The sequence below is a fragment of the Vibrio sp. 10N.286.49.B3 genome (genome assembly GCF_002873395.1).
In the GTDB taxonomy this organism is placed as follows: domain Bacteria; phylum Pseudomonadota; class Gammaproteobacteria; order Enterobacterales; family Vibrionaceae; genus Vibrio.
Genome location: NZ_MCUV01000027.1, coordinates 1 through 57314 on the forward strand (window position 1 = coordinate 1; position 57314 = coordinate 57314).

Consider the following 57314-nt stretch of genomic DNA (forward strand, 5'->3'; position numbering starts at 1 on the left):
TGTTAAAGAGCTTTGCTTTCACTAAGTAACGTTAATGTTCCTTGTGAAGAGGCGGCTATTCTAACGAGATATTCTTCAGTGTCAAACACTTTTCTTACTTTTTTATTTCGTTGTTGCCAACGTTAAGTAAGCTATCCACTAAGCTAGAAGCCAGACCAACATTCTTCGCTAAACCCTTGTGGGGTTTGCCGTGTCAGTGGATGCGCATTATAGAGATAGACTGAATATTGGCAAGTGTTATTTTCATTAAATATATAAAACAAGCCGTTCGAACAATAATCAAACGAAAGCCTTATTTACACCCAACTTAATACCACAATACGCACATTTTCCTGTGGATAACTATTCATATAACCAATTAACTGGACTCAGTCCTAAATAAAACAAAGCTCTTTCGGCTAACAAACTAAAGAGGAAACGAATTCCACTACGTAAACGAACAAAAGTCGCGTAGAACAAATATGGGTATTGAGTATTTTAACAAACTGAGATGATCTGCAGCTTATGCATAAATCATAGGTGTACTGAAATACGATGAACTACCTATATACCGCTATATATAGTGATAATGAACAATAGTGTACTTTAAACGAATGCCAGAACGGTGCACTACAGATATAAAGACAACGGGTGCTGAGATAGAGATAGAGATAGAGATAGAGATAGAGATAGAGATAGAGATAGGATAAGCCAAATACAACAAAGCCCCGACATTAGTCGAGGCTTTATCATTTAAATATGGTACCGGTAGGCGGACTTGAACCGCCACGCCCGAAGGCAACGGATTTTGAATCCGTCGTGTATACCAATTTCACCATACCGGCATCTTAGGGATTACCCTTTGATGCTTTGCATTATACGTAAGTGTTTTAATGGTGCAAGAACAAAAGATTGAAAAACTTATTGTTTGCTGATTATTTCACCATAAAAGCAAAGGTTGTGTGCCGCTTCTCTTTTCAGTCTCGATTTAAAACTATATTCTGGTTGTATAAATCACTTTTAGAATTTAATACTATGACTCATTCATCTACCTTACCTGCTGCAGGGCTTTTCCGCCGCAGTGCTGCTCTCTTATATGATGCGCTGATTATTATCGCCATTGAAATGATAGCCGCTGGTATTGTCATTGCTATTTTAGAAGCGCTTGTTGCTATCGGCATTCTAAACTATGGCATTTACCGTGATGTCAGTGACTTGCTCACTCAGCATCCATTATGGAGCCCTCTATTTACTTTCTATTTAGCTGCTGTTTGGATTTACTTCTTTGTCTACTTTTGGACTAAAGCAGGTCAAACGTTGGGGATGCGAGCTTGGAAGCTACAAATACAAACAAAGGAAGGGTTATCAATTACACCTACTCAGGCGCTCATTCGCTTAGGCACCTCAGGGTTTGGTTTAGCGAATCTAACTGTGCCTTTTGATCCAGAGAAAAGAGGATTTCATGATATTTGGGCCAAAACACAGGTTGTCGTATTATCTAAAGCCAAATAATCGCCCCATATAAAGACAAAAAAGGAAGACACTACACATGTCTTCCTTTTTAGTTATTGCTTTATCAAGTTACAATTTACGCCTCAAAAGCATAATTGCAACGATAAGAAAAACAAAGCTTGGTGCAATTGCGCCGAGTGCTGGCGGCATATTATAAACCAAACTCAGTGGACCAAAGAATTCACTCGATATATAGAAACTAAAGCCAGCAATCACACCAGATAAAATACGAGCTCCCATCGTAACACTTCGTAATGGTCCAAACACAAATGAGAGCGCCATTAGCATCATGACACCAATAGAAAATGGCTGGGTTAGCTTACGCCAAAATGCCAACTCATAACGTGATGCGTCTTGTTCTGATGCCTTCAAGTAAGTGACATAGTCGTATAACCCACTGAGAGCCAACTCTTCTGGTTTGACCGTTACAATCGCTAACTTGTCAGGAGCCAGTGATGTATGCCACTCGTAACTCTCTAATGACTCCTTGGAAAGTGCCACATCATCATCCATATGAGTGATCTGCACACCTTTCATCAACCAAGTGTTATTGTCGTCATAATCCACTTCTTCAGAAAAAATAACGGCTTCTAATTTCTTCTCATTATTAAAGCGCCATAGGTTTAAGCCATAGATCTTATCTTCTTCAACTTTACCGATAAAAATAAAGTCATTGGCATCTTTCGCCCATACCCCATTACGAATCGATAAAATACTGCCCCCAGATACAGCAACAGAGCGTAATTCACGAGCCATTTTTTGCGCTTGTGGTGCGCCCCATTGACCTAGTAGCATAACGGCGATCATAAGTGGTACCGCAGTTTTTAATACTGATACGCCTATATCTAGTTTTGAAAAGCCAGCAGCTTGCATCACCACCAGCTCTGAACTAGATGCCAACATACCTAAGCCAATCAGTGCACCTAATAATGCTGCCATTGGGAAAAACATCTCGATATCACGAGGAACACTCAAGATAACAAAGTAAAATGCTTCCAATAGCTCATAGCTACCTTTGCCTACTTTCCTTAACTGTTCTACATATTTAATGATGCCAGATAAACCAACAAACGTAGCCAGAACCAAAGAGGTTGTCGCTATGATCGTTTTCCCTATATATAAATCGAGTATTTTAAACACTGGCTAACTCAGCCTCTTCTTACGAAATGACTCTTTGATGCGTCTCACTGTTAAGCTATCCATAAAGTTCACACTAATTGCAGCAATCAATAAAGTAGCATTCATCGGCCATAAACCGACAGCGGAAGGAACTGACCCATCCTCCAATGCTGACTTCATTGCACTAATTGATAAGAAATAAGCCAAATAGATCAGGATAGCTGGTCCCATTTTAGCAAATCGTCCCTGTCTTGGGTTAACCGCTGATAGAGGTACCACCAGCATAGTTAATAATGGAATACATACCACTAATGATATTCTCCATTGCAACTCTGCTTTGGCTCTTGGATCTGGGTGACCAATAAGATCGAGAGTAGGAAGTGCATCCCAATCTCGCCCCTTTATTTTCACTTCTCTTTGCCCTATCACACCTTCATATTCATTAAAGCGAGTCACCATATAATCGAGCTGAGTTGGTACTCCTTCGTAGCGAGTCCCCTCCTCCATAACGATCATTTGACGACCATCGGATAACTCTTTAACAACCCCTGATTTAGAATACATAACACTTGGTAGTACTGAGTCTTTCGGCAGTAATTGAGCAACAAAAACATTCGATAACTTGCTGTTACTAATATCATCAATAAATATGACGGAAGAACCATCAGGAGTACTTTGAAACTGTCCTTTTTGTAATAGATCAACGGTATTTTCTGAAGCGAGTTGCTCTAGAAGTTGTGTAACCCGCTCTTGACTCCATGGAGAGAGCCATAATGAATTAAAACCGGCTACACCTGCTGTTATTAGTGCCAAGTATAATGCAGCTTGAATCAAAAACTTATTACCAATACCTGTCGCATTCATCACAACTATTTCACTTTCGGCATATAATCGACCGAAAGTTAATAAAATACCTATGTACAAACTTAGAGGTAGCATCAGCAACCCCATCGCCGGCATGTTTAAACCAACGAGAGACATAATGAGGCTAGCTGGTATATCGCCATCAGAAGCGTCAGCTAATACGCTGATGAATTTTTGGCTGAGAAACACTAGAAATAATACGAAAAAAATCGCAAATTGGCTCTTGAGTGTCTCGCGGATCAAATATCTAACAATAATCACGCTGAAATTACCTATACAAAACTTGTTTTTTTGATGGAATCACTATAATTTCCCGTTGAACCTTTTATTTTTTTCTATTTTTACTAACTGTTAGTCGCTTGCTTAAGATTAATACTAATCTACAATTCAACAAGTAATAAGGCATTATCTAACATTTAGTTCTATTTGTCTTCAGGATGTAGGAGTACGCATGGAGTTCAGTGTAAAAAGTGGCAGTCCAGAGAAACAACGTAGCGCATGTATTGTTGTTGGGGTCTTCGAACCTCGCCGTCTTTCTCCGGTAGCAGAACAGCTGGATAAAATCAGCGATGGCTATATTAGCTCGCTACTGCGCCGTGGTGACTTAGAAGGAAAACCGGGTCAAATGCTGTTATTGCATCAAGTACCGGGAGTCCTATCTGAGCGTGTTTTACTTGTCGGTTGTGGCAAGGAACGCGAACTCGGCGAGCGTCAGTACAAGGAAATTATCCAAAAGACGATTAGCACCTTAAATGAAACAGGTTCAATGGAGGCTGTTTGCTTCCTTACTGAGTTGCATGTCAAAGGTCGAGATACTTACTGGAAAGTTCGTCAAGCCGTTGAAGCGACTAAAGATGGTCTTTATACCTTTAATCAATTTAAGAGCAATAAACCAGAAACACGTCGTCCATTACGCAAGCTAGTATTTAACGTACCGACACGTCGCGAGCTAAGCCTAGGTGAAAAAGCAATTTCTCATGGGTTAGCGATTTCTTCTGGCGTTAAAGCATCAAAAGACCTTGGTAATATGCCACCAAACATTGCCAACCCAGCTTACTTAGCTTCACAAGCTCGTCGTTTAGCTGACGATTTTGAAACGGTTAAAACGAAGATCATTGGCGAAGAAGAGATGGAAAAACTGGGTATGACTTCATACCTTGCTGTTGGCCGTGGTTCTCGCAACGAATCAATGATGTCAGTTATCGAGTATAAAGGTAACCCAGAATCAACCAACAAGCCTATTGTTCTTATTGGTAAAGGTCTTACCTTTGATTCAGGCGGTATCTCTCTCAAGCCTGGTGATGGCATGGATGAGATGAAGTATGACATGTGTGGTGCTGCTTCTGTGTTCGGCACAATGAAAGCACTAGCAAAGCTAAACTTACCTATCAATGTCGTTGCTATCTTAGCGGGTTGTGAAAACATGCCAGGTAGTAATGCTTATCGCCCTGGTGATATCTTAACAACCATGTCAGGTCAAACGGTTGAAGTTTTAAATACCGATGCTGAAGGTCGCTTGGTTTTATGTGATGCTTTAACTTATGTCGAACGCTTTGAACCAGAATGCGTTGTTGATGTAGCAACCTTAACGGGTGCTTGTGTTATCGCTCTTGGTCATCATATTAGTGGTGTTGTTTCTAACCACAATCCATTATCTCATGAGCTAATTAACGCATCGGATCAAGCTAGCGATCGTGCATGGCGCTTACCTATGGCTGATGAGTATCATGAGCAACTAAACAGTCCATTTGCTGATATGGCAAATATTGGTGGTCGACCAGCAGGAACCATTACTGCTGGGTGCTTCTTATCTAAGTTTGCTAAAAAATATAACTGGGCTCACATCGATATAGCCGGTACCGCTTGGAAGTCAGGCGCAGCAAAAGGCTCAACGGGTCGCCCTGTTTCAATGTTGGTACAGTTCTTATTGAATCGCAGCAGCCAAGAAACAGAAGACCAATCGTCAAAATAATGAAAAGGGCCTTCGGGTCCTTTTTTGTTATAGCTATCAAAATAAGTGTTCAGAAATAGCGTAGAGAACAGTACAAAGGAACAGAAAACCCACCATGAATACGGCTACCTTTTACATTATTCATCCAGATAGCCCACAAGCTAAGCCCACTGGGTTTGAGCAGTATGTGCTGTTCCTGACTCGCCACTTTGCTACACAAGGTGCTAAAGTCTATTTACACTGTAATGATAAAAGTCATGCTGAACACATGGCTGAGATTTTTTGGCAAGCAGAACCAAGTCAATTTGTTGCCCACAACTTAGTGGGAGAAGGTCCAAAGTATTCAACCAATATTGAGATTGGCTATGAGGGCGTAAAGCCGAACTGGAACCGCCAACTGGTAATAAATGTAGCGGATAGCCAGACAACCTTTGCCCGAACCTTTGCTCAAGTGGTAGACTTTGTTCCTTGTGATGAAAAAACAAAGCAACCCGCCAGAGAAAGGTATAAAATTTACCGACATGCTGGTTATCAGTTGCAAACTATCGACATCGAATATCCATAGTCAAACCTTATACCTAAATCGCTCTCTCATACCAATGTGAGAAGCGTTAGCTATAAAGTTTGACTCGTTTACCTAATCAAGTATCCATTAAGAGCGCTATGGAAAAGACATATAACCCACAATCTATCGAACAAGCTTTATATCAAGCTTGGGAAGAAAAAGGCTACTTTAAGCCTCACGGTGACACATCAAAAGAAGCTTACAGCATCATGATCCCGCCACCGAACGTCACTGGCAGCCTGCACATGGGCCATGCCTTCCAAGACACCATTATGGATACTCTGATCCGTGCACAACGCATGAAGGGCAAGAATACCCTATGGCAAGTCGGCACCGACCACGCAGGTATCGCAACTCAAATGGTTGTAGAGCGTAAGATCGCGGCTGAAGAAGGCAAAACAAAACACGACTACGGTCGTGAAGCTTTCATTGACAAGATCTGGGAGTGGAAAGCGGAATCGGGTGGCACGATCACTCAACAACTTCGTCGTCTTGGCGCATCTGTAGATTGGGATCGTGAGCGATTCACTATGGATGACGGTCTATCTGCTGCGACTCAAGAAGTGTTTGTTCGCTTATACGAAGAAGACCTAATCTACCGTGGTAAGCGTCTAGTAAACTGGGATCCTAAACTGCACACTGCAATTTCTGATCTTGAAGTTGAAAACAAAGACAAAAAAGGTTTCATGTGGCACTTCCGCTACCCACTAGCGAACGGCGTTAAAACAGCAGATGGCAAAGATTACATCGTTGTGGCAACGACTCGTCCAGAAACCATGCTTGGCGATACTGGCGTAGCCGTTAACCCAGAAGATCCACGTTACAAAGATCTTATCGGTAAAGACATCCTACTTCCAATCGTAAACCGTCTTATCCCTATTGTTGGTGATGAGCATGCTGATATGGAAAAAGGCACGGGTTGTGTGAAAATCACACCAGCTCATGACTTTAACGATTACGAAGTTGGTAAGCGCAACAACCTACCAATGATCAACATCCTAACGTTCAACGCTGATATCCGTGATGCTGCAGAAGTTTTCACAACCAATGGCGAAGAAAGCGATGTTTACTCAACAGAACTTCCAGCAAAATACCATGGCATGGAGCGCTTTGCTGCTCGTAAGGCTATCGTTGCTGAGTTTGAAGAGCTTGGTCTGCTTGAAGAGATCAAAGATCACGATCTAACTGTGCCTTACGGTGACCGTGGTGGCGTAGTTATCGAACCAATGCTAACTGACCAATGGTACGTGCGTACTGCACCTCTTGCTGAGCCTGCTGTTAAAGCGGTTGAAGATGGTCAAATCCAATTTGTTCCTAAGCAATACGAAAACATGTACTTTGCGTGGATGCGTGACGTACAAGATTGGTGTATCTCTCGTCAACTTTGGTGGGGTCACCGTATCCCAGCATGGTACGACAACGATGGTAAAGTTTACGTAGGTCGCACTGAAGAAGAAGTTCGTGAAAAGAACAACCTAGCACCTGTTGTTGTACTAAAACAAGACAACGACGTTCTAGATACTTGGTTCTCTTCTGCACTTTGGACGTTCGGCACACAAGGTTGGCCTGAAGACACTGAAGCACTAAAAACTTTCCACCCATCTGAAGTACTAGTATCTGGTTTTGATATTATCTTCTTCTGGGTTGCTCGTATGATCATGATGACCATGCACTTCGTAAAAGACGAAGATGGAAAAGCTCAAGTTCCTTTCAAAACGGTTTACATGACGGGTCTTATCCGTGATGAAAACGGTGATAAGATGTCTAAGTCGAAAGGTAACGTGCTTGATCCAATCGACATGATTGACGGCATCGGCCTTGAAGAACTAGTAGAGAAGCGTTGTGGCAACATGATGCAACCTAAGCTAGCGGCTAAGATCGAAAAAGCAACACGTAAGACTTTCGAAAGTGGTATCGAACCATACGGTACTGATGCACTACGTTTCACTCTTGCTGCTATGGCTTCAACTGGCCGTGACATCAACTGGGACATGAAGCGTCTTGAAGGTTACCGTAACTTCTGTAACAAGCTATGGAACGCAAGCCGTTACGTACTAATGAATACAGAAGAGCACGATTGTGGCATGTCATTGTCTGCTGAAGAGCGCGCAAACATGGAATTCTCTCTAGCGGATAAGTGGATTGAATCTCAGTTTGAAGTTGCAGCGAAAGAGTTTAACGCTCACCTAGACAACTACCGTCTAGACATGGCGGCAAACACGCTGTACGAATTCATCTGGAACCAATTCTGTGACTGGTACTTAGAGCTAACTAAACCTGTTCTTTGGAAAGGTACTGAAGCTCAACAACAAGCGACTCGTTACACGCTAATTACGGTTCTAGAGAAGACACTACGTCTTGCTCACCCTGTTCTTCCTTACATCACTGAATCTATCTGGCAGAGTGTTAAACCGCTAGTAGACGGTGTCGAAGGCGAGACAATTATGACTCAAGCGCTTCCTCAGTTTAATGAAGATAACTTCAATGCTGAAATTGTTGAAGATATCGAATGGGTTAAAACATTCATTACTGCTATCCGTAACCTACGTGCGGAATACGATATTGCTCCAAGCAAAGGCTTAGAAGTAATGATCAAAGTTGCAGATGAAAGTGATGCAGCGCGTATCGAAGCGAACAAGATCGTTCTTAACTCTCTTGCTAAGCTAGATGATATTAAAGTACTGGCAGAAGGTGAAGTAACTCCAGCTTGTGCAACCAAACTGGTTGGTAAGTCTGAACTAATGATCCCAATGGCTGGTCTTATTGATAAAGATGCTGAGCTAGCGCGTCTTGATAAAGAAGTCGCTAAAACTCAGGGCGAAATCAAGCGCATCGAAGGCAAGCTAGGTAACGAAGGTTTTGTTGCTAAAGCACCAGAAGTTGTTATCGCGAAAGAGCGTGAAAAGCTACAAGGTTACCAAGAAACATTGGTTAAACTGGAAGAGCAAAAAGCAACAATCGCTGCACTATAAAATTCATTACTCACTGAAGTAAGAAAAACAAAGGCTGATGATAATTCATCAGCCTTTTTTATTGGCTAAAACAAACCCACACATTTCACCTATCGTCATAATTAGCCAAGATTAATTACCACGACAAAGCTAAAGCCGACTTACCACAGTAAACTCAAATGAGAATAATTATCAAAAAACACCTTTACTTAATGCGAATGATTATCAATACTGTATTTAGGGTTGAGAATAAATACAGTTAAGGATAAATGATGAAAAAGACATTAAGTTTTGCAGGACTACATTTTACGATTGCGTTTACGGTCGCTTACTTATTGACTGGCGATATTATCCTTGGCAGCTTGATTGCTCTGATTGAACCTTCGGTGAATACCGTCGCCTTCTACTTTCACGAGAAGGGTTGGCAGACCTTGCCTGCATTAAAACACCATCAACATATGACAACAATTAAGACGACTAGCTTTGCTATCATTCATTTTAATGTCGCCTTCTTCGTTACTTTTCTATTAACTGGTGATGCCTTCATTGGTGGGGTGATGGCGATGCTAGAGCCGACAATTAATACTGGCGCTTACTATCTACACGAAAAAGTATGGCAAAAGATTCATCTTTCACCTTATCAATATCAACGTGGGTAATAAAACATTTAAGTTGGAAAGTGGGTTACGCAAAGTGACTCACTTAATGCGATATTAATACTTTCACTTTGCCCATCAACATCGACTTCCAATAAATAAAGATCATTAAAGTCGAGGCTGTTGAGATCAGCATACTTAGGAGCTTCTATTTGAAATAGCGCACTGACATGGTCCGAACGGATGTCGATTGGTAAGGTATAAGTCATACCGTTAAATTTAATTGCAGCAGAGACTAGACCTGCAACCAATGCTTGATAATAAAGCACCACTTTAAGCTCACAACCTCCAGCATGGTGCCAAATTTGTTCCGTGGTTATATGCGCTATTCTGACGTGGCGAATAAACTGCAAATAAGGTTTAGCCCAAATACCAAGCCTTTGATCATGCTGTTTTACTATAGGTTGATTTAACGCACACGTAACCAACCTATCCTCTTCTAATAATAGGGGTTCATCTTCTTCAATAAAGAGGATCTCAAACCGATTACGCCCTAACTGCAAATAAGGACGAATATCTTTACGATAAACCAACTCTTGCCCATCACAATCAAAGACGGCAACACCATTGACTCTAACTTCAGCATAATGTTCGATCCCTGCAATAATCAACTCAATAAGAGGATAGGCGAGCATAAGATCATCCACCTCAATATCATGCATCAAATGCCACTCTTGTTCTGCAATCTCTTGTTCTGATAGATCATTAGGTAAAGCCTGACTTAATGGCGCAGGAAATAAGAGATCATTTTGAGGGATAGAAAGGTTGGTTAAAGGTGATATTTGCCATAAACCAGCAAGAGATAATCGCATACAATAATTGAGCTAGATCAAGTTTGCGCCCATTATAATCGACAACGTAGAGAAAGATAGTGAAATGTTAATAAAAAAATACCAGCACTGTGGCTGGCATTTTTTCAACAATGAATCAGTAGCAATTACTCTTCATCGTCATCTTCGTCGGCGTGCAGAGCATCTTCACCTTCATAGTAAGTACCCCAACCGTCGTAGATAATGTCGTATTTTTCAGCAAGGTTAACTAGCTTCTCAACCTGCTCGTCAATCGCTTCAGCATTCAAGCCAGACTGCATCGTAGCATCACAACAAAGTAGCTTCTTGCCATCTTCGTCTTCTGTCTCTTCTGCTTCTAATACTTCAAAGCCCATTTTGAATGCTTCAACAACTGCTTTTTCAAGTACTTCAAAGTTTTCAGCAAATAGATGATGTTCGATATCATACAGTGCATCTGGATCGCTACCATCAGCAATCAATGCTTCAATGATGTCGCGAGTATCTTCTTTTTGAATCTCAATTAAATCTTCTACTGATAGATATTCATCTTCGTGAGACATGTTTCTGCTCCAGAGTTTTGACGAGAAAGATCGTAGTTAGTGGGCACGGAATATGGCATGGATCGCACGGAAAATCCACCAGCAACCACCATCCAATTCACTTTATTTTTACTCAGTACTTTATAGAGTAAGATAAATATTCATATTATTCATCAATATCGTTAATTACGATAAATTTAGCATAAAATATCGTCATCAAACCTCTCTATTACTTCAGTTTATGCTTAATTATGGCTTGTAATAAAGATGGGCTAGTGTAGTTTTTCTCTTTATCTGCATAATCACGCAAACAAGCATAAATATAGTCAAACGACTTTGTGTAGAGTATTGATAAACAATACCTTAATTATCGATATAATATACTATCGAACACCTATTTTTGCTCCTCTATTGCCTCGAACAAAGCTTGCATCTTACTCTGAAGGTTGTCATAAATACTGCCGGAATTGATTGTAAGGATACAAAATGAAGAAGTTGTACGTAGGATCCGAAGTCGGTCAACTACGCAGAGTTTTACTTAACCGCCCGGAACGCGCCCTCACTCACCTCACCCCATCAAACTGTCACGAGCTACTTTTTGATGATGTGTTAGCGGTTGAAGCTGCTGGAAAAGAGCACGATATTTTTGCTAGTACATTACAAAATCAGGGTGTCGAAGTCTTACTGTTACACGATTTACTTGTCGAAACATTAGCGATTCCTGACGCAAAGCATTGGTTACTATCCACTCAAATTTCTGACTTTCGCTATGGACCAACCTTTGCCAAAGATCTTCGCCACTATTTAGCCGAGATGGATAATGAACACCTCGCGACGATTCTGCTTGGTGGATTGGCTTACTCTGAGCTATCACTCTCATCTTCATCGATGCTACCTAAAATGCGTCGCCCTCTCGACTTTGTTATAGAGCCTTTACCTAACCACTTGTTTACGCGAGATACCTCATGCTGGGTTTATGGTGGCGTCTCCCTTAACCCTATGACAAAACCAGCTAGGCAAAGAGAAACGAATCACCTTAGAGCTATTTATCGCTGGCACCCTACTTTTGCAGGGGAAGATTTTATTAAATACTTTGGCGATGAAGATTTGCACTATGACAATGCCAATATTGAAGGTGGTGATGTACTTGTGGTTGGTAATGGTGCGGTACTAATTGGGATCTCTGAGCGTACAACACCACAAGGCGTGGAGAACCTAGCGGCAGGTCTATTCAACTCAGGGCAAGCAAACCAGGTTATCGCTATTGATCTACCTAAACACCGCTCATGTATGCACTTAGATACCGTTATGACTCACATGGATATTGATACTTTTTCTGTCTACCCTGAAATTGTTCGCCCTGATCTTGATACTTGGCGACTCACTCCAAAAGCTAACGGTGACATGAATGTAGAACAAGTAAGTGGTTACATACCAGCACTTGAAGCTGCATTAGAGATTGATTCATTAAAAATCATTACCACCGGAGGCGATAACTATGAGGCTGAGCGTGAGCAATGGAATGATGCCAATAATGTTCTAACCGTCAAACCTGGTGTCGTCATTGGCTATGAACGCAATATTTATACGAATGAAAAGTATGATAAAGCGGGTATTGAAGTCCTCACGATTCCTGGCAATGAGCTTGGTAGAGGAAGAGGTGGAGCAAGGTGTATGAGCTGTCCGCTAGAAAGAGATGGTATATAACGATTCAGATTTAAAATAAAAATCACGAAAAAACCAGAAAAAATATAAATAACAATTCACATTTGTAGCATCTTTATGCTTTACTGGTTTTCTATGTTTTAAGTGACTCTCTCAAGGAATGACCCTATGGCTTTTAACTTACGTAATCGTAACTTTCTTAAACTATTAGATTTCACATCTAAAGAAATCGATTTTTTACTCACTTTAGCCGCTGACCTTAAAAAAGCGAAATATACCGGTACTGAACAGAAACGATTAGTAGGTAAAAATATCGCACTTATCTTTGAGAAAGCATCGACTCGTACCCGATGTGCCTTTGAAGTCGCGGCATTCGATCAAGGCGCTCAAGTCTCTTACCTTGGCCCATCAGGCTCTCAAATTGGTAACAAAGAGTCGATGAAAGATACCGCTCGCGTTCTAGGTCGCATGTATGATGGCATTGAATATCGTGGCTTCGGTCAAGCGATTGTAGAGGAGCTTGGGGCTTACGCGGGTGTACCAGTTTGGAATGGCTTAACTGACGAATTTCACCCAACACAAATTCTTGCTGATTTTCTAACGATGCAAGAGCACGCTCGCGGCAAACAACTTCATGAGATTAGTTTTGCTTATTTAGGTGATGCGCGTAACAACATGGGTAACTCTTTACTGGTTGGTGCTGCTAAAATGGGCATGGATATTCGCCTTGTTGCGCCAAAAGCCTTCTGGCCTGAAGCAGAACTTGTCGCTCAATGTGAAGCGATCGCAATCACAACAGGGGCAACAATCACTCTGACTGAAAATGTCTCTGACGGCGTAAAAGGCTGTGACTTCATTTATACCGATGTGTGGGTATCGATGGGTGAATCTGCACAAGCTTGGGATGAGCGCGTTGCCTTAATGACCCCATACCAAGTGAATATGGACGTCATGAAAGCGACGGAAAACCCACAGGTAAAATTCATGCACTGCTTACCTGCTTTTCATGATGATGAGACCGTTATAGGTAAGGAAATCGCAGAGAAATATGGCATGAAAGGGCTTGAAGTCACTGACGAGGTGTTTGAATCAGAGTACTCTATTGTTTTTGATGAAGCAGAAAACCGTATGCACACAATCAAAGCGATAATGGTGGCAACTTTAGGTTCTTAATAGCGGCATTATAATAAATATAATTTAAGCTAAAACCTTGATGTAATCGCTTGCGCTCACAATTGTTCAGCGTATAATTCTCAGCAATTTGTCTTAAGGTGATGATCTAAGGTTGGTATTAGCTATGCATAAAAATCCCTTTTTTACGCAATTCAATGCTTGCCAGTTTGGTTTTATGGCTTTCAGCCTCTCATCTTTATCTTATTTTTAAAGGCCTCCCTAACGGGGGGCTTTTTTATAGATACTATCTGCTAACTGATTACCTATAGAGGAAAGAAGATCATGGAAAACACGCTTTATAAAAAGCACATCATCTCAATTCCAGAGCTTTCACGCGAAGAACTTGAGTTAATCGTATCCACTGCTGGCCAGTTAAAAGCTCAGCCACAGCCTGAGTTAATTAAAAATAAAGTCATTGCTAGTTGCTTCTTTGAACCATCAACACGTACTCGCCTCTCTTTTGAGACGGCTATTCAGCGCATTGGGGGCAGTGTTATCGGCTTTGATACTGCGGGCAACACTTCTCTTGCCAATAAAGGAGAAACACTCGCAGATTCAGTACAAGTTATTTCATCTTATGTTGATGCCTTCGTTATGCGCCACCCTCAAGAAGGCGCTGCTCGCTTAGCTTCTGAGTTTTCTCATAATATCCCGGTGATCAATGCTGGTGATGGAGCAAACCAACATCCAACTCAAACTCTACTTGATCTGTTTTCGATTGCTGAAACACAAGGCCGCTTAGATAACTTAAACGTCGCGTTTGTTGGCGACCTAAAATACGGTCGTACTGTTCACTCTTTAACACAAGCTTTAGCTAAGTTTACCAACGTGCGCTTTTATTTTGTGGCACCTGAAGCACTAGCGATGCCTGATTATATCTGTGAAGAGTTGGATGAAGCAGGGATCCAATATAGCCTGCATACTGATATGGAAAGCGTTATTCCTGAGTTAGATGTTCTCTACATGACGCGCGTACAAAAAGAGCGTTTCGATGAGTCAGAGTATGCGCATATTAAATCGGCTTATATCCTAACGGCTGCCATGCTTAATGGAGCTCGCGAAAACTTAAAAGTACTTCACCCTCTACCACGCGTCGATGAAATTACCGTTGATGTTGATAAAACACCCCATGCTTATTACTTCCAACAGGCAGAGAATGGCGTTTATGCTCGCCAAGCATTACTTGCTCTAGTCCTAAATGAAACACTGTAATCGAGGAGATAATGATGAATAAAGAAACTCAATTGCAAGTTGAAGCGATTAAAAACGGTACTGTTATCGATCATATTCCAGCACTGATTGGTATTAAAGTTTTAAAACTTTTTGATATGGATAAATCAAACCAAAGAGTCACAGTTGGCTTAAACCTGCCTTCATCAGCGCTCGGCAGTAAAGATTTAATTAAGATTGAAAATGTTTTTGTTAATCAAGATCAAGCCAGTAAATTGGCGCTCTATGCACCGCATGCAACGGTAAATCAAATTGAAGATTACCAAGTTGTCAAAAAGCTTGCTCTGGAATTGCCATCGCAAATTACGGCCATTTTTGAATGCCCAAATAGCAACTGTATCACCCATAATGAGCCAGTAGAAACCAGCTTTAAAGTGATCGAGAAAAAAGAAGACATTCGCCTGAAGTGCAAATATTGCGAAAAGGTCTTTTCTCGTGAGATCATGACAGAAAGGTAATCGGCTCCACTCGTAAATACAACTAGTTATACCCTGCCATGGCGGGGTATTTTACTCTTTACGCCACTCTATTTTGGAGGCACACTAAGCCTTGTATAAGTTTATAATAATGGAGTATAGATAATGACAAAAGTTCTTCATACCGATGCCGCTCCTGCAGCGATTGGACCATATATACAAGGTGTTGACCTGGGTAATATGGTATTAACGTCAGGTCAAATCCCAGTAAACCCTCTTACTGGTGAAGTTTCAGATAACATTGCAGAGCAAGCGCGCCAATCTCTAGAGAACGTAAAAGCGGTCGTTGAATCTTCAGGCTTAACCGTTACCGATATTGTTAAAATGACGGTCTTTGTAAAAGATCTTAATGACTTTGGTACTGTTAATGACGTCTACGGTAAGTTTTTTGATGAGCACAATGTCGCTAACTACCCTGCACGTTCATGTGTTGAGGTTGCGCGTTTACCTAAAGATGTCGGTATTGAAATTGAAGCCATTGCGGTTCGTAAATAGTTATTAATCTGTGTAGATTTCTAGCAAAAAAAAGACCGCAAGGCGGTCTTTTTAAACTTGATTATTACTATTTTGATGTCACTTGTTGGGAATTAATCAATTCCACTTCTTGATCAAGCTCAACCAACTTTTCTTTCATTTGCTCACGGCAGATATTGGCGAGTTCACGCACATTTTTCTTATCATAGCCTTCGACACTCACTGGTGGTAACATTTCAACAATGACACGACCATTGTTCCAACGGTTCAGTTTTAGCCCTTCAGTTGAGCTACATACAATAGGAACGATTGGCACTTCAGCACCGATTGCAGCATGAAAAGCGCCGGTCTTAAAAGGTAACAGCCCGCGACCACGAGAACGCGTCCCCTCTGGAAACATCCATACTGACAAGTTGCTGTCTTTAATACTGTTAACCACTTGATCAATAGTACCTACGGCTTTGCTACGGTTTGCTCTATCTATTAAAATGTTACCTGTTAGCCAGTACAGTTGACCAAAAAGAGGCATCCAAGCTAAGCTTTTTTTACCAACCGTCACAACATTGGGTGTTACCGCTGACGCGACAGTAAATAAATCCCAAGTATTTTGGTGATTGGCAATATAAACATGTTGACCGCGCTCATAAGCATCTTTTGGTAAGCGTAGCTCTAAATCAATACCAAACACTTTCGACATATAGCCAAAGTAGCGTCCAAATCTAAATACATGCTTTGGGTTGCGTGGGCTAAATAAGCAATATCCACAACCAAAGACAAACATCACAATCGCAAAAATCGCGAGTGCAAATAAACGTAGCAATGCAATCATCCTAAATCTCCATAGAAACAGCACAGGGAAAGAGTGTTCTTAACTATCCTCTACATACCCTAAAATAAAACCAATAAAAAAGCCGAAACCCTAAGATTCCGGCTTTTTAAGCTTATCTAATCATTAATTAGAGTCACTAAATCGTTCAATATTAGCACCAAGGGCCGACAACTTATCTTCAATTTTGTCATAACCACGATCGATGTGATAGATACGATCAACGATGGTTTCACCTTTTGCTATACAGCCAGCAATAACTAGGCTTGCAGAAGCGCGTAGATCCGTCGCCATCACTTGAGTTCCACTTAAGCGATCGCTATCACCACAAATTACGGTATTACCTTCAATTTCCGCTTTAGCGCCCATACGCTGCAATTCAGGTACATGCATAAAACGGTTTTCAAAAATCGTTTCTGTTAAAACACCACCACCTTTTGCCATCATGTTCAATAGCGTAAATTGCGCTTGCATGTCGGTAGGGAAACCTGGGTGTGGCGCTGTTACGACTTTAACCGCTTTTAATTCGCGATCAGTCATATCTACACTTATCCAGTCATCACCTGTTTCAACCTTAGCGCCAGCTTCTTCTAGCTTGGCTAAGACTGCTTCAAGTAAATAAGATTGGGTATTTTTACATACGACTTTGCCACCAGAAACAGCAGCGGCAACTAAGAATGTTCCGGTTTCGATACGGTCAGCAACAACAGCATGCTTACCACCACCTAAACGCTCAACACCTTCAATCGTAATAGTATCAGTACCCGCACCAGAAACTTTAGCACCTAGAGCATTAAGGAAATTTGCCGTATCAACAATTTCAGGCTCACGAGCGGCGTTATCTAGTACTGTTTTGCCATCAGCCAGTGTTGCTGCGCACATAACGGTAATCGTTGCGCCTACACTCACTTTGTCCATCACGATATGTGCGCCTTTCAAACGACCATCAACTTGTGCTTTCACATAGCCGTCTTCAAGAGTAATCGTCGCACCTAACTGCTCTAAACCGTGAATGTGTAAATCAACCGGTCGAGCACCAATAGCACAACCACCAGGTAACGATACTTGACCTTGACCAAAGCGCGCCACTAAAGGACCAAGTGCCCAAATAGAAGCTCGCATTGTTTTTACTAAATCATAAGGAGCGCAAAACTCATTGATTTTACGACCATCAACGTGAACACTACCATTACGGCTAACCTCTGCGCCTAGACGCTTTAGCAACTCCATAGTCGTATCAATATCACGTAGATGTGGGACATTGGTTACTTCTACTGGCTCTTCAGCAAGAATAGAGGCAAACAAAATTGGTAGGGCTGCATTTTTAGCACCTGAAATGGTCACTTCACCACATAGCGGAGAATCAGACCCAATAACTCGAAACTTTTCCATCAGTAAACCTTACAACGACATCAGTTTTTTATCACGAGCCCACTCTGCAGGAGTGTAAGCTTTAATAGAAACGGCATGAATGTCGTTTCGTTGAATGTACTCCATAAGCGGAGCATAAATAAGTTGCTGTTTCTTTACACGACTCATACCATCAAAGCAAAGATCGACAGCAATTACTTCATAGTGACTGCCTTCACCTTTAACCATAATTTCTTCTAAGTTAAGAGCCGTATCTAATAATTCTTTTACTTGTGCACAATCCACAAACTACCCCTGTTTAATTTTTTATATGTTCAACCATTAATGGCTGTATATTACTTAGTTGGAACAAAGTGCGTAATTGATTAGGCACGAAACTGAGCATTATATGACAGTTTTGTCTTTTTGCATGCTGTATTAAGTGAATTAGCAGTACCATGCCTGCAGAATCAATTCTTTTTACCTCATTGAGCACAATTTCTACCTGAGAATGTTGCGGTTTCCACTCTTGTAAAAACCGCCACAACTCAGGAACTGAATCTCTATCTAAGTGATGAGAGAGAGCATACTGACTCGTGCTGACTTCACGCCATTGAGCATGCGCCATCATTGAATGCTCTTATAAACAATCGGCTGTTCTGAAAGTTGCTGTAGCTCTTTCGCTACACTGAGCACTCCCTCCTGACGGATTTTAGTATTCCACTCCGATTGTTTACTTGAGAGCAAACTGATCCCTTCAGCACTCATATCAAAAGCTTTCCATTCACCGCTTTTTTTATCTTTACGCAGTTTAAATTCAAGGTTTATGTTAGCCCGTGGAGCATCAATAATAGCAACCTTAACCCCTGTAATCGTCTGTTCATCACTCACATTACGTGTTGCTGGGAATTCAATTTTTTGATTGGTGTACTGCGTCAATACCTGGGCGTAAGAAGTGACAAGATAATTACGAAAAGCCGTAAAAAATACGCCAACATCTTCTCGCTTAGCACCTTTCACATTAGAGCCTAATAATTTAAGTGCTGCGTAACGGTAGTTAACATAAGGCATTAACTCTTCTTCAACGATAAGTTTTAATCGCTCAGGATCACTTTTAATACTCTCTTGCTCTGATTTTAGTCGGTCAAAAGCCAGCTCGGCGACTTGCTTCATCATCTTATTAGGATCAGTCGCATCCACTGCTGACTGAGCAAGCACTGACGTTGACAGTAAAAAACTGACAAGTAGTGAGTAAAAACGTATCGCGGTTTGTCTAACCATTAAACTATTCATTGCTAAACTATGCAGCTTATTCATCACTAGAACCTCCTACGCTATACAAGACTTGACCAATCAGGTCCTCTAAAACTAGCGCTGATTTAGTATCTTCTATCACGCCTCCATCAGTGAGCATTTCTTCATCATCAAAGATAAAGCCCGGAGTTAAACCAATGTACTGCTCGCCGATCAAACCTGATGTAAGTATTTTAACACTGGATGTATCTGGAAATTGTGAGTACTTACTATCGATAGCTAATTTGACTACTGGCAAATAGCTCTCTTCATCTAAAGTAATAGAGCTGACTCGACCAATAACAACGCCGCCAACCTTAACTGGAGAGCGAACTTTTAAACTACCAATATTATCGAACGTTGCTTTTAGGGTGTAAGTATTACCCGAACCAAGTTTCGTTACGTCAGCAACTTGAAAAATCATCACTAAAATAGCGCAAATTCCAACTAAGACAAAACTGCCTACCCATAATTCTAGTTTACGTGTCTGTTGCATGCTAATTCCCAAACATCAAAGCGGTGAGTATAAAATCTAGCCCTAATACGGCTAAAGATGAATGCACGACAGTACGAGTCGTTGCGCGGCTTATCCCTTCCGATGTTGGTACAGCGTCGTACCCATTAAAAAGAGCAACCCAAGTAACTGTGATGGCAAAAACAATACACTTAATAACGCTATTACCAATATCTTGACCAAGTTCGACAGAAGATTGCATCGCAGACCAAAAACTACCGTGATCAACCCCTTTCCAATCAACGCCAACAATTTGTGCCCCCCAAATACCAACGGCCATGAAGATCATCGCGAGCAAAGGCATTGAGATAACCCCTGCCCATAAGCGAGGAGCGATAATTCGTTTTAAAGGATCAATCGCCATCATTTCTAAACTTGATAGCTGTTCGGTTGCTTTCATTAAGCCGATTTCTGCCGTTAACGCCGAACCAGCTCGACCAGCAAATAGCAAAGCCGTCACAACCGGTCCGAGTTCACGCAATAAAGAGAGCGCCACCATCTGACCTAAACTGCCTTCAGCGCCATAATCGACAAGAACCACATAGCCCTGCAAGCTTAAAACCATACCAATGAATAAACCCGAAACCATAATAATAGCCATAGATTGAACACCTACGCTGTATATTTGTTGGATGAGTAACGGTACGTTTTTTAATTGTGGTCGATGAAAGATCGCCCCAACAAGCATTAAACTTGCGCGACCAATTGACTCGCTAATAGCCAAGGTTCTTTGCCCCAAGCGAGCAATAAAACTAAAGCCCATGATTAAAAAGATCCTTTTCTAATGTATCGGCAGGGAAACGAAAGGGAACGGGTCCGTCAGCGTCACCATTTAAAAACTGTTGTACCATAGGGTCAGGGTTTTGGCTCAGTTCCTCTGGCGTACCTTTTGCAATAATACGACCGTCCGCTAAGAGATAAACTAAATCTGCGATACTCATCACTTCTGGGACATCATGCGAAACAACAATAGAAGTCACGCCAAGCGCTTGATTTAAACTCCGGATCAACTCAACCAATACACCCATAGTGATAGGATCTTGTCCAACAAAAGGCTCATCATACATAATCAACTCAGGATCGAGGGCAATAGAACGGGCTAATGCTGCACGCCTTGCCATTCCTCCAGACAACTCACTAGGCATGAGTTCAGCTGCACCACGCAAACCGACCGCTTCAAGCTTAAGCAAGACAATCGTTCGTATAAAGCTCTCATCTAAAGCCGTATGCTCTCGCAGCGGAAAAGCGACATTATCGAAGATATTTAAATCGGTAAAAAGCGCACCTGATTGAAATAGCATGCTCATTTTTTTACGAGCTTGGTATAAACGCTTGCGACTTAAGGTAGGAATATTATCGCCATCAAACCAGATCTCTCCAGACTGAGGGGCAAGTTGACCACCAATTAAACGCAATAATGTCGTCTTACCAATACCGGAAGGTCCCATGATTGCCGTCGTCTTCCCTCGCGGCACTTGCAGGCTAATATCATCAAATATTCGCCGACTTCCACGCGAGAACGTAAGTCCATTAATAGTAACGAGGTCAGATGTTGGTAATGTCTGTTTATTCATACCTGCGACTTATAAATCCATCTATCATGCAACAATCATAAGCATAAATAGTGACAAGTTAAAGCTAAGTTATACACTCACCCTCTTAGATTTAGTGTTTTTTTACTTTCAAAATAAACACTTAAGTTAACAGCTCATAATATAAACGCGCTAATTTGCCTTTTCAATCACAATAAATAGCAACTTCGCCTTTCCTTTTTGCAAGCAACCGTTCAAAATTAGCAGTTAATTATCTATTTTTTATCATTTGGAACCGCCTAATGCTTGAAGCCATTATATTACTGATTATTGGTCTAGTTTTTTTAGTCTGGAGTGCTGATAAATTAGTCTTTGGTTCTGCAGCCATTGCTCGCAATTTTGGTATATCCCCTCTAGTTATCGGTATGACTATCCTTGCGATGGGCTCCTCAGCACCTGAGATGATGGTTTCAGCAACGGCAGCCTTGGACGGCAAAACCGATACTGCGGTCGGTAATATTCTGGGCTCAAATATTGCTAACATCGCACTGATTCTTGGTTTAACCGCTTTAATTAAGCCGTTAATTATTAGCTCAACGATAATCCGCAGAGAATTACCTCTGATGATCGTTGTAACCCTCATTGCTGGCGCTATATTATGGGATAGCTATTTAGGTCGTGGTGAAGGTATATTACTGATCGTTCTGTTTGTCAGTTTCTTATTAGCCATGCTAAATATCAGCCGCAAAGAGCAAAAAAATAACGATGCTCTTCTCAGTGAGCAAGAATCCGAAATCCCTGAAGGTGTTAGCAACCCAAAAGCGGCAATGTGGGTTGTTGTTGGATTAATCATCCTGCCTTTATCTGCCACTTTACTCGTTGATAACGCGGTTATTATCGCAAAGTACTTTGGTATGAGCGATTTAGTTATCGGCTTAACAATTATTGCGCTTGGTACTAGCCTACCTGAGCTTGCCGCATCGATTGCTGGCGTGATGAAGGGGGAAGATGATATGGCTGTTGGTAACATTATCGGCTCAAATGTTTTTAATATTTTGGCCGTTATGGGGATCCCTGGTCTGCTTAATCCTTCGATTTTGAGTCACTTAGTGATGGGGCGTGATTATTGGATCATGCTTGCCGTATCGCTATTGCTTGTCGTTATGGCATTAGGAAAATCACGTAAAATCAGCCGTATTGAAGGTGGATTGCTTTGCTGTGGCTTCTTCGCTTACCAAGGTTATCTACTCATGCACCTTTCTGCCTAACACATTCTCATCATAATAAAATTAGGAATTCTCATATATGTCTACCACCTTCGATTATTGCAATGCTGCAAAGCAAGTGTTAGCTACTGAAGTTAAAGGTTTACTACAACTTGAACGCTATTTTGATGAGCAGTTTACTCAAGCATGTGAAACCATCATGAACAACCAAGGTAAAGTGGTTGTCATGGGGATGGGCAAATCAGGTCATATTGGAAATAAAATCGCAGCGACACTCGCAAGTACCGGAACTTCTGCATTTTTTGTTCACCCAGGAGAAGCAGCGCACGGCGACCTTGGCATGATTGAGCCTGGTGATATCGTTATCGCTATTTCCAATTCTGGTGAGTCGTCTGAAATTCTTGGCTTATTCCCCGTTCTAAAGCGCCTCAACATTCGCATTATTAGCATGACAGGTAACCCTCTCTCTAATATGGCTAAGCTTGCAGACATACACCTGCAAATTACGGTACCGGAAGAAGCCTGCCCACTTGGTCTTGCTCCAACAACGAGCACGACTGCAACTTTGGTTATGGGAGATGCTTTAGCGGTGGCTCTATTACAAGCAAGAGGCTTTACCGCTGAAGACTTTGCACTATCTCACCCTGGTGGTGCTTTAGGTCGTAAGTTACTATTGAAACTCGATGATATTATGCATACTGGCGACGCTTTACCGACCGTCAAACCTGACGCACTGGTTCGTGATGCTTTATTAGAGATCACGGAAAAAGGGCTCGGTATGACAGCGGTGATTAGTGATGATAACCAGATGCTCGGTATCTTTACTGATGGTGATCTACGTCGATTACTCGATAAACGAATTGATATCCACACGGCAACCATTGGTGATGTCATGACACCGAGTCCAACCGTTGCAAATCCAAACATGTTAGCGGTTGAAGGTCTAAACTTAATGCAAGAAAAGAGCATCAATGGTCTTATGCTGTGCCAGGATGGTCAATTAGTTGGTGCTTTAAACATGCACGATTTATTAAAAGCAGGGGTAATGTAATGCCGACAACTGAAACGTTATATGGCCCAGTGGCAAGCGAAATCGTCGCAATTGCTAAACAGATAAAGCTACTCATTTGTGATGTTGATGGTGTGTTTTCTGATGGTTTAGTCTACATGGGTAATGATGGGGAAGAACTAAAAACATTCCACACCCGTGATGGCTATGGCGTAAAGTCGCTGATGAATGCTGGCATTGAAGTTGCCATCATTACTGGTCGACAATCAAAGATCGTTGAAAACCGCATGACAGCGCTTGGCATTACGCTTATTTATCAAGGTCAAGATGATAAAATAAAAGCGTATGAGGACATTTGCTCTAAGCTCAATATCGACTCACAACACACAGGTTACATTGGCGATGATCTTATTGACTGGCCAGTGATGGATAAAGTGGCTCTTAAAGTCTGTGTTGCTGATGGGCACCCACTACTGGTAAAACGCGCGAATTATGTCACTCAGATTAAAGGTGGTTATGGCGCTGTGCGAGAGGTGTGCGACTTAATCCTACAAGCACGTAATGAGTTAGATACACATAAAGGTTTAAGTATATGAGTCTATCTCGTATTCTCTATGTCTTGCTGTTTTTTATTGCATCTTGGGCTGCTTACTATTTATATGACAATGAAAACTCAGACGTCGTACAGATATCAGCCAATCAAGAATTGCCAATGTTCAGTGGTAAAGGCTTAAACAACACATCATTTAATAGTAACGGTATGCGCAGTTATGTCATCACCTCAGACAGTCTTGATCACTATGCGAGCAGTGGTGAAACCATTTTTCAGTACCCTATTCTTTCCATTTATCAAGATGGTCAAAATATCGAATGGCAAATATCATCTCATCGTGCAGTTTTAGATGATAATCAAGTATTAACTCTTTATGATAATGTCTTAGCAAACAATTTATTACCTGATTCTAGTTTCAATACGATGACAACTGACAAACTCGAAATTGAACTCACAAGCCGAAACTTTAGCACCACAACCCCTGTGACATTAGTTGGCCCCCAATTTACAACAACAGGGCAAGCAATGATGGGAAACTTTAAAGACAATGTTTCGACTCTATTTAATAAGGTCCAAGGTAAATATGAAACTCTTACCCCTTAGTTTACTTACTTTCATGCTAGCGGCACCACAAGCTCTCGCTTTATCGTCAGATACTGAGCAGCCGATCTATATTGATTCTGACAGTCAAAATCTTGATATGAAATCGAATCAAGTCACATTTAGCGGTGATGTAAAGTTAAAACAGGGCAGCATCAATATCAGTGCTGATAAAATTGTTGTGACTCGCAACTCTACTGATGGCTCCATTAAGCAAGTTCAGAGTATGGGTAAGCCTGCTACTTTTTCTCAGTTAACCGATGATGGTAAAACATTAGAGGGTGAAGGGAACGAGTTAGACTATCGTATGGCTGAGGACAGTTTACATATGAAAGGCAGTGCTATGCTTTCCCAAGATGGTAACGTTATTCGTGGTTCATCGATCACTTATCAAATAACATCGCAAAAACTAATTGCTAATAGCACTGAAAATCAGAGAGTTACCACAGTGCTACAACCTACTCAAGCGACAAATAAATAATTATGGCAGTATTAAAAGCAGAACACCTAGCCAAGAGTTATAACAAGAAAAAAGTCGTGACCGATGTTAGCTTGCAAGTTAAGTCGGGACAAATCGTTGGTCTACTTGGTCCTAATGGTGCTGGTAAAACAACGTCATTTTATATGATCGTCGGCCTTGTTCCTCGAGATGAAGGAGCGATCAGTATCGATGATGAAGATATTAGTATTCTACCTATGCATAACCGTTCTCGAATGGGCATTGGCTACCTTCCTCAGGAGGCTTCTATTTTCCGTAAGCTTTCTGTCGAAGATAACATTATGGCAGTATTGCAGACTCGAGAAGAACTGACGCGAGAAGAACGCCAAGATAGATTAGAAGATCTACTTGATGAGTTCCACATTCAGCATATTCGTACAAGTGCCGGTATGGCTCTGTCAGGCGGTGAGCGCCGCAGGGTTGAAATAGCCCGAGCTTTAGCCGCTAATCCTAAATTTATCTTGCTAGATGAACCATTTGCTGGTGTTGACCCGATTTCGGTTATTGATATAAAAAGAATTATTGAGCATTTACGTGACCGCGGTTTAGGTGTATTAATTACAGACCACAATGTTCGAGAAACTTTGGATGTATGTGAAAAAGCTTATATCGTAAGTCAAGGTCACTTAATTGCAGAGGGAACACCAGAAGATGTGCTTAATAATGAGCAAGTGAAGCAGGTTTATCTCGGTGAACAATTCCGTCTATGATTAAAGTAAACGAATCACAGGACAATAATAAAGGTAAAAAGGACTGAATGAAGCCTTCATTACAACTCAAGCTAGGTCAACAATTAGCCATGACACCACAGTTACAGCAAGCCATACGCTTGTTGCAACTGTCTACGTTGGATTTACAACAAGAAATCCAAGAAGCGCTTGAATCTAACCCTCTTCTTGATATTGAAGAAGGCTCTGAAGATGGAGGGACTCATGATGATAAAACCTCTGATGAACCAAAAGAAAAAAATGTTGAGAGTACAGACAACACGCTCGATGACGTTTCTCATGAGCCCGATCCTGCAGACAGCTCTGAAGTGATCGAAAAGTCAGAAATAGCAAATGAACTGGAAATGGACACCACCTGGGATGACGTCTATAGCGCTAACACAGGTAACACTGGTATCTCTCTTGATGATGAAATGCCAGTATATCAAGGTGAAACCACTGAATCGTTACAAGACTATTTACTTTGGCAACTTGAACTGACTCCTTTCAGCGAAACTGATCGCGCCATAGCCCTAGCCATTATCGATTCGATTGATAATGCGGGTTATCTTAACTCTTCACTTGAAGATATTTTAAGTAGTTGTGATAACGAAGAAATAGAGCTTGATGAAGTTGAAGCGGTACGTAAACGTATTCAGCAATTTGATCCTCTTGGTGTTGCATCCATAAACTTACAAGATTGTTTGCTCTTACAACTGGCAACCTACCCAGAAGATACACTATGGTTAAATGAAGCTAGAATGGTTTTATCTAATCATATTGATCAACTTGGTAATCGCGATTACAAGCTGGTCATTAAAGAAACAAAGTTAAAAGAAGCAGAATTACGTGACGTTTTACAATTAATTCAGCAACTGAACCCAAGACCTGGTAGCAAGATAACGCCAGATGAAACTGAGTATGTTGTACCTGACGTATCGGTGTTTAAAGATCATGGTAAGTGGATGGTAACCATTAATCCAGACAGCGCACCGAAGCTCAAAGTGAATCAACAATATGCTCAGCTAAGTAAAGGTAACAGTCCTGATAGCCAATACATTCGCACTAATTTGCAAGAAGCAAAGTGGCTAATCAGCAGCCTTGAAAATAGAAATGAAACACTATTAAAGGTGGCGCGATGCATTGTTGAACATCAGCATGATTTCTTTGAGTATGGTCCAGAAGCAATGAAGCCAATGGTACTCAATGATGTGGCTTTAGCTGTCGAGATGCATGAATCAACAATCTCAAGGGTAACGACACAAAAATACATGCATACACCTCGTGGTATATTTGAATTGAAGTATTTCTTCTCCAGTCATGTCAGTACTGATAATGGTGGAGAATGCTCATCAACTGCAATACGAGCTTTAATTAAGAAGTTGGTTGCTGCTGAGAACACAGCAAAGCCATTAAGTGATAGCAAGATTGCAGCTCATTTAGCTGACCAAGGGATTCAGGTAGCAAGACGGACAATTGCCAAGTACCGTGAATCATTAGGCATCGCCCCTTCTAGTCAGCGTAAACGCCTGTTATAAGGCTAATAACTGAAAGGAAAGTCTATGCAAATTAATATTACTGGCCACCACCTTGACCTTACCGACTCGATGCAAGACTATGTTGAAAATAAATTTAAGAAGCTTGAGCGTTTTTTTGATCACATCAATAATATCCATGTGGTATTAAAGGTTGAAAAAGTACAACAAATCGCTGAAGCCACATTACACATTAACCAAGGTGAAATACACGCTACGGCTAATGATGAAAATATGTATGCTGCTATAGATGCCCTTGTCGATAAGTTAGTTCGACAGCTCAATAAGCACAAAGAAAAATTAAGTAGTCACTAATCATGCAATTAAACGAAGTACTTTCACTGGACTGCACCAAAAGTGCTGTCCAGTGCACGAGCAAAAAAAGAGCGCTTGAACTCATTAGCAATATGGTTGCTCAACATACGGGTCAAGATCCAACGGCACTTTTTGAATGTATGCTCAGCCGAGAAAAAATGGGGAGTACAGGTATCGGCAATGGTATCGCTATACCTCATGCACGAATGACAAAAAGCGATCATGCCATTGCTGTACTGCTGCAATGCCAAGAACCGATTGAATTTGATGCGATTGATAACCGCCCTGTTGATCTATTATTCGCACTACTGGTTCCTGAAGACCAATGCAAAGAGCACCTAAAGACACTCTCTTGCATGGCTGAAAGATTGCACGATAAACAAACACTAAAACAGTTACGCAAAGCTCAAAGCGATGAAGAGCTATACAATATAATGACTAACCAGTAATCGACAGGATCTCCAATGCGCTTAATCGTAATTAGCGGCCAATCAGGAGCTGGCAAAAGTGTTGCTCTGAAAGTTCTAGAAGATTTAGAGTATTACTGCGTTGACAACCTGCCAGTTAATTTACTTGACCCATTCATTGCATCAGTCAAAGGCAGCAAACAAAATGTTGCTGTTAGCATTGATATACGCAACTTACCAAGTGAGCCAGGGTTAGTCGAAACAACACTTGCTAGCCTGAAAAAAAATAATGATGTTAGCGTCTTCTTTCTTGATGCTCACCCTGACACATTGTTAAAAAGATACAGTGAAACCCGTCGTATCCACCCACTTTCAATGAGCGGCAAGAAAGTCTCTTTAGCTCAAGCAATTGAACTTGAAAAAAAAATTCTTGCCCCCTTAAAAGGAAATGCTGATCTTATTTTAGATAGCAGCAATCAATCACTGCACGAGCTATCTGAAGCCGTCCGCACCCGGGTTCAAGGTCGAGAAAGAAAAAGCCTCGTCATGGTATTTCAATCTTTTGGCTTTAAATACGGCCTTCCTACTGATGCCGATTACGTCTTCGATGTTCGCTTTTTACCTAATCCTCATTGGGTACCAGAATTACGTCCTCATACCGGATTAGATGCTCCTATTCACACCTTCTTAGAGTCACACTCTGAAGTGCTAGAGCTCAAAGAACAAGTTCAGCAATTTATTGTCAATTGGCTACCAATGCTAGAAAAAAACAATCGCAGTTACCTTACCGTTGCGATTGGCTGTACTGGTGGCAAACATCGCTCTGTCTATTTAACTCAAAAGATTGGTGAATACTTTTCAGAGCTTGGTCATCAGGTTCAAATCCGTCACTCCTCTTTAGAAAAAAACAAATAGGGTTTTATGGAACTAATTCGCGCCGTTTTAATACAAAACCGATTAGGCTTACATGCTCGCGCAGCTGTAAAGCTTGTCGAACTCGCACAGAGTTTTGATGCCGTTGTTAGCATTCACAATGAAGAGAATAAAGTAGCGACTGCTGATAGCGTTATGGGGTTACTCATGCTGGAGTCTGCTCAAGGTCAGCTGATTTCGATTCACGCTAAAGGATCACAAGCCCAGCAAGCTTTAGATGCGGTTTGTCATCTAATTGAAGATAAATTTGAAGAACACGAGTAAATAGCGCATCAATTAACCTTGTGCAATTATGAGTAAAAACCATCAACTCATATTAATTCCTTTACTCGGCTAACTAACCTTTAAATTAGCCTAAAATTTAAGTTACTATTCAACGTATTATCCATATTCCTAGTTAGGGGGAAACAATGGCAGAGCAAAATGAATTCGATCAAGCTCACCAAACCCTCCAAGAAGTTAGTGAATCTTTAGAAAATGGCCGCTTTGTTCATGTCCGTCGTCAATTGCAGGACATGGAGCCAGAAGATATCGCTCATCTATTGGAAGCTTCTCCACGTAAAAGCCGTGATGTGCTGTGGCAACTCACCGATCCTGAAGATTATGGTGAAATTCTCGATGAGTTGAATGAAGACGTAAAAGATGGCTTAGTCTCTCAGATGGACTCAGAGACGCTTGCCGAAGCAACCGAGGGTATGGATACCGATGATGTTGCTTATGTCTTACGAAGCCTTCCTGATAAGGTCTCTCGTGAGGTTCTGTCGCAAATGGACAGTGAAGATCGTGCTCGTGTTGAAACGGCACTATCTTACCCAGAGGATTCCGCTGGTGGTTTAATGAATACCGACGTTATCACGATTCGTGGTGACGTTGATGTCGATGTGGTTCTTCGCTATCTACGGATGCGTGGTGAGCTTCCTGAAACAACCGATGCTTTGTATGTTATTGATGATGAAGATCGCCTGATTGGCAACCTATCATTAACGACACTGATTACCACACAGCCTGATACCCAAGTGTCCGAGGTGATGGAAGATGCTGATGAAGCGATTTCTGTCAACACCTCCGCTACCGATATTGCGAGCTTATTTGAACGACGCAATTGGGTTTCAGCGCCTGTTGTTGATGAGAAGCAGCACCTTGTTGGTCGTATTACTATCGATGATGTGGTTGATGTTATCCGCGAGGATGCAGAGCACTCCATGATGAGTATGGCGGGTATGGACGATGATGAAGATACCTTCGCTCCCGTCGTTAAGTCAGCGCGTAGACGTAGTGTATGGCTCGCTGTCAACGTACTGGCAGCCCTTGCCGCTGCTTCTGTTTCCAATATGTTTGAAGAAACGCTCAATCAAATGGCTGCGATTGCGGTATTGATGACCATTGTTCCATCAATGGGTGGCGTTGCGGGTAACCAAACTATTGCATTGGTTATTCGAGGTTTGGCATTAGGTCATATTGGCGATAGTAATAAACGAGAACTGCTTCTAAAAGAGGCATCAATCGGCTTCTTAAACGGTGTGTTATGGGCAGCAACCATAGGTGGTATCGTTGTTCTTTGGAAAGATAGCTGGATGCTAGGTGGTATTATTTCTGCCGCAATGATGGCGAACTTATTTATCGCAGGCGTAGCAGGGGTAACCATTCCACTAATGCTTAAGAAGATGAATATAGACCCTGCATTAGCTGGCAGTATGGCTCTAACAACCATCACCGATATTGTTGGTTTATCCGTATTCTTAGGACTAGCTACCTTGCTTATTTAGTATTTAGCGTCCTATTCTCTACTCATAAAAAAAGCTTGGTCTTCAATACCAAGCTTTTTTCTTATCTGCGGTAATTGTGCAATGATACCAATCAATATCCAGGCTCGCGGCTATTTCTGCTCACCGACTGTGATTGATATTAAGCTCGATTACTCACCGGCAATTTTTAATGATTCTAATAAAATAGAACCCGTTTGGATCTGTGAGCGAGTTTCAACATCATTACCAACGGCAACAATTTGATTGAACATATCTTTAAGATTACCCGCAATAGTGATTTCAGAAACTGGATATTGGATCTCTCCATTCTCAACCCAAAAACCAGCCGCACCACGAGAATAATCACCCGTCACTGTGTTCACTCCCTGCCCCATGACTTCTGTCACTAACAGTCCAGTGCCAAGCTCTTTAAGCATTTGCTCAAAGTTTTGCCCGGTTGATTGAACAAACCAGTTGTGAATACCACCAGCATGACCGGTTGGAGTCATGTCCATCTTTCTAGCGGCGTAACTCGTTAGTAAGTACGTCGCAAGTACGCCATCAGTAATGATCTCACGATCTTGGGTGAAAACGCCTTCACTATCAAATGGGCTTGAAGCTAAACCACGTAGCACATGAGGTTTTTCTGAAATATTAAACCAATCAGGTAGGATCTTTTTACCTAAATGATCTAATAGGAATGATGACTTACGGTATAAGTTGCCACCACTAATTGCCATTGTAAGGTGACCGATTAATCCCGTTGCTACATCTGGTGCAAACATCACAGGGTATTTACCTGTTGGCAGCTTTCGTGCATCCAAGCGACTTACTGTTTTTTCTGCCGCCTCTTGACCAACAAGTTCAGGAGACCACATATCATCACGGTGACGAGCTAGAGTGTAACTGTAATCACGCTCCATTTCGCCGTTACTACCTTCACCGATAACGCAGCAACTAATACTATGACGACTAGAAGCATAACTCGCTAACAATCCATGGCTATTTCCATAAACCTTCACCCCATAGTGACTGTCATAACTCGCACCATCACTTTGTTTTATCTTATCGCTATAAGCGAGTGCTTGTTGCTCTGCTGCAATGGCAATTTGAGCGGCAACATCTGGGTTTGGTTCATCAGGGTGGAAAAGATCCAAATCAGGGATCGCTTTTACCATGAACTCTTTTGGTGCAGGACCGGCAAAAGGATCTTCTGATGTGTATTGAGCAATATCGAGTGCAGCAGCAACCGTCTGAGCGATCGCCTTTTCACTAAGATCAGAAGTTGATGCACTGCCTTTGCGTTGACCACGGTAGACCGTTATCCCTAAAGCACCATCACTGTTAAATTCAACATTCTCAACCTCACACATACGAGTTGAAACACTTAATCCAGTGCTCTTCGAGATGGCAACTTCAGCGGCATCAGCACTAACAGAGGCTAAATCAAGAGCTCTTGCGACAGCAGCTTCTAGCTCAACACGTTGCTGAGCGACTTGTTGTTTTACGTCCATATCTCATCTAATTATTAGCAATCAATACTATTAGGATAACAAGAATTTCGCTTTCTCCCCACGATTCTTGCTAAAATAGGTTATATTAGATTCAAGATAGTGATATAGGCAGAAAAGATGGCTCGTAAAAATCAAAAAGCGCCTTGGGAACCAGAAGAAGAAATCATCTGGGTAAGTCGTACAGAAATGAAAAACGACATGGAAGCGCTCCAAGTTCTAGGAGAAGAGTTAGTTGCTCTTAAACCTTCTGCTCTTGCAAAAATTCCGTTATCGGAAGAACTTGCTGAAGCAATAACCAATGCTCAACGCTTTAAAAATGAAGCAAAACGCCGCCAACTGCAATTTATTGGTAAGCTAATGCGCTATACCGATCCAGAGCCAATCCAAGCCGCTCTAGATAAAATTCGCAATAAGCACTCTCAAGCGACAGCTGAACTACATAAGCTAGAGCAAACGCGTGACCGTCTAATTGCTGAAGGTGATGTTGAGATCGAAAAAGTGATGGCACTACATCCATCAACCGATCGTCAGCGTCTACGTCAATTAGTACGCCAAGCAAATAAAGAGAAAAAAGCGAACAAAGCACCAAAAGCATCTCGCGAAATCTTCCAGATTTTAAAAGAGCTAAATGAAGAAGCTTAATTTTTCATTTTAAAAAGCTTTATGCCAACGGACTGTCGTTGGTATTAGTCTAAAAAAACCAACCTGATCTCGGTTGGTTTTTTTATGCCTGCTGATTAATGATCTCCTTACTCCTAATTATTCTTAATTGGTTATATGGTAAAGAATAGTGATGTGAACCAAATGAATTCAACGCTCCTAAATTGGCACTACAAGCAAAAGGACACCTATGATCTAAAAGCTAAATATACACATTAACCACAACGAGCAAACACAAAGTAAACGACTGATATTAAATATAAAAAAATAAACACTCCACTCTTAAATAGCTTTTAGAACATAGTAGGCTAAATGCTCTGTAAGCTTTTCTACACGCATAAAAAAGGTCGCAATAAAAATCACGACCAATCTATTCATTTTAACTTCGCAGAGATTCAATAGAACATCTATTCACGCTGATCATAACCCCAGCGAGGCACTAACCCTTGCTCGATACCGAGGTGATCTAAAATTCTTGCCACCATAAAATCGACTAAGTCATCAATGGTTTTAGGTTGATGATAAAAACCAGGGGCAGCCGGCATTATCGTGACTCCCATCGTCGAGAGCTTATGCATATTTTCTAAATGCAGTGTTGAAAATGGGGTTTCTCGTACCACCAGCAGTAATTGACCACGCTCCTTCATAACCACATCAGCAGCACGTTCGATTAAATTATCCGACATGCCATGAGCAATTGCTGCGACACTACCAACAGAGCAAGGACAAACGACCATCTGCTTCGGTGCTGCCGATCCAGAGGCTACCGGTGAGAACCAGTCTTCTTTTGAGCACACGATAAGGTTATCTGGTTGACAACCTAAATATTGAATTAACGCTTTATGCGCCCCTTCCGCTCCACCGGGCAACTTCAATCCATGCTCCGTCGCCAGTACAACACGGGCAGCTGAAGATATTAATAAATAAACTTGATAGTCTGCTGCCAGGAGACATTCAAGTAAACGTAGACCATAAGGTGCACCGGATGCACCTGTCCAAGCCAAAGTAATTGCTTTTTTCTTCATGCTATAAACTTAACTATAAATAAATTAATGCTCGGCGAGTTCTGCTAATAATTTCATGTGAATACCGCCAAAGCCACCATTGCTCATTACTAAAATTTGATCGCCTGGTTGAGCTTCTTTCACAATCACTTTAACTAACTGGGTTAAATCACTCGCTACGTGAGCGGGTTGTGAGCATTGATCAGCAACGGCTTGTACCGACCAATCAATTTCGCTTGGCTGATATAGATAAACCGAATCCGCATCAGATAGTGAGGCTGCTAATGTCTCTTTATGTACACCGCGCTTCATGGTTGCCGAGCGAGGCTCAAGAACAGCAATAATTTTGCTCTCTCCAACTTTATTACGTAATCCATCTAGCGTTAATTGAATCGCGGTTGGGTGGTGGGCAAAGTCATCGTAAACCTTGATACGATTCACTTCTCCTTTTAGCTCTAAGCGACGTTTAGTATTAATAAAGCGAGCGAGAGACTGGCAGGCAAGATCTGGGATAACGCCAACGTGACGAGCAGCAGCTATCGCCATAAGAGCATTACTCACATTATGATCGCCAACAAGATCCCATGTTACCCTTCCTACCAATTGCTGGTGAAGGTAAACATCAAACTGAGATCCATCTTTGATCTGCTTCTCAGCACGCCAATCACCTTGTAAACCAATAGACTCCCTTTCACTCCAGCAACCGCGATCAAGCACATCCTCTATCGCATCTTCTGAAAGTGGGGAAAAGATCCGCCCATTACTCGGTACAGTACGAATAAGGTGGTGAAATTGGCGCTTTATCGCTTCTAAATCATCAAAAATATCCGCATGATCAAACTCTAAATTATTCATCACTAGTGTTCGTGGTTGATAGTGAATAAACTTCGATCGTTTATCAAAAAAAGCACTGTCATATTCATCGGCTTCAACAACAAAGAACATACTTTCACCCAACCGAGCTGAAATACCAAAGTTGCCGAGCACACCACCAACCAGAAAACCTGGCGCATAGCCACAATCTTCCAAGATCCACGCTAGCATACTAGAAGTGGTTGTTTTACCGTGAGTTCCTGAAACCGCCAATACCCAACGATCGTGCAATAAAAACTCTTGTAGCCATTGCGGACCAGAGGTGTATTTCAGATTATTATCCAGTACATATTCAACGCATGGATTACCGCGACTCATCGCATTACCAATCACAACCAAATCTGGTTCTGGGCTTAACTGAGCGGGATCAAATCCTTCAATAATATCAATACCTTGCGATTCGAGTAAAGTACTCATCGGCGGATAAACATTCGCATCACTACCCGTCACTTTATGACCAAGCTGGCGTGCTAAAACAGCTGCTCCACCCATAAATGTGCCACAGATGCCTAAAATATGAATATGCATATGTCACTTCCAATTGTTGTCTATATGATAAGCCCTTTACTTAACATATATAGACTAATAAAAGCGAGTCACAATCTAAACAAATACATATATTACACAAAGTCCGTAGTTAACCAGTTTATTCGATACCATAATTAAGTTCTAGGAATTACACTAATATTAGGTGCATAGATGAATAAGGGCCACTAAGAGTACCTATGTCTTTCACCCATACCCCCAAATTTTTATACCAACCTAAATAAGTCAGTATTTTGGTTATAATGATTACGCAATCGTTACCATAATAATGGTTTACTTTACTGGTATTAGTGTACGTTAAGGAAATAACATGCCTAATATTCGCACCCTGGGTGAGTTTATTGTTGAAAAACAAAATGACTTTCCCCATGCAAGTGGTGATCTTTCTTCTCTTTTATCTTCAATTCGTCTTGCGGCGAAAATTGTAAACAGAGAAATAAATAAAGCAGGCTTAGTTGATAGCATTACTGGTGCCGTTGGAACTGAGAACGTTCAAGGCGAAGATCAACAGAAACTTGATCTTTATGCTAATGACAAATTTAAAGCGGCAATGGAAGCTCGTGATCAAGTTTGTGGTGTAGCAAGCGAAGAAGAAGACGAAGCTGTTGCTTTTAATAAAGAGCTAAATAAAAACGCGAAATACGTGGTATTGATGGATCCTCTTGATGGATCATCAAATATTGATGTGAATGTTTCTGTCGGAACTATTTTCTCAATTTACCACCGCGTATCTCCTATCGGTACTCCACCGACACAAGAAGACTTCTTACAGCCTGGTCATAAGCAAGTTGCTGCTGGTTATGTGATTTACGGCTCTTCTACCATGCTTGTATACACAACGGGTAAAGGTGTTAACGGTTTCACTTACGATCCTTCTCTAGGCACCTTCTGTCTATCACACGAGAATATGATGGTTCCTGAAAATGGCACTATCTACTCTATCAATGAAGGTAACTACATTCGCTTCCCAACGGGTGTGAAAAAGTACATTAAGTACTGCCAAGAAGCGGAACCTGAAGATAACCGTCCTTATACTTCTCGTTATATCGGTTCTTTAGTTTCTGATTTCCACAGAAACTTACTAAAAGGTGGTATCTACCTTTACCCGAGCACACAAAGCCACCCACAAGGTAAGTTACGCCTTTTATACGAATGCAACCCAATTGCTTTCCTAATGGAGCAAGCAGGCGGTATTGCCTCTGATGGTGACAAACGTATTATGGATATCAAACCAACAGAACTACACCAACGTGTACCTTTCTTTGTTGGCTCACCTAAGATGGTTCATAAAGTTGAGCAATTCTTAGCTGAAAACCCAGAGTAATCACTGATTAGATGCCTGATATAAAAAAGCGCTTACTTTTAGTAGGCGCTTTTTAGTTTTTAGTTTTTAGTTTTTAGTAAAATAAAACAGCTATCACTTTAATCAAACTCAAACTGATAAAGCAAATCAACAGAACTATCCAGCCCTGAAACAACTTCTAAATACAGATCCTGCAACAAGCGATAACGAATCGTAAATTCACCAAGCGAATTAAAAATGCCGACCCCATACTTCACCTGTAAACCTGGAAGTATATAACCACTCACTGTCACTTGAGAGTCATCACCAGAGCCTGCGGTATCTAACTGTAAGTCTTGAACACCAAACGCTTCGCCTATCTGCCCAACAACTTGCCCACTTTTAGCTAGACTCAAACCAATTAAAGTGGTGGTCATCGCGTTACCACCAGATTCACCATCAATATCTTGGCCACGTAAAAGATAAGAAAGCGCATTGGCTTGTGGCATTGCAGGATCTGAATAAATCTCGATAACAGGCTCACTGGCTGGCCCCGTCACACGCACGCCAGCGGTAACATCATCTTCAGTATTATCTGGGTTTCTGATGGCTTCAATTGCTAGATACGGCTGATCGGCAGGACCATTCATTAAGATTTTGCCTTCTTCAATCAGAAGATCTTGCCCAAAAGATGTATAAGTACCATCAACTAAATTTACCTCACCCGCAATAAAAGGTCCCTTATCTTTTTGGGTTACATTTAACTTACCTTCAAGATAACTTTCCAAACCAAATGCGGTTAGTTTGAAATCATCACCAATGGAGATAGTAATATTGGTTTCAATATCAAAAGGAATCGTTGCCTCATCAACAGGCTTTAAATCCTTATCAACAATGACCTGATCATCTGAAATACCAACAGCACTTTGTGGTAATGATTCAACAAAAATACGCCCCCATGGCAGGTTAATATTACCATCCACCCTTGCCAGTTCAGGATTCACTTGAATGGTCATATCGGGTATGACTTTCATTTTTACCATCGGTGGTACATCAACTTGTAGCTCATCAGCAAAAATGCGTAAGTTTGTTGACCAGTCAGCTAAGTCGGCCCAGTTACCATGCCCACTCAACTGTAAATCACCATCATCCGTTGTAATCACTGACTTTAAAATTGCACTGTAACCATTTAGCTCTAAATCTACTCGACCTGACTTTACCCCTACTGGTGATATATCCCCTTCAACATTGATATTATCAACGACAAGTTGACCATCAAGCTGAGGGTGAACCAGTGAACCTTTTATCGCTACATTCGAGTTTATATCGGCTTTTACGGTGCTAAAGCCTCCAATGAGCGGCTTTAAGAAAGCTAAATTAATATCGCGAATAATAACATTACCATCAACCGGTTTATTCTCATCAACAATATCTGGCAAAGTTAGTTGACCCAATATCTCACCATTGTTGGCGATATCGAGTAGCCAATCGGCAATTAATTGATCTTGCTTTAGCTCTGCATTTAATGTCATAGAGTGCCAAGCTAAAATTGTTCGAGAATTACGCGCCTTAGTCAGTTTACCTTTAGGAACAACCACTTTAACTTTTAATTCTGGCGTATTATCTGGGGACCACTTCGCTAATAAGTTAGCATTTACTTCGCCTTCTAACTCGGTTTCCTCTGGAGCAAATTGCTTAACTTGATCGAAATTAAAACTATTGATGGTAAGCCTTGCCTCACCTGACTCCCCAACAGAAATATCGTCTTCCAAACATAAGCTAGAATCACTTTGCAGCCAGCAATGCGCTTGGATATTGGCTTGTTGCTTATCAATATCGACATCAATACTTGTTGGCTTATCAAGCAGCCACTCACCTTGCTCTGACAGCAAATTCATGCGTTCCAACTGCCCTAACCACTGCATTGTTGCTTGCTTAAATTCGCCACGAATCGCTAAACTGGTTGAAGCCACATTTGATATAACATCTAAAGTTAGTTGGTGCTCACTTTCATCACCAGAGGCTAATAGCTCGATAGAGTCAATAATGTTTTCTTCATAAGCAAGATTGGCCGCTTTCAGTTTTACATTGCCCTGCGGTGCTGGAAGTGGGCTGACATCACCAACTAATGATAAGGACTCTATCGATGCTAACTCTTGCCAAGTTACTGAGGATAAATTAAGGTCAACGTTAATATTAGGTTCTTGCTGTTTACCTTTAAGTTGAATGCGCCCTTGCATTTCCCCTTGTAAGTCGGGCACGCTTTTCCCAAAACTAGGGAAATCAACCTCTATACCCATATCCCAATTTTGATCTAACTGACCTTGAGCTTTTAATGAGTTAGGACCGTGCGCTAAAGATAAACCCGTCGTTCGCACGACAATATCGCCTTTACCTGCTTTATCTGATGCTTGCAACTGACCATCAATATTAAGTGGGTAATCGCGTAGTACCCCATCAATATTTAGCAAGGGTAAATCCACTTGCCAACCACCAGCGGTAGTTAACGAACCTGTCGTTTGTAGTGTTCCACTTATTTTTCCTTCCGCCTCTTCCCACTGTAAGCCCGGTTGGATATCACTTAACTGTAAGTTTGCCTGCCAGTTAATAGGTTCCTGCCAATTAGCCATCACCTGCCCTGAAACCTCCCCACCGAGTGATTTTACCGTGATGCTGGATAAATCGATTTGCTTAAGTGTGCCTTCACCCGCTAGATCGACACCTAAACTTGGGATCGCTTTACCACTTAATTGAGTTGATAAAGCTATCTTATAACCGTCTAATGAACCTGAAGCCTGAGCATTTGCACGTTCAATTTGATAATCACTGTCACCGACTAATGGCCATTGAGTTACAAGCTGATGGATATCAATGCTAAAAGGCAAAGTCGGCTCTAAAGGCTGTAACTGACCAGATAAACGGCTATCAACCACGCCACCTAAAGTCGCTTGTAATTGTAAATTCGCAACACTTCCCTGCGTCTCCAACTGCAATTGTTGCCCTTTAAAATCATCTTCTTTTAAGGTGGCATTTAGCTTTGAAATCAATGGATAGTCACCGTCCAGGGTAACATCTGCCGATAAGGCTGCATCCACCTGAGGCATGACTAGCTCTAGGGTTTCAAGTTGCACTTCATGCCCTTTTGCCTGCGCTATTAATTTTAAGCGCTCAATAACAATAGGCTCTTCTTGCTGCAATCTTGCATCGCTGATCTCAATAGATTGAATATCAATATCCAATGGGATCCAGACACTTGGTAATGTGATCGCAACACGCTCTTTATGACTTTGAGCGGGGGGTTCTACTTGAGGCGATCCCTCCTCTTGAGAAGCGAGCTCTATGATGATGTTATTTAGTACTGTTGGATTGATCGTTAAACGATCTTCCTCCATGGCGAGTGCTGTCGAGAAAAGTGACCATTGGATATGATTTCCCAAAATATCAAGGTTGATATTGGCAAGTTGCAGTTGGCTTACTGTAATTGGAATCGGAATAGAGATCGATTCAATCGGATCAGAAGGTTCTGGCTCTTCGGTACTTGCTGGAAGGTTTGGTAATGAAAAATGCAACCCATCAACTTTAACCACGTCAATACAAACAGAAGGTGCTAAAAAACAGTGTGGATTAATCGCTATGTTTAGTTCTGATAGTTTTGCATCAATAGCCAATTCAGAGTCACGGAAAGAGATCCCCTTTAAAGTAAAATCAGGAAAAAGCGCCCCCTCAGTTTCTTCAATCGATAGTTGAGGTAATGCTTTTTGTGCTCCCCATAGTGCACCATTTAGCCCTGCATTGGTAAAGAGCAATATTGCAACGAGCAGAGTGAGCAAAAGTATCAGGCTAAATAAAGTGATCAATAACCACTTACTGATTTTCAACATAACTTTAATCATAAATCAGGCCCTAAACGAAAATGTATATGGAATTGATCACCAGGTTCTTCATCTAATCCCCAAGCAAAATCAAGGCTCACAGGACCAATTGGTGAGGCCCAGCGTACCCCAACCCCTGCACCTGTTTTCCATTCGGGTGTATTATTAAAGGCATCACCGTAATCAACAAACATTGCTCCCCACCAGTTACCAACGACACGATATTGATATTCTAGTGTACTGGTTAAAATGTATTTTGCCCCTGTTAAGGAGCCACTGCTATCTTCTGGTGAAATTGATTCATAGCTATAACCACGTAAATTACTATCACCACCAGCAAAAAATCGCAGCGAAGGAGAAAGGGCACTTAAGTTCTTGGTGATATTTGCTCCCCCCTCTAAACGAAATAGACCTCGATGATTTTGCTGCAAACTGCGCACCCAAGATGTTCGACCTTGCAAACGCAACACTCGAGCTTCCGACAAAACGAGATCATCACCATATTCAGCACTCACACTCTGCTTATCCCCCCAAGAAGCCATCACACCACCACGAGTTCGTGTTCGAGAAAAACCAATACCAGGCAGTAAGAATTGCCCTGTATCGTCTTGCATCCCCTGCTCATAGCTCTCTAGCAAATAACGAATATATATCGTTCGATGCCAACCATTATCTAACCTCCAATGGCGCTCCAAAGCTAGATTTGACTCTAAACTTTGAGTATCTCGGTTATCGACATTTTTCATTCCATATTGAATACGATAGAAATCATTTTCGACATCTTCCAAAGGAATTTGGTAACCAGCGGTAATAGTCTGCTCAGGCATAGAGAGCGATAAACTACTGTCAAAGCTATGACCGTATTTATTCACCCAAGGCTTATTCCACTTTAACGTCCCTTTCACCCCAATATCCGTCGAGTAACCTAAACCCGTTTCAATTTGATTTTTAGCTTGTGGCGCAAGAGAAACGGTCATTGGCAACTCACGCCCTTTCCCTAACTGAGTTAAATCTGGCGATACAAAAACAGAAGAGAACCAATCGGTATTAGAGAGTGCTTGGTTATACGCGCCAACATCAGCTAACAGATAAGCATCCCCTTCTTCATAGGACTGCAGAGATCGAACACGAACATCTTCAATTTGACTACCTACGATAGTTGTCTCGCCAAATTGATATCGAATGCCACTGTCATAGTGAAGTCGAACATAAGCACGATTAAGATCTGGAGAGACCTCCAAACGACTCATCGTATAATTACCTTCAAAGTAGCCTTTTTGTAGCGCGATATTACGCAACCCTGATTTCAACGCATCGTAATAGCTATGGTTAAGCTCTGCTCCGACTCTTAGGGGCGTTGTCGCAATCAAATTTAGAAAATCGATATCTTTTTCGGCTTCACCTCTAATTATGATATCCAGTTCATAAATAACAACAGGCGCACCAGATTCAACATTAACCGTTAACCGGCGCTTATCATCAGAAACAGAAAACTGAATATCAGCATGGTAGTAACCCAAAGCTTGCAGCGCTTCTGTAATCGTCGTTTCTAATCGTGATTGAAAACGTAAGGAGGTTGAATAATCGTCATCATCAATCGACGATAAATATGCATCAACATTATCCTTTAATTGACCGTCTATCCCATTGATTTTCAATGAGACATTGGCAGCCAAAGCGATAGGTGCGAGCAAGAAACTTAATAATATTAGTAAGGTTTTTCTTATCATGCTTATTTAGGACTGGTAAGGTTATGAGGAAGTTAACAAATTAATATAAATAATAACGCTAAATCACCATTAAGTCTGCATTACCTCTATTGTTATTCGAGCAATATATGCAGAAGTGTTGTTCACGCTGATTGAGGAACGTTAAAATGACTAATAAAAATGTTATTGTTAGTGAAGAGCAAGCGCTTGCTGGGCGCTCATTACCTATTCATATCACTGCACCGCATTTTGTTAATCAAAGTGATTTGAACGCACAACCCACGCCAGAACAGCAACAGATCTTAGTCGGTATGGGCTGCTTTTGGGGAGCTGAGCGCTTATTCTGGCCACTTGATGGAGTGATATCAACGAGCGTTGGCTACGCTGGTGGCTTTACGAAAAACCCAAACTATGAAGAGGTTTGTAGTGGTCATACTGGGCATGCGGAAGTGGTCAGAATTATCTTTGATCCCATGCGAATCTCACTTAGATCACTGCTAGAGCTATTTTGGCAGCGTCATGATCCAACCCAAGGTATGCGTCAAGGCAATGATCTTGGTACACAATATCGATCGGTCATATACACTTACAATTCTGAACAGATGGACATTGCACAGCAAACGAAACAAGATTATCAGCAAGCTTTAGATATAAAAGAAAAGGACGTGATCACAACACAAATAGAAGAAGCGACCACGTACTATTTTGCAGAAGATTATCATCAACAATATTTAGCCAAAAATCCTACTGGGTATTGCGGATTAGGCGGTACAGGCGTCTGTTTTCTACCCTAATATTTTTATGTTACAGCCTTATATAGATTAGAATGTCGCTTCTATTTGGCCGTTAACCTCTTTATAAATAATAAGCTTCTGCTTATCAGAAATTTCTGGCAGGAGCACTTTACCTTGATCAAATTGAAATTGACCAACGCCTTCAATTGAAAACTGACCTTTGAATAAGATCTTAACAAAGCGCGCCACTTGATGTGGTCGATAAGTCGAAAAATTACGTAGCATATTATACCTCAATATCCATTTGTGGTTCCTTGTCATCTTAATTGAAACTTATTACGAGAAAACGCTAAATAAAGTTCAATAAAAGATCATCTGCTTTCTATCAGATTCCATTGACAGAATTAGCACCAAACGACAGGCGCTAACAAACATGCAACATTATACGCGCTAGCGAACATGCTGCAATCGCTATTTATCGATTCGTCTATTTCTTCATTATTCCTACTATTGTGTTTTATACTCGTTAAGCTAACTCACTAATGGAATAATAAAAATGACAAATAAAGCACTTCTCACTGCTCTTCTCGCATGTACTCCAATGCTCTCATCAGCTCACAATCTAACTCTTGGCCAAACTACGCCACCTGTCACTATTTCTGATCAAGGTGAAATCATGGTGCAAGAAAAAAAAGTAAGCTATCAAGAATGGAGCAATACCCAGATGCTTGGCAAAGTTCGTGTCATTCAAGCAATTGCTGGCCGTAGTGGCGCAAAAAAAATGAACGCTGAATTAATGACGGCAATAACAGCAGCAAACTTTTCAGCAGAAGATTATCAAACAACAACAGTCATCAACCAAGACGATGCAGTTTGGGGCACTGGCTCATTTGTAAAGTCTTCAGCTCAAGATAGCAAAAAAGAGTTCCCATGGTCCTCTATGGTGCTCGATAAAACTGGCTTATTAGCATCAACTTGGGATCTACAACCAGAAAGCTCGGCTATTATAGTACAAGATAAACAAGGTAAGGTATTGTTTATTAAAGAGGGTGCTCTCTCAGAAAGTGAGATAAATAGTGTATTAGAGTTAATCCACACCAATCTATGATGTACGACTTTATAAATAATTAATCATTATTAAGAATTTACTATTTATTAGTTTGTAATCAGATGTACATAGGGTACTGTTATGTTATAACAATACCCTTTTTATTATCCATTATAAACTCAGGCACACATAGTGACATACACTACAAAACTATCAGCTCTTGCTTGTTTATTAACGGCTTCTTTTAGCCATGCAGAATACCGAGATCATGCAGCTCATGTTCATGGCTTAGTTGAATTTAATATTGCTCAGGATGGCTCTGACTTATTAGTCGAGATCACTGCACCAGGTGCTGATGTCGTGGGTTTTGAGCATGCACCAAAAACGGATGCAGAAAAAGAAGCCATCTCAAAAGTAACGGCTAAATTATTGTTAGCAAATAACCTTTTTACTTTATCTGCTCCTGCTAACTGCACACTAACACATAAAACTGTCGTTAATACCTTAGAAAGTGGCGAACACAAGCATTGTGATCACGAAGATCATAATCATGATGAACACAAACATCACGATCATGATGAACACGATCATGACGAACATAAACATCACGATCATGACGGACACGAACATCACGATCATGACGAACACGAACATGCTGCTCACGGTGAATTTACTATCGAGTACCAATACACTTGTGAAGATATGAGCAAACTAACCAGCATTGATACACAATGGTTTAAGCACTTCACAACAACAGAAAAGGTTAGTGTCAATTTACTAACTGACACACAACAAAGCGCTGTAGAATTAACGTCGAGTAGTACTATCGTCAATATAAAGTAATATTATTTACGCCATTATTTTTACAAGAACACTCACTCGTTTATCGAAAACGAGTGGGTGAATTTAGGACTTCGTCATGACTGACTTAAATGCGCTTCCCATCATTACGATGCATAACGTTGATTTCAGCTGGAAACCAGAAATACCTCCAATTCTTAGCATCAAAGAACTCTCGATTAAAAAGGGAGAACACCTCTTTATTAAAGGCCCAAGTGGGTGTGGTAAATCCACCTTACTCGGCTTGCTGACCGGAATAAATCAAGCAGGTAGTGGTGAAATAACAATATTAGGGCAGCCACTAAATAAACTAAAGCCAAGCCAAAGAGATAGTTTTAGATCCAATCATATTGGTTATATCTTCCAACAATTTAACTTACTACCTTACCTTTCTGTTATTGAGAATGTTGTTCTCCCTTGTCAGTTTTCCAAATACCGCAATGACAAGGTCTCAGGTAGTTTGCATCAAATGGCTGAACAATTATTACTCCGCTTACATCTGCCAGCAGACGCTTTACATAAACCGGTTGTTGAGTTGAGTATTGGTCAGCAACAACGCGTCGCTGCAGCCCGAGCTTTAATTGGTGAGCCTGAAGTCATTATTGCCGATGAACCAACCTCTGCTCTAGATCATGATAACCGCACTGCTTTTATTGAGTTACTCATGGAACAAGCTAATCATGCTAACTCTACATTAATTTTTGTTAGTCACGATCCAACGTTAGAACCTCTTTTTGAGCGTTCAATTAACCTTGAGCAGCTCAACACAGCAGACTTTTCCTCATGAATACAACATTAAATTTAGCTTTAAAAAGTGTCGCTAACCGCAAAGCCACCGCATTACTTACAGTATTAACTGTGGCTATTTCTGTCATTCTACTGCTTGGCGTCGAACGAATCCGTACTCAAGCTAAAAGTAGCTTTGCCAACACAATCTCAGGGACCGACTTAATTGTTGGTGGCCGTTCAGGGCAAGTAAACCTCTTACTCTATTCTGTGTTTAGAATCGGTAACGCGACGAATAACATCGACTGGAAAAGTTTTGAAGAATTTAGTGAGCACCGATCTGTAAAATGGGCAATACCAATATCACTGGGTGACTCACATAAAGGTTTCCGTGTTATGGGGACAAATCACAGCTATTTTGAACACTTTAAGTATGGCAGTAAGCAAGCGCTAACTTTATCTGAAGGTGTTGAATTTGATTACCTTTTTGAAACTGTTATTGGTTCAGATGTTGCTAGAACATTAGACTATAAAATTGGTGATGAAATTACTTTAGCTCATGGGATCAGTGATGTTGCGTTTAGCCGTCATGATAACCTTCCTTTTAAGGTTGTCGGTATTTTAAGCCCGACAGGCACCCCTGTAGATAAAACCGTCCACGTATCTTTAGAGGCAATTGAAGCAATCCATGTGGGTTGGGAGTCAGGGGCTAACCTCGGTCATACACCAACAAAAGAGCAATTAGAACAGCTACAATTTGAGCCTAAACAGATAACCGCTTTCATGTTAGGTCTGAATTCTAAAATTCAAACCTTTGCTCTACAGCGACAAATTAATACTTATCGTTCAGAGCCACTCAGTGCGATCCTTCCTGGCATTGCGCTACATGAGCTTTGGGGCATGATGTCAGTGGCAGAGCAAGCATTAATCGCCGTGTCTGGTTTCGTTGTTATCGCTGGTCTATTAGGAATGCTAAGTAGCCTCTTAACCAGTTTACAAGAGCGTCGACGAGAAATGGCTATTTTACGAGCGATGGGGGCAAGACCTCGTCATATTTTCACTTTACTCATCTTTGAAGCTAGTGCCCTGACTTTTATCGGTATTTTATTTGGTACTATTGGCTTGTATGGTTTACTTGCTATTGCCGCACCAATCATTCAGCATACCTACGGGATAACCCTTGGCTTAACTGGTATTAGTGCACATGAATGGATGCTATTGGGACTAGTTCAATTAGCTGGGGTCATTATTGGCTTCGTGCCAGCCTTTAGAGCTTACCGACAATCCCTCAGTGATGGTATGACCATACGTATTTAGTGCACTCTTAAAATGGTATAACATGAAAAAAATAATAGTAATGCTCATTTGTATGATGAGTTTTAGTTCCACAGTATGGGCAAGTGATGACAACACAACATTAACGCTTAACTGGTTAGACTTAATCCCAGAAAATGAACGCAATCAGTTTGATCCTATGGGGATGCCAACCATTGATCACGACAGTGATAATATAGTTCAGTCAAAAGTCGGCAGTGTAAGACAAGAGCTAAATGGCAGTATGGTCAAAATTCCAGGCTTTGTTATCCCATTAGAAGGGGATGAAAATGTGGTGACTGAATTTTTATTAGTACCTTATTTTGGAGCTTGTATTCATGTTCCGCCGCCGCCACCTAACCAAATTATCTATGTGAAATTTGAAAAAGGAGCGCCGATTCAGGAGCTTTGGGATGTAATATACCTAACTGGTACGCTTTCAACTGCACCTACAAGCCATGAACTTGCAGAAACTGGGTACTTAATAGAGGGCTTAGAAATCACCCCTTATGATGATATGTAACTCTGTTTATTAAAAAATAAATCTTGATAAATAAGTTAATGTCGCTAAATAGATAAACAGTAACAAAGTTGCCTTCACTGGCAGCTTTGTTATTTTCTTTTTTAAATCACGCAACGTCGTTCCCTCGCCTTCTCTTTGTTTACATTTACCTAACAAAATTAGCAGATAATAGTTACATTAGGTAGATCTTTTTCCTTTCTGTCTCGAATTTGTGACTTTAATTTCCTCTTTAGACCTTGTACATTAAATACGTTTTCATATTTCACATGGTAAATGGTAACGAGCATGGCTGATAAACAACCGGTAATCATTGAGCTATCAACAAGTAACAAAAAAGAGAAGCAAGAAAAGAAAAGTTATATAAAAGATAGCGCAACGCAAATGATCAATATCGCGCAAGCATTTGGCTTGGATGCTACGTTACAGCCATCATCCCCCCTAAGTGATAAGACGCTATTAGAAAGGGCGATATGGAGAGATAGAAAACAGCGTGAACAACAACAAAATAATCTAGAAAATGTCATGCAACTTGCTCATTCTAGCTGTAGCGATGAAGCAGCAGGTGAACCCGATCCTGATTGGTTGCACCGATTTTTTAATATGGCTCAAGATATCTATAACCCTTCTATGCAAAGACTCTGGGCGCAAGTATTAAAAAAAGAAGTGACGAACCCAGGTTCAACTTCAATGAAAGCGTTAAATACCTTAAAAGAGATGAGCCCTAAAGAAGCACAGAACCTACAAAGAGCCGCCTCTCTTGCTTGTAGTTTTGGTAGCGATCACAGCCGAAAACTATTACTCGGCTTTAAAACTGCCAATGGGTTATTTAGTTTTACCAAAAGAGATACGGACTCAACAATCAATTTAGGGCAATTCAAACTGCCTTACTCTAGCCTATTACTGCTAGTTGAATTAGGCATTATCCTCCGCACGGAGCTGGAGTCTGGAGATATAGAACTTGAACCCGCTTTACCTTTGATATACCAAGGTAAAACACTTACTATTAAACCGCATAATAAAGGTATAAAGCTGATCTATTATCGCTTCAGTCCAACAGGAAATGAGCTGTGTAATTTATTGGGTAACAAGCCAAACTCGGCTTATTATGACCAATTAACGACGTTACTCGCACAAAAGTTCACCCTGCAAACTGAAATCAAAAGTACGGTCGATCATATCGCTTAACTGATAACGCCTCTTTTCTTAAGCTCATCAATACACTGAGAGACAAGATCAGAAAGCGCACTATCACCTGCTTTAAGATCTATTTCAGCATCTAGCGGAGCCTCATAAACAGAATCTATCCCTGTGAAATTATTGATTTCCCCAGCTCGAGCTTTTTTATACAGACCCTTTGGATCTCGTCGCTCACATATCTCAAGGGGTACATTAACAAATACCTCTAAGAACTCATCATTACCCACCAGATCTCTCACCATTTGGCGCTCTGAACGATGAGGAGAGATAAAAGCGGAAAGTACGATCAAACCAGCATCTAGCATCAGTTTTGCTAACTCCCCTATTCGACGAATATTTTCTTTACGGTCAAGCTCAGAAAAACCAAGATCACGACATAATCCATGTCGAACATTATCACCATCTAATAAATAAGTATGGAAACCAAGTTCAGCAAGCCTGCACTCTAGAGCACCTGCAACCGTTGATTTTCCAGCGCCCGATAAGCCAGTAAACCATAATATAACAGGCTTCTGATGCTTTAGGTTGGCTCGAAAATCTTGATCTATACTGTGTTGATGCCAAACGATATTTTCATCATTATTAACAGGTGAAGTGCTCATATATAATCCTTGTTGGTAAGTACTAGAAAGGGAAAAAATAAGGGATCAAGCTCAAAACTAGCACTGAATACACGATTGAAATGGGGATACCTATACGTAAGTAATCCTTCATTTTATAGTTACCCACGCTATAAACTAATAAATTGGTTTGGTAGCCGTAAGGAGAAACAAAGCTCGCACTCGCACCAAAAAGAACCGCCATAATAAAAGGCATAGGATCAACGCCATACCCTACTGACATACTGTAACCAATAGGAAAAGCGAGGGCAGCGGCAGCATTGTTAGTGATCAATTCAGTCAAAATTAAAGTCATTAAGTAAGTCGCAACTAATGCACCAAATACTCCCCACCCATTAAAAGCTTGCATAAACATGTCACCCATTCTGATCGATAACCCCGATGACAACATTAACTGGGCAATAGAAAGCGCAGATCCAACAATAACAACAATATCGACAGGGAAACGACGGCGAAGATCACCTAATTGAATGACACTAAAAGCCAGTAGCAGTAATAAGTATCCCGCTAGTCCTTTAATCATCGGTAGTATATCAAGCAATGACAAACCAATAACCGCGATAAAACCAATCATAACCATCATTGATTTTTGAGCATCGAGCTTGGCACTAGAATCAAGATCATGGATTTGCAAAAATTCTCGTTGGTGTGCTTTTTTTTCCGCTTCAAAACGCTTACCAGGAACAAGCACCAGAATATCCCCAGCCATTAACTGAATATTACCAAGTCCTCCCTCTAAGCGTTCATGACCACGACGAATAGCGACAACAACAGCGTCAAAGCGGTCTCTAAAGTGGCTAGTTTTTAATGTGTTATTGCAGAAGCTAGCCGATGAACTCACTACAACTTCAACAAAACCTTGCCCATTTAAATGATGTTGACCAAATAAGGTTAAACCTTGTATTTCTTGTAATGTCGCTACACTTTCAAGATCGCCACAAAACAATAATCGATCTTTGGCTTGTAATATAAAGTCAGGTTCGACGGATATAATTCGCTGATCATTACGGATCACTTCCGCTAAAAATAATTTTCTTAATGCTCGTAAATTATTCTCACTAACACTACGTGCAACTAAAGGCGATCCTGGCTCTACTCTTGCTTCTAAAAAGTAGGGCAAGTCATCTTTATCCTGCTCTTCATACGTTGGTAAAAAATAACTCAGTGGGATCAAAATGATCCCACCACCAATCAGAACGCATAGTCCTATGGTTGTTGGTGCGAAGAAACCTAAACTAGGCAAACCGACATCTTCAACAAAGCTATTAATAATTAGATTCGTTGAGGTACCAATCAAGGTGAGTGTGCCACCAAGAATAGCAGCATAAGATAAAGGAATAAGTAGCTTAGAAGGTGCATGTGTCTGGTTACGTTTTATTGCACTAATAAGGGAAACAACGACTGCTGTATTATTCGTAAATGACGATAAAAATGCAGTAGATACCCCTAATTTAGCGACAACGAAAGCGAGGTTTCCTGCAGAGATACTGCGGCTAACCCAACTGATCAAGCGGGTTTTTTCTAACGCTGCCGACGATAAAATCAATAAAATTAGTGTTAATAAGGAAGAGTTAGTGAAGTTAGCAGCCAAGCTAGACATTTCGATCATACCTGCCATAAAGCTAATAAAAGCGGCACCGGCAAAAATATAACTAGGCTTGATACGTGTTGCTAATAGGCAGGTAATAATGCCTAATAAAAGCGCTAACACAAATCCTTGTTCCCACATAACACTTCCTTAATTGAGAGTAGTCTAGCGTTTTAATAGCAGACTTAAATCTTTCGCATCCCAATGAGGGAAATGCTTGCGAATAAGAGTATTTAGTTCAACTTCAAAAGCCGAAAACTCCCCCTTAATAGGTGCTTGCTCTGTCAACCCTTGACGAATTAATCCAGCGCCAACAGTGACATTAGAAAGTCGATCAATAATGATAAACCCACCTGTGTCAGGCGAATCTAAATACTTATCTACCGCAATAGCTTCATTAAGCGACCATTCACATAAACCAATACCATTAAGAGGCAGCTCTGTTACCTCAAATGTTTCTAGCTGATTAATGTCATATTGGTGACGAATAGTGTCAATTTGACCGGTGGTTTTCTTACCTGCAATTTTAATATCATAAGGGCGATTTAGGGTTAGTGGCTGCTCTGTCATCCATACTACATCGGCTAATATATGGTGGGTTAATTCAACATTAGCACGCTCTAGAACGATCAAATCTCCTCGGCTGATATCAATTTCATCTTCTAAGGTTAACGTCACGGCTTGACCAGATTGTGCAGTGGGTAAGTCACCATCAAAAGTAACAATACGTGCAACTTTAGAGCTTTTTCCTGATGGTAACGCTTTGATGGTATCGCCTACATTAACTGTGCCCGATGCTACCGTGCCAGAAAAGCCTCTAAAATCTAGGTTTGGTCGATTAACATACTGGACAGGGAAACGAAAATCACCACTATTACGCCCTTCGTCGATATCTACATTCTCTAATAAATCGAGTAATGAAGGACCTTGATACCATGGCATTTTAACGCTCGGTGCAGCAACATTATCTCCTTCAAGCGCTGATAAAGGCAGAATTTGAATATTAGTATGACCTCGTAAGTTCTCTGAAAAAGTTAGATACTCTTCACGAATTTCGTTAAAACGCTGTTGTGAATAATCAACAAGATCCATTTTATTAACAGCAACAACAAAGTTTTTTAGCCCTAATAAATTTGAGATAAAAGAGTGACGACGAGTTTGATCCAATACACCTTTACGCGCATCAATTAAGATCACGGCAAGATCACAAGTAGATGCTCCCGTTGCCATATTACGCGTGTATTGTTCATGCCCTGGTGTATCAGCAATAATGAACTTACGCTTTTGGGTAGAGAAGTAGCGGTAAGCCACATCAATGGTAATACCTTGCTCTCGCTCTGCCTGTAAACCATCGACTAGCAAAGCAAGATCTGGTTTTTCTCCCGTAGTGCCAACACGCTGACTATCTGAATGAACAGCCGCTAATTGGTCTTCATAAATTTGTTTTGTATCATGGAGTAATCGCCCTATTAAGGTACTTTTTCCATCATCAACAGAACCACAGGTTAAAAAACGTAGTAATGATTTATGTTGGTGCTGACTAAGGTAGCCTTCTATACCAAGCTCTGCTAACTCTGCTTCAATTACACTATTCATTTTCTATCCTTAGAAGTAGCCTTGTCGTTTTTTCATTTCCATTGATCCTGACTGATCATGATCAATGGCTCGCCCTTGTCGCTCACTTGAGGTGGCGACCAACATTTCTTCAATAATTTCGGTTAAGGTTTTAGCATTTGATTCCACTGCGCCAGTTAGCGGATAACAACCTAGAGTTCGAAAGCGGACACTTTTTTGCTCAACCGTTTCTTCTTTTCCGATTTTCATACGCTCATCATCTACCATGATAAGCATGCCATCTCGCTCAACAACAGGACGTGTATCTGCTAGATAAAGAGGAACAATTTCGATATTTTCTAGATAGATATATTGCCAAATATCGAGCTCTGTCCAATTGGACAATGGAAATACTCGAATACTTTCACCTTTATTGACTTGCCCGTTATAGGTTTTCCACAATTCAGGTCGCTGGCTCTTTGGATCCCACGTATGATTTTTATCGCGGAATGAATAAACTCGTTCTTTAGCTCGAGATTTTTCTTCGTCACGACGTGCGCCACCAAAAGCAGCATCGAAGCCATAATGGTTAAGGGCTTGTTTAAGACCTTGAGTTTTCATAATATCGGTATGTTTTGATGAGCCATGATCGAAAGGGTTAATCCCCATCTCTAATCCTTCTGGATTTTTATGAACGAGTAATTCAAAACCATACTTAGCTGCTGTTTTATCTCTAAAATCAATCATTTCACGAAACTTCCAATCCGTATCAACATGTAACAGTGGGAATGGAATCTTTCCTGGGTAGAAAGCTTTACGAGCGAGATGCAACATAACAGAGGAATCTTTGCCTATTGAATACATCATCACTGGGTTATCAAATTCAGCGGCAACTTCACGAATAATATGAATACTTTCCGCTTCCAATTGCTGTAAATGAGTTAAACGTTGTTGGTCCATTTGTTTACTTCCTTTATGGCTCATTATTAGGAGCTCTTTGCAGATATCTCATTATCTATTTATCTATACTGGTGGATTAAGCGTATTTTATTGCGGATTCAGTAGCGCTATTTGGCATAAACCAGTCTAACTTTTCCGCTAAATTAACCACTTCTCCAACGACGATAAGTGAAGGTGCCTCTGCATATTCTGCCAATTCAGCTAATTGCGTTAACTGCCCTTTAAATACTTGCTGACATGATTGAGTACCACGCTCAATAATAGCGATTGGTGTTGTCGCACTACGACCATGCTCTATCAATTGTTGTTGGATATAGCTGGATTTCATTAGTCCCATGTAAATAACTAAGGTTTGGTTACCACGAGCCAATGTCGACCAATCCATCTGATCGCTATCCGCTTTTAAATGTCCGGTAATAAACATTGCCGATTGAGCATAATCACGATGAGTCAGTGGGATACCAGCATAAGCAGTTGCTCCTGCTGCTGCAGTAATACCAGGGACTACCTGAAAGCGAATGCCAGCTTCAAATAAAACCTCAAGTTCCTCACCACCACGACCAAATATAAATGGATCACCACCTTTGATGCGCACCACCTTATGACCTTGCTGAGCAAAGTCGATGAGTAGTTGGTTGGTTTTATTTTGAGGAACACTATGCTTACCAGCGCGCTTGCCTACACAAACTAAAATGGTGTCGTTGGGTATGAGTGCCATAATTTCATCAGAAACTAAATAATCATAAAGAACGACATCAGCTTGCTGTAAAAAATTTAACGCTTTGATGGTGAGTAGCTCAGGATCACCAGGACCAGATCCAACCAAAGCGACCTCTCCAGCCTGTAACAAGCTACGCTGATAAGTCGGTTTTGCTGCAGTGGAAACCAGGTGAGGTTTCGTTGCCTTAGGTGGTGAGAATGAATGAGAAGCGGCCATCAGTGCTGTCCTTTGCTTAATTGATAAACCTAGTATGGCCTTTTCTGCATATGACCTGAAATTCTAAAATTTCATTTTTTATTCGAAAAACTGATAAGTAGCTTAAAAATACTGGTATACAAACAAGATATAAGCATCAGAGCAAGCTAAGAAATCAGAGTAAAAGATGCTTAACTATCGTTACTCATAATGATTTAGATGATAGGTATTAATAGGTTACTTGAAATAAGACTTTGTTAAAATTCATGTGATAATATGAGCTTTTAACAAATTAGAGAATCGACATGTTAACTTGGCAATGCCACCTTTTTGATGAACTTTCCGCAGCACAACTCTATCAATTAATGAAATTACGAGTTGATGTCTTTGTTGTTGAGCAAAATTGCCCTTATCCAGAATTGGATAATAATGATATTCAAAATGATGTTTACCACTTAATTGGTAAATATAATGAAGAGATTGTCGCTTACGCTAGACTTCTACCGGCAGGGCTCACTTACCCCCATGTCAGTATCGGGCGCGTTGTTACTAAGAAAAGTGTGCGAGGAGGCAAGTTAGGTCACCAACTACTAGAGCAAGCTATCACTAAATGCCAATCATCTTGGCCTGATTGTACTATTGATATTGGCGCTCAAGAGCACCTTGTTGCTTTCTATCAACAACATGGATTTGAAGCAATCTCTAGTCTATACCTAGAAGATGGCATCCCACACATTGATATGCGTAGAATTTAACGAATAACATCGCTATCAGAGAAAGTTATTATTTACTACGCCCAAAACCACCATCAGATAAACGGAAGAACATCACTGAAGTTCCTTTTTTCTCTAATTGAAGAATATCTAGCTTACCATCCGTTGCTAATTTAAAACGGATCAGTTGACCTGCTTTTATTTGGCTTAAAGGCTGATCATTACCTTCAATTTTAACCAAAGCATTTAAGTCTGGCATAGATAGCTTATTTGTTCTGAAAACTTTCGATAAGGTGTCCCCTTTTTTAACGGTATATTCTAGCCACTGATCGACCTCAGCTACCGGTTGATCCGAACTATTATTACCACTGATATTTTGGATGTTATTACTACCCGTTTGCAGAGAGGTAACCTGCTGCTGACTTAAACCCTGCGTATTAATATCAATACCAACGCGTGTATTTGGTTGCGTCGAAAACTTCGGCTCTGAAGGTGAAGGAAAGACAAGCAGAAGCATAACAAGAGGCGTCAATACCGTGAGCCCACGACGATGCAGCTTAGGTAAAGTATACCAAAGCTGCTTCACGTCCATGATTCGACTGACTAAAGTATTACCGATATCAGATACATTTAGTTGGCTAAAATCCAGCGATTGTATTTTTTGCTTTAAGGCAGCAAATGGACTAACTTGTGTTTTTTTCTTATGGCGACGATTCATATCAATTATCTTCCTGCACACTTTCTAATAGTATAAAAAGCTATCGCCTTAGAGTATAGATAAATTGTTCTCTTTACTTTAGTAATGACGAAACGATAACAATTTGTTCTTTTACAATCAGAGTCTGCTCACAAGCTGTTAGATTTTCTTGATGATTATGCACTGGACGTTTCTTCCTTACGCCATTACTGGTATTCTTTACTTTTGTTTTTATCAAATAAAGAGTGACATTCATGTCTGAAGTAAAATTAGAAACAGTAGAACAAAAAGCAAGCTACGGTATTGGTCTACAAATGGGTCAACAACTTGCTGGTAGTGGCTTAGAAGGTCTTAATGTTGATGCTATCGCTAAAGGCATCGCTACTGCACTAACTGGTGACATGCCAGAAATCGAAGTTGATGAGATCAACAATGCATTACAAGATCTTCACACTCGTGCTGAATCTGCACGCGCTGAAGCAGCAAAAGCAGCTGCTGCAGACGGTGAAGTTTTCCTAACAGACAACGCTCTTCGTTCAGAAGTAACGGTTCTTGAGTCTGGTCTACAATACGAAATCCTAACTGAAGGTACTGGTGAAATCCCAACTTCAGATAAGCAAGTTCGTGTTCATTACCACGGTGAGCTAACAGACGGTACTGTATTTGACAGCTCTGTTTCTCGTGGTCAACCAGCTGAATTCCCAGTAACTGGCGTAATCCAAGGTTGGGTACAAGCTCTTCAACTTATGCCTGTTGGTTCTAAGTGGAAACTATACATCCCACAAGATCTTGCATACGGTGAGCGTGGCGCTGGCGCTGCAATCCCACCATTTGCAGCTCTTGTATTTGAAGTTGAGCTTCTAGCTATTCTATAATTTTCATTAATTTATAGATAAATATAATAAAAAACGACGCCTTAGTGGCGTCGTTTTTTTGTTGGTCTACATTTAAAGAAGGATGTCATAACAAAAGGAAAAAAAATGAAGTCTCGCCTAATTCCATTAGCTCTAATCACTCTCTTAGCAAGCCAATCAAGCTATGCTTTTTTTGGTCTATTCGGCTCAGATGATGAAGAAGAAAGTACACCTGATGTGTCACAACTAATGACCTCTGTCATGGGAGAAAGCGAAGCATCTCCACTATCATCTTTATTAACTGATCAACTTTCTGTTTCAACTGAACAAGCAACAGGTGGGGTCGGCGCTCTGCTATCTTTAGCAAGTAGTAGCCTATCTGGCAGCGAAAGTAGTGAACTTTCTTCACTCATTCCAGGGATGGATAGTCTAACAGGAGGTAGTGCTGGAGGATTAATGTCAATGATAAGCAGTATGGATACTGTAAATCAAACATTTGAAACACTAGGATTAGACTCTAGTATGGTTAGTCAATTTGCTCCAGTCATCTTAAGCTATTTGACAGAACAAGGGGCAAGTAG

59 protein-coding genes and 1 tRNA gene (1 of these 60 running past the window's edge) are annotated in these 57314 nt (G+C 41.0%); 34 read left to right on the forward strand and 26 right to left on the reverse strand.

All coding sequences use genetic code 11. From position 1 onward, the window contains the following. Window positions 1-553: 553 nt before the first annotated feature. Window positions 554-781, reverse strand: coding sequence for a hypothetical protein (locus tag BCU68_RS16885; protein WP_133126143.1), 228 nt, complete (start codon window positions 779-781; stop codon window positions 554-556). Further along, window positions 740-824 (reverse strand) — tRNA-Leu (locus BCU68_RS10030). Before BCU68_RS10030 ends, BCU68_RS16885 begins: the two co-directional genes overlap by 42 nt. 190 nt (window positions 825-1014) lie before the next feature. Here BCU68_RS10030 and BCU68_RS10035 point away from each other — a divergent pair. After that, the gene (locus tag BCU68_RS10035; RefSeq protein ID WP_102564631.1) at window positions 1015-1491 is read left to right on the forward strand and encodes an RDD family protein; all 477 of its coding nucleotides are present in this window, start codon (window positions 1015-1017) and stop codon (window positions 1489-1491) included. Window positions 1492-1560: 69 nt separating this feature from the next. On the opposite strand, the gene lptG is transcribed toward BCU68_RS10035, so the two are convergent. Beyond that, on the reverse strand, window positions 1561-2631 hold the full coding sequence (lptG, locus tag BCU68_RS10040; RefSeq protein ID WP_102564632.1) for an LPS export ABC transporter permease LptG: 1071 nt from the start codon (window positions 2629-2631) through the stop codon (window positions 1561-1563). Window positions 2632-2634: 3 nt separating this feature from the next. Next, entirely contained in the window at window positions 2635-3735 is a 1101-nt protein-coding gene (gene lptF / locus BCU68_RS10045) for an LPS export ABC transporter permease LptF (protein WP_102564633.1), read from the reverse strand. A gap of 190 nt (window positions 3736-3925) precedes the next feature. Here lptF and pepA point away from each other — a divergent pair, with 190 nt between their 5' ends. From pepA to BCU68_RS10065, 4 genes are all read left to right on the forward strand, one after another. Beyond that, the gene (pepA, locus tag BCU68_RS10050; protein ID WP_102564634.1) at window positions 3926-5446 is read left to right on the forward strand and encodes a leucyl aminopeptidase; all 1521 of its coding nucleotides are present in this window, start codon (window positions 3926-3928) and stop codon (window positions 5444-5446) included. A 94-nt stretch (window positions 5447-5540) separates the two neighbouring features. Further along, window positions 5541-5990, forward strand: coding sequence for a DNA polymerase III subunit chi (locus BCU68_RS10055; protein ID WP_102564635.1), 450 nt, complete (start codon window positions 5541-5543; stop codon window positions 5988-5990). Window positions 5991-6088: 98 nt separating this feature from the next. Next, complete coding sequence (locus BCU68_RS10060; protein WP_102564636.1) at window positions 6089-8962, forward strand: valine--tRNA ligase; 2874 nt, start codon at window positions 6089-6091, stop codon at window positions 8960-8962. A gap of 251 nt (window positions 8963-9213) precedes the next feature. Continuing rightward, on the forward strand, window positions 9214-9600 hold the full coding sequence (locus BCU68_RS10065) for a DUF2061 domain-containing protein (protein ID WP_102564637.1): 387 nt from the start codon (window positions 9214-9216) through the stop codon (window positions 9598-9600). 8 nt (window positions 9601-9608) lie between these two features. Here BCU68_RS10065 and BCU68_RS10070 read toward each other — a convergent pair whose 3' ends face one another. Together BCU68_RS10070 and rraB are read right to left on the reverse strand one after the other, a co-directional pair. After that, complete coding sequence (locus BCU68_RS10070) at window positions 9609-10409, reverse strand: hypothetical protein (protein WP_102564638.1); 801 nt, start codon at window positions 10407-10409, stop codon at window positions 9609-9611. A 125-nt stretch (window positions 10410-10534) separates the two neighbouring features. Then, window positions 10535-10948, reverse strand: a complete 414-nt coding sequence (gene rraB / locus BCU68_RS10075; protein WP_102564639.1) for a ribonuclease E inhibitor RraB — start codon at window positions 10946-10948, stop codon at window positions 10535-10537. Between the two features lie 465 nt (window positions 10949-11413). Here rraB and arcA point away from each other — a divergent pair, with 465 nt between their 5' ends. The 5 genes from arcA (at window position 11414) to BCU68_RS10100 (ending at window position 15966) form a co-directional block, all read left to right on the forward strand. After that, the gene (gene arcA, locus BCU68_RS10080; RefSeq protein WP_102564640.1) at window positions 11414-12634 is read left to right on the forward strand and encodes an arginine deiminase; all 1221 of its coding nucleotides are present in this window, start codon (window positions 11414-11416) and stop codon (window positions 12632-12634) included. 126 nt (window positions 12635-12760) lie between these two features. After that, on the forward strand, window positions 12761-13765 hold the full coding sequence (argF, locus tag BCU68_RS10085; protein WP_102564641.1) for an ornithine carbamoyltransferase: 1005 nt from the start codon (window positions 12761-12763) through the stop codon (window positions 13763-13765). Between the two features lie 282 nt (window positions 13766-14047). Next, window positions 14048-14977 (forward strand): aspartate carbamoyltransferase, encoded by a 930-nt coding sequence (gene pyrB, locus BCU68_RS10090; RefSeq protein WP_102564642.1) that lies wholly within the window; start codon window positions 14048-14050, stop codon window positions 14975-14977. A 14-nt stretch (window positions 14978-14991) separates the two neighbouring features. Then, complete coding sequence (gene pyrI / locus BCU68_RS10095; RefSeq protein WP_102564643.1) at window positions 14992-15453, forward strand: aspartate carbamoyltransferase regulatory subunit; 462 nt, start codon at window positions 14992-14994, stop codon at window positions 15451-15453. Between the two features lie 123 nt (window positions 15454-15576). After that, on the forward strand, window positions 15577-15966 hold the full coding sequence (locus tag BCU68_RS10100) for a RidA family protein (protein WP_102564644.1): 390 nt from the start codon (window positions 15577-15579) through the stop codon (window positions 15964-15966). Between the two features lie 67 nt (window positions 15967-16033). Here BCU68_RS10100 and BCU68_RS10105 read toward each other — a convergent pair whose 3' ends face one another. From BCU68_RS10105 to mlaF, 8 genes are all read right to left on the reverse strand, one after another. Next, on the reverse strand, window positions 16034-16774 hold the full coding sequence (locus BCU68_RS10105) for a 1-acylglycerol-3-phosphate O-acyltransferase (RefSeq protein ID WP_102564645.1): 741 nt from the start codon (window positions 16772-16774) through the stop codon (window positions 16034-16036). A 123-nt stretch (window positions 16775-16897) separates the two neighbouring features. Further along, window positions 16898-18163 carry a UDP-N-acetylglucosamine 1-carboxyvinyltransferase gene (gene murA, locus BCU68_RS10110; protein ID WP_102564646.1) on the reverse strand — a complete coding sequence of 422 codons (1266 nt, stop codon included), beginning with the start codon at window positions 18161-18163 and terminating at the stop codon, window positions 16898-16900. Window positions 18164-18172: 9 nt separating this feature from the next. Continuing rightward, entirely contained in the window at window positions 18173-18427 is a 255-nt protein-coding gene (gene ibaG / locus BCU68_RS10115; RefSeq protein WP_102564647.1) for a BolA family iron metabolism protein IbaG, read from the reverse strand. A 13-nt stretch (window positions 18428-18440) separates the two neighbouring features. Continuing rightward, on the reverse strand, window positions 18441-18749 hold the full coding sequence (locus BCU68_RS10120; protein ID WP_102564706.1) for a lipid asymmetry maintenance protein MlaB: 309 nt from the start codon (window positions 18747-18749) through the stop codon (window positions 18441-18443). Next, window positions 18749-19402, reverse strand: coding sequence for a phospholipid-binding protein MlaC (locus BCU68_RS10125; RefSeq protein WP_102564707.1), 654 nt, complete (start codon window positions 19400-19402; stop codon window positions 18749-18751). Before BCU68_RS10125 ends, BCU68_RS10120 begins: the two co-directional genes overlap by 1 nt. 28 nt (window positions 19403-19430) lie before the next feature. After that, window positions 19431-19910 (reverse strand): outer membrane lipid asymmetry maintenance protein MlaD, encoded by a 480-nt coding sequence (gene mlaD, locus BCU68_RS10130; RefSeq protein WP_102564648.1) that lies wholly within the window; start codon window positions 19908-19910, stop codon window positions 19431-19433. 1 nt (window position 19911) lies between these two features. Beyond that, a complete protein-coding gene (gene mlaE / locus BCU68_RS10135; protein ID WP_102564649.1) occupies window positions 19912-20691 on the reverse strand; it encodes a lipid asymmetry maintenance ABC transporter permease subunit MlaE in 780 nt (259 codons plus the stop codon). Then, window positions 20681-21502 (reverse strand): phospholipid ABC transporter ATP-binding protein MlaF, encoded by an 822-nt coding sequence (mlaF, locus tag BCU68_RS10140; protein ID WP_102564650.1) that lies wholly within the window; start codon window positions 21500-21502, stop codon window positions 20681-20683. Before mlaF ends, mlaE begins: the two co-directional genes overlap by 11 nt. A gap of 260 nt (window positions 21503-21762) precedes the next feature. On the opposite strand from mlaF, the gene BCU68_RS10145 reads away from it, so the two are divergent. The 12 genes from BCU68_RS10145 (at window position 21763) to mgtE (ending at window position 31010) form a co-directional block, all read left to right on the forward strand. Continuing rightward, on the forward strand, window positions 21763-22728 hold the full coding sequence (locus BCU68_RS10145; protein ID WP_102564651.1) for a calcium/sodium antiporter: 966 nt from the start codon (window positions 21763-21765) through the stop codon (window positions 22726-22728). A gap of 37 nt (window positions 22729-22765) precedes the next feature. Next, entirely contained in the window at window positions 22766-23737 is a 972-nt protein-coding gene (gene kdsD, locus BCU68_RS10150; protein WP_102564652.1) for an arabinose-5-phosphate isomerase KdsD, read from the forward strand. Then, window positions 23737-24291, forward strand: coding sequence for a 3-deoxy-manno-octulosonate-8-phosphatase KdsC (gene kdsC / locus BCU68_RS10155; RefSeq protein WP_102564653.1), 555 nt, complete (start codon window positions 23737-23739; stop codon window positions 24289-24291). Before kdsD ends, kdsC begins: the two co-directional genes overlap by 1 nt. Further along, entirely contained in the window at window positions 24288-24851 is a 564-nt protein-coding gene (gene lptC / locus BCU68_RS10160) for an LPS export ABC transporter periplasmic protein LptC (protein WP_102564654.1), read from the forward strand. The genes kdsC and lptC overlap by 4 nt, the downstream gene beginning before the upstream one ends. Beyond that, a complete protein-coding gene (lptA, locus tag BCU68_RS10165; RefSeq protein ID WP_102564655.1) occupies window positions 24832-25329 on the forward strand; it encodes a lipopolysaccharide transport periplasmic protein LptA in 498 nt (165 codons plus the stop codon). The genes lptC and lptA overlap by 20 nt, the downstream gene beginning before the upstream one ends. Window positions 25330-25331: 2 nt before the next feature. Beyond that, complete coding sequence (gene lptB, locus BCU68_RS10170) at window positions 25332-26057, forward strand: LPS export ABC transporter ATP-binding protein (RefSeq protein WP_102564656.1); 726 nt, start codon at window positions 25332-25334, stop codon at window positions 26055-26057. Window positions 26058-26104: 47 nt separating this feature from the next. Continuing rightward, entirely contained in the window at window positions 26105-27592 is a 1488-nt protein-coding gene (locus tag BCU68_RS10175; protein WP_102564657.1) for an RNA polymerase factor sigma-54, read from the forward strand. Between the two features lie 24 nt (window positions 27593-27616). Then, window positions 27617-27904 carry a ribosome hibernation promoting factor gene (gene hpf, locus BCU68_RS10180; RefSeq protein WP_102564658.1) on the forward strand — a complete coding sequence of 96 codons (288 nt, stop codon included), beginning with the start codon at window positions 27617-27619 and terminating at the stop codon, window positions 27902-27904. Between the two features lie 2 nt (window positions 27905-27906). Then, a complete protein-coding gene (gene ptsN, locus BCU68_RS10185) occupies window positions 27907-28353 on the forward strand; it encodes a PTS IIA-like nitrogen regulatory protein PtsN (RefSeq protein ID WP_102564659.1) in 447 nt (148 codons plus the stop codon). 15 nt (window positions 28354-28368) lie between these two features. Continuing rightward, window positions 28369-29226, forward strand: a complete 858-nt coding sequence (gene rapZ / locus BCU68_RS10190) for an RNase adapter RapZ (protein ID WP_102564660.1) — start codon at window positions 28369-28371, stop codon at window positions 29224-29226. A gap of 6 nt (window positions 29227-29232) precedes the next feature. After that, a complete protein-coding gene (locus BCU68_RS10195) occupies window positions 29233-29508 on the forward strand; it encodes an HPr family phosphocarrier protein (RefSeq protein WP_102564661.1) in 276 nt (91 codons plus the stop codon). Window positions 29509-29654: 146 nt separating this feature from the next. Continuing rightward, on the forward strand, window positions 29655-31010 hold the full coding sequence (gene mgtE / locus BCU68_RS10200) for a magnesium transporter (RefSeq protein ID WP_102564662.1): 1356 nt from the start codon (window positions 29655-29657) through the stop codon (window positions 31008-31010). A 149-nt stretch (window positions 31011-31159) separates the two neighbouring features. Here the strand turns inward: mgtE and pmbA are convergent, their stop codons facing one another. Then, a complete protein-coding gene (pmbA, locus tag BCU68_RS10205) occupies window positions 31160-32503 on the reverse strand; it encodes a metalloprotease PmbA (RefSeq protein ID WP_102564663.1) in 1344 nt (447 codons plus the stop codon). A 117-nt stretch (window positions 32504-32620) separates the two neighbouring features. Here pmbA and yjgA point away from each other — a divergent pair, with 117 nt between their 5' ends. Continuing rightward, entirely contained in the window at window positions 32621-33145 is a 525-nt protein-coding gene (yjgA, locus tag BCU68_RS10210) for a ribosome biogenesis factor YjgA (protein WP_102564664.1), read from the forward strand. Window positions 33146-33570: 425 nt separating this feature from the next. Here the strand turns inward: yjgA and BCU68_RS10215 are convergent, their stop codons facing one another. Next, window positions 33571-34188, reverse strand: coding sequence for a flavin prenyltransferase UbiX (locus tag BCU68_RS10215; RefSeq protein ID WP_102564665.1), 618 nt, complete (start codon window positions 34186-34188; stop codon window positions 33571-33573). Window positions 34189-34212: 24 nt separating this feature from the next. After that, the gene (gene mpl / locus BCU68_RS10220; protein ID WP_102564666.1) at window positions 34213-35568 is read right to left on the reverse strand and encodes a UDP-N-acetylmuramate:L-alanyl-gamma-D-glutamyl-meso-diaminopimelate ligase; all 1356 of its coding nucleotides are present in this window, start codon (window positions 35566-35568) and stop codon (window positions 34213-34215) included. Between the two features lie 328 nt (window positions 35569-35896). Between mpl and fbp the strand changes: the two genes are divergently transcribed. Continuing rightward, on the forward strand, window positions 35897-36910 hold the full coding sequence (gene fbp / locus BCU68_RS10225) for a class 1 fructose-bisphosphatase (RefSeq protein ID WP_102564667.1): 1014 nt from the start codon (window positions 35897-35899) through the stop codon (window positions 36908-36910). A gap of 98 nt (window positions 36911-37008) precedes the next feature. Here the strand turns inward: fbp and BCU68_RS10230 are convergent, their stop codons facing one another. Further along, window positions 37009-40761, reverse strand: a complete 3753-nt coding sequence (locus BCU68_RS10230) for a translocation/assembly module TamB domain-containing protein (RefSeq protein WP_102564668.1) — start codon at window positions 40759-40761, stop codon at window positions 37009-37011. Continuing rightward, window positions 40758-42470, reverse strand: coding sequence for an autotransporter assembly complex family protein (locus BCU68_RS10235; protein WP_102564669.1), 1713 nt, complete (start codon window positions 42468-42470; stop codon window positions 40758-40760). Before BCU68_RS10235 ends, BCU68_RS10230 begins: the two co-directional genes overlap by 4 nt. A gap of 146 nt (window positions 42471-42616) precedes the next feature. Here BCU68_RS10235 and msrA point away from each other — a divergent pair, with 146 nt between their 5' ends. Continuing rightward, window positions 42617-43243 carry a peptide-methionine (S)-S-oxide reductase MsrA gene (msrA, locus tag BCU68_RS10240; RefSeq protein ID WP_102564670.1) on the forward strand — a complete coding sequence of 209 codons (627 nt, stop codon included), beginning with the start codon at window positions 42617-42619 and terminating at the stop codon, window positions 43241-43243. A gap of 27 nt (window positions 43244-43270) precedes the next feature. Here msrA and BCU68_RS10245 read toward each other — a convergent pair whose 3' ends face one another. Further along, entirely contained in the window at window positions 43271-43468 is a 198-nt protein-coding gene (locus BCU68_RS10245; RefSeq protein ID WP_102564671.1) for a DUF1107 family protein, read from the reverse strand. A gap of 271 nt (window positions 43469-43739) precedes the next feature. On the opposite strand from BCU68_RS10245, the gene BCU68_RS10250 reads away from it, so the two are divergent. From BCU68_RS10250 to BCU68_RS10275, 6 genes are all read left to right on the forward strand, one after another. Next, entirely contained in the window at window positions 43740-44291 is a 552-nt protein-coding gene (locus BCU68_RS10250; protein WP_102564672.1) for a YtfJ family protein, read from the forward strand. Between the two features lie 132 nt (window positions 44292-44423). Next, window positions 44424-45074, forward strand: coding sequence for a DUF2796 domain-containing protein (locus BCU68_RS10255; RefSeq protein ID WP_102564673.1), 651 nt, complete (start codon window positions 44424-44426; stop codon window positions 45072-45074). A 109-nt stretch (window positions 45075-45183) separates the two neighbouring features. Beyond that, window positions 45184-45858 (forward strand): ABC transporter ATP-binding protein, encoded by a 675-nt coding sequence (locus BCU68_RS10260; protein WP_241901349.1) that lies wholly within the window; start codon window positions 45184-45186, stop codon window positions 45856-45858. Continuing rightward, on the forward strand, window positions 45855-47114 hold the full coding sequence (locus BCU68_RS10265) for an ABC transporter permease (protein WP_102564675.1): 1260 nt from the start codon (window positions 45855-45857) through the stop codon (window positions 47112-47114). The genes BCU68_RS10260 and BCU68_RS10265 overlap by 4 nt, the downstream gene beginning before the upstream one ends. 22 nt (window positions 47115-47136) lie before the next feature. Further along, entirely contained in the window at window positions 47137-47634 is a 498-nt protein-coding gene (locus BCU68_RS10270; protein ID WP_102564676.1) for a DUF3299 domain-containing protein, read from the forward strand. A 285-nt stretch (window positions 47635-47919) separates the two neighbouring features. Further along, complete coding sequence (locus BCU68_RS10275) at window positions 47920-48819, forward strand: TIGR03899 family protein (RefSeq protein WP_102564677.1); 900 nt, start codon at window positions 47920-47922, stop codon at window positions 48817-48819. On the opposite strand, the gene cysC is transcribed toward BCU68_RS10275, so the two are convergent. The 5 genes from cysC to cobA are packed head-to-tail and all read right to left on the reverse strand — an operon-like array spanning window position 48816 to window position 54490. Continuing rightward, the gene (gene cysC / locus BCU68_RS10280) at window positions 48816-49433 is read right to left on the reverse strand and encodes an adenylyl-sulfate kinase (RefSeq protein WP_102564678.1); all 618 of its coding nucleotides are present in this window, start codon (window positions 49431-49433) and stop codon (window positions 48816-48818) included. The genes BCU68_RS10275 and cysC overlap by 4 nt on opposite strands. Window positions 49434-49455: 22 nt before the next feature. Then, window positions 49456-51180 (reverse strand): SLC13 family permease, encoded by a 1725-nt coding sequence (locus BCU68_RS10285; protein WP_102564679.1) that lies wholly within the window; start codon window positions 51178-51180, stop codon window positions 49456-49458. 24 nt (window positions 51181-51204) lie between these two features. Next, window positions 51205-52635, reverse strand: coding sequence for a sulfate adenylyltransferase subunit CysN (gene cysN / locus BCU68_RS10290; protein ID WP_102564680.1), 1431 nt, complete (start codon window positions 52633-52635; stop codon window positions 51205-51207). A 9-nt stretch (window positions 52636-52644) separates the two neighbouring features. Further along, window positions 52645-53577, reverse strand: coding sequence for a sulfate adenylyltransferase subunit CysD (gene cysD, locus BCU68_RS10295; RefSeq protein WP_102564681.1), 933 nt, complete (start codon window positions 53575-53577; stop codon window positions 52645-52647). A 52-nt stretch (window positions 53578-53629) separates the two neighbouring features. Beyond that, window positions 53630-54490 (reverse strand): uroporphyrinogen-III C-methyltransferase, encoded by an 861-nt coding sequence (gene cobA / locus BCU68_RS10300; protein ID WP_102564682.1) that lies wholly within the window; start codon window positions 54488-54490, stop codon window positions 53630-53632. A gap of 284 nt (window positions 54491-54774) precedes the next feature. Between cobA and BCU68_RS10305 the strand changes: the two genes are divergently transcribed. Beyond that, entirely contained in the window at window positions 54775-55224 is a 450-nt protein-coding gene (locus tag BCU68_RS10305; RefSeq protein ID WP_102564683.1) for a GNAT family N-acetyltransferase, read from the forward strand. Between the two features lie 28 nt (window positions 55225-55252). On the opposite strand, the gene BCU68_RS10310 is transcribed toward BCU68_RS10305, so the two are convergent. After that, window positions 55253-55900 (reverse strand): LysM-like peptidoglycan-binding domain-containing protein, encoded by a 648-nt coding sequence (locus BCU68_RS10310; RefSeq protein ID WP_102564684.1) that lies wholly within the window; start codon window positions 55898-55900, stop codon window positions 55253-55255. 233 nt (window positions 55901-56133) lie between these two features. Here BCU68_RS10310 and BCU68_RS10315 point away from each other — a divergent pair, with 233 nt between their 5' ends. Further along, the gene (locus tag BCU68_RS10315) at window positions 56134-56754 is read left to right on the forward strand and encodes an FKBP-type peptidyl-prolyl cis-trans isomerase (RefSeq protein WP_102564685.1); all 621 of its coding nucleotides are present in this window, start codon (window positions 56134-56136) and stop codon (window positions 56752-56754) included. Window positions 56755-56859: 105 nt separating this feature from the next. Next, window positions 56860-57314, forward strand: the 5' portion of a protein-coding gene (locus BCU68_RS10320) for a DUF2780 domain-containing protein (protein ID WP_102564686.1). The gene runs 37 nt beyond the window's last position; only the first 455 of its 492 coding nucleotides appear in the window; it begins with the start codon at window positions 56860-56862; its stop codon lies off the right edge, out of view.

What these genes read in the sequence shown, in the direction of transcription:
- BCU68_RS10035 (WP_102564631.1), top strand. Translation starts at nt 1,015, where the DNA reads ATGACTCATTCATCTACCTTACCTGCTGCAGGGCTTTTCCGCCGCAGT.
- pepA (WP_102564634.1), top strand. Translation starts at nt 3,926, where the DNA reads ATGGAGTTCAGTGTAAAAAGTGGCAGTCCAGAGAAACAACGTAGCGCA.
- BCU68_RS10055 (WP_102564635.1), top strand. Translation starts at nt 5,541, where the DNA reads ATGAATACGGCTACCTTTTACATTATTCATCCAGATAGCCCACAAGCT.
- BCU68_RS10060 (WP_102564636.1), top strand. Translation starts at nt 6,089, where the DNA reads ATGGAAAAGACATATAACCCACAATCTATCGAACAAGCTTTATATCAA.
- BCU68_RS10065 (WP_102564637.1), top strand. Translation starts at nt 9,214, where the DNA reads ATGAAAAAGACATTAAGTTTTGCAGGACTACATTTTACGATTGCGTTT.
- BCU68_RS10070 (WP_102564638.1), bottom strand. Translation starts at nt 10,409, where the DNA reads ATGCGATTATCTCTTGCTGGTTTATGGCAAATATCACCTTTAACCAAC.
- rraB (WP_102564639.1), bottom strand. Translation starts at nt 10,948, where the DNA reads ATGTCTCACGAAGATGAATATCTATCAGTAGAAGATTTAATTGAGATT.
- arcA (WP_102564640.1), top strand. Translation starts at nt 11,414, where the DNA reads ATGAAGAAGTTGTACGTAGGATCCGAAGTCGGTCAACTACGCAGAGTT.
- argF (WP_102564641.1), top strand. Translation starts at nt 12,761, where the DNA reads ATGGCTTTTAACTTACGTAATCGTAACTTTCTTAAACTATTAGATTTC.
- pyrB (WP_102564642.1), top strand. Translation starts at nt 14,048, where the DNA reads ATGGAAAACACGCTTTATAAAAAGCACATCATCTCAATTCCAGAGCTT.
- pyrI (WP_102564643.1), top strand. Translation starts at nt 14,992, where the DNA reads ATGAATAAAGAAACTCAATTGCAAGTTGAAGCGATTAAAAACGGTACT.
- BCU68_RS10100 (WP_102564644.1), top strand. Translation starts at nt 15,577, where the DNA reads ATGACAAAAGTTCTTCATACCGATGCCGCTCCTGCAGCGATTGGACCA.
- BCU68_RS10105 (WP_102564645.1), bottom strand. Translation starts at nt 16,774, where the DNA reads ATGATTGCATTGCTACGTTTATTTGCACTCGCGATTTTTGCGATTGTG.
- murA (WP_102564646.1), bottom strand. Translation starts at nt 18,163, where the DNA reads ATGGAAAAGTTTCGAGTTATTGGGTCTGATTCTCCGCTATGTGGTGAA.
- BCU68_RS10120 (WP_102564706.1), bottom strand. Translation starts at nt 18,749, where the DNA reads ATGGCGCATGCTCAATGGCGTGAAGTCAGCACGAGTCAGTATGCTCTC.
- BCU68_RS10125 (WP_102564707.1), bottom strand. Translation starts at nt 19,402, where the DNA reads ATGGTTAGACAAACCGCGATACGTTTTTACTCACTACTTGTCAGTTTT.
- mlaD (WP_102564648.1), bottom strand. Translation starts at nt 19,910, where the DNA reads ATGCAACAGACACGTAAACTAGAATTATGGGTAGGCAGTTTTGTCTTA.
- mlaE (WP_102564649.1), bottom strand. Translation starts at nt 20,691, where the DNA reads ATGGGCTTTAGTTTTATTGCTCGCTTGGGGCAAAGAACCTTGGCTATT.
- mlaF (WP_102564650.1), bottom strand. Translation starts at nt 21,502, where the DNA reads ATGAATAAACAGACATTACCAACATCTGACCTCGTTACTATTAATGGA.
- BCU68_RS10145 (WP_102564651.1), top strand. Translation starts at nt 21,763, where the DNA reads ATGCTTGAAGCCATTATATTACTGATTATTGGTCTAGTTTTTTTAGTC.
- kdsD (WP_102564652.1), top strand. Translation starts at nt 22,766, where the DNA reads ATGTCTACCACCTTCGATTATTGCAATGCTGCAAAGCAAGTGTTAGCT.
- kdsC (WP_102564653.1), top strand. Translation starts at nt 23,737, where the DNA reads ATGCCGACAACTGAAACGTTATATGGCCCAGTGGCAAGCGAAATCGTC.
- lptC (WP_102564654.1), top strand. Translation starts at nt 24,288, where the DNA reads ATGAGTCTATCTCGTATTCTCTATGTCTTGCTGTTTTTTATTGCATCT.
- lptA (WP_102564655.1), top strand. Translation starts at nt 24,832, where the DNA reads ATGAAACTCTTACCCCTTAGTTTACTTACTTTCATGCTAGCGGCACCA.
- lptB (WP_102564656.1), top strand. Translation starts at nt 25,332, where the DNA reads ATGGCAGTATTAAAAGCAGAACACCTAGCCAAGAGTTATAACAAGAAA.
- BCU68_RS10175 (WP_102564657.1), top strand. Translation starts at nt 26,105, where the DNA reads ATGAAGCCTTCATTACAACTCAAGCTAGGTCAACAATTAGCCATGACA.
- hpf (WP_102564658.1), top strand. Translation starts at nt 27,617, where the DNA reads ATGCAAATTAATATTACTGGCCACCACCTTGACCTTACCGACTCGATG.
- ptsN (WP_102564659.1), top strand. Translation starts at nt 27,907, where the DNA reads ATGCAATTAAACGAAGTACTTTCACTGGACTGCACCAAAAGTGCTGTC.
- rapZ (WP_102564660.1), top strand. Translation starts at nt 28,369, where the DNA reads ATGCGCTTAATCGTAATTAGCGGCCAATCAGGAGCTGGCAAAAGTGTT.
- BCU68_RS10195 (WP_102564661.1), top strand. Translation starts at nt 29,233, where the DNA reads ATGGAACTAATTCGCGCCGTTTTAATACAAAACCGATTAGGCTTACAT.
- mgtE (WP_102564662.1), top strand. Translation starts at nt 29,655, where the DNA reads ATGGCAGAGCAAAATGAATTCGATCAAGCTCACCAAACCCTCCAAGAA.
- pmbA (WP_102564663.1), bottom strand. Translation starts at nt 32,503, where the DNA reads ATGGACGTAAAACAACAAGTCGCTCAGCAACGTGTTGAGCTAGAAGCT.
- yjgA (WP_102564664.1), top strand. Translation starts at nt 32,621, where the DNA reads ATGGCTCGTAAAAATCAAAAAGCGCCTTGGGAACCAGAAGAAGAAATC.
- BCU68_RS10215 (WP_102564665.1), bottom strand. Translation starts at nt 34,188, where the DNA reads ATGAAGAAAAAAGCAATTACTTTGGCTTGGACAGGTGCATCCGGTGCA.
- mpl (WP_102564666.1), bottom strand. Translation starts at nt 35,568, where the DNA reads ATGCATATTCATATTTTAGGCATCTGTGGCACATTTATGGGTGGAGCA.
- fbp (WP_102564667.1), top strand. Translation starts at nt 35,897, where the DNA reads ATGCCTAATATTCGCACCCTGGGTGAGTTTATTGTTGAAAAACAAAAT.
- BCU68_RS10230 (WP_102564668.1), bottom strand. Translation starts at nt 40,761, where the DNA reads ATGATTAAAGTTATGTTGAAAATCAGTAAGTGGTTATTGATCACTTTA.
- BCU68_RS10235 (WP_102564669.1), bottom strand. Translation starts at nt 42,470, where the DNA reads ATGATAAGAAAAACCTTACTAATATTATTAAGTTTCTTGCTCGCACCT.
- msrA (WP_102564670.1), top strand. Translation starts at nt 42,617, where the DNA reads ATGACTAATAAAAATGTTATTGTTAGTGAAGAGCAAGCGCTTGCTGGG.
- BCU68_RS10245 (WP_102564671.1), bottom strand. Translation starts at nt 43,468, where the DNA reads ATGCTACGTAATTTTTCGACTTATCGACCACATCAAGTGGCGCGCTTT.
- BCU68_RS10250 (WP_102564672.1), top strand. Translation starts at nt 43,740, where the DNA reads ATGACAAATAAAGCACTTCTCACTGCTCTTCTCGCATGTACTCCAATG.
- BCU68_RS10260 (WP_241901349.1), top strand. Translation starts at nt 45,184, where the DNA reads ATGCATAACGTTGATTTCAGCTGGAAACCAGAAATACCTCCAATTCTT.
- BCU68_RS10265 (WP_102564675.1), top strand. Translation starts at nt 45,855, where the DNA reads ATGAATACAACATTAAATTTAGCTTTAAAAAGTGTCGCTAACCGCAAA.
- BCU68_RS10270 (WP_102564676.1), top strand. Translation starts at nt 47,137, where the DNA reads ATGAAAAAAATAATAGTAATGCTCATTTGTATGATGAGTTTTAGTTCC.
- BCU68_RS10275 (WP_102564677.1), top strand. Translation starts at nt 47,920, where the DNA reads ATGGCTGATAAACAACCGGTAATCATTGAGCTATCAACAAGTAACAAA.
- cysC (WP_102564678.1), bottom strand. Translation starts at nt 49,433, where the DNA reads ATGAGCACTTCACCTGTTAATAATGATGAAAATATCGTTTGGCATCAA.
- BCU68_RS10285 (WP_102564679.1), bottom strand. Translation starts at nt 51,180, where the DNA reads ATGTGGGAACAAGGATTTGTGTTAGCGCTTTTATTAGGCATTATTACC.
- cysN (WP_102564680.1), bottom strand. Translation starts at nt 52,635, where the DNA reads ATGAATAGTGTAATTGAAGCAGAGTTAGCAGAGCTTGGTATAGAAGGC.
- cysD (WP_102564681.1), bottom strand. Translation starts at nt 53,577, where the DNA reads ATGAGCCATAAAGGAAGTAAACAAATGGACCAACAACGTTTAACTCAT.
- cobA (WP_102564682.1), bottom strand. Translation starts at nt 54,490, where the DNA reads ATGGCCGCTTCTCATTCATTCTCACCACCTAAGGCAACGAAACCTCAC.
- BCU68_RS10305 (WP_102564683.1), top strand. Translation starts at nt 54,775, where the DNA reads ATGTTAACTTGGCAATGCCACCTTTTTGATGAACTTTCCGCAGCACAA.
- BCU68_RS10310 (WP_102564684.1), bottom strand. Translation starts at nt 55,900, where the DNA reads ATGAATCGTCGCCATAAGAAAAAAACACAAGTTAGTCCATTTGCTGCC.
- BCU68_RS10315 (WP_102564685.1), top strand. Translation starts at nt 56,134, where the DNA reads ATGTCTGAAGTAAAATTAGAAACAGTAGAACAAAAAGCAAGCTACGGT.